The organism is Pseudomonas sp. GW822-FHT07A10 (assembly GCF_058798795.1).
Genome location: NZ_JBXAKV010000007.1, coordinates 169,083 through 226,753, shown reverse-complemented (window position 1 = coordinate 226,753; position 57,671 = coordinate 169,083). Strand labels below are relative to the sequence as shown.

Below are 57,671 nucleotides of genomic sequence, written 5' to 3'. Positions count from 1 at the left end.
ACCGCCGGAATCGCTGTCGGGTTGGTTACGATCGGCGCAACCTTGATCACCATTTGATCTAGGTGCGGGATCGCGAAGTTGAACACCCAGCCATACATCGAGCCGCCGGCGGCAAACATCGCCTTGAACGGTTTCAGCGTCCAGATGGTGACCAATACGGTGAGGATCAGGAACGGCGACCAGGCTTTGAAAATTTCCCCCAGGCTGTAAGGCGAAGCCACGGTGGTGCGCGGTTGGCCGAAACCACCGGTGCTGGCCACCACGGAAGCCGAGACTGCGCCGACGATGTGCGCGCCCGCAGCGCGTTTTGGCTGCCAGATTTTCAGGAACAGCGTCAGGGAAATCAGGCTGACCAGCGCCGAGGTGATGTCCGGCAGTTCCGGGCCAATGAAGTTCGAGGTGAAGTATTGGGTGATGGCAAAACTCAAACCGGCCACCAGCGCAGCTGGCCAGGTTTCCCGAACGCCGCGCAGGCCGTCCATCATGAACACCAGCCAGAACGGCACGAACAGCGACAGCAACGGCAGCTGGCGACCGGTCATGGCGCCGATCTTGAACGCGTCGATGCCGGTGACTTGCCCGGCGACGATGATCGGAATCCCCAAGGCGCCGAAGGCCACCGGCGCGGTGTTGGCGATCAGGCACAGGCCGGCGGCGTACAGCGGGTTGAAGCCCAGTCCAACCAGCAATGCGGCGGTAATCGCTACCGGTGCGCCGAAACCGGCGGCACCTTCCAGGAACGCGCCGAAGCAGAAGCCGATCAGCAGCACTTGCAGGCGCTGGTCGTCGGTGATCGACAGCACCGAGCTGCGGATCACTTCGAACTGGCCACTCTTGACCGTCAGTTTGTAGAGGAACACCGCTGCCACGATGATCCACGCAATCGGCCACAGCCCGTAGGCAAAGCCATATCCAGCGGCGGCGAAAGCCATATCGACCGGCATCTGGAAAGCGAAGATTGCCACGGCAATGGACAACGCCAGGGTAATGCTGCCGGCCACATGGCCTTTGAGGCGGAACACGGCCAAGGCCAGGAAGAAAAATACGATGGGAATGACGGCCGCGAGTGCGGACACGCCGAGACTGCCGAGCGGGCTGTAGAGCTGTTGCCAGGTTTGCATATGGGGTGGCCCCTAATTGTTGTTGGTCAGGCACTGGTCAGCGTTCTTGGATAATTGGTAAGACCAATTTACAATCGCTGTTGGCTAGGGTAAAAGCCTTGGAGGCGGTGTGTCAATTTGCCGCCCTAAAACTTTTGTCGAATGAGCGGTGCAGAATGCATCTGATCTGTTCGATCAAGCGTCGTCTGGTAGGTGCTGGCGCAGCGCCGATAGGCCAGAATAGAGAGCCCGGCGAGCCGCCGGGATCGTGGAGAATTGAGTGATGGGGTTTGATCAGATTCGGCAACGCCGTTTGTCTGACGATATTGTCGAGCAACTCGAGGGGATGATTCTCGAGGGCACCTTGAAGGCTGGCGAACGCCTGCCGGCAGAGCGTGCGTTGGCCGAGCAGTTCGGCGTGTCACGCCCTTCGTTGCGTGAGGCGATTCAGAAACTGGTGGCCAAAGGGCTGCTGGTCAGTCGTCAGGGCGGCGGCAACTATGTGGTGGAATCCCTGGGCTCGACGTTCAGCGATCCATTGCTGCACCTGCTGGAGAGCAACCCCGAGGCCCAGCGCGATTTGCTGGAGTTTCGCCATACCCTGGAAGCATCCTGCGCTTACTACGCGGCACTGCGTGCCACCGATGTGGATCGTGAGCGGCTGACGGCGGCGTTTGACGAATTGCAGGACTGCTATTCGCGCCACGATGAAGTGAGTCGGGCGGAAGAGGGCGCGGCGGATGCGAATTTCCACTTGGCGATCGCCGAGGCCAGCCATAACGCAGTGTTGCTGCACACCATTCGCGGGCTGTTCGACCTGCTCAAGCGCAACGTGGTGACCAACATTGGCGGCATGTACAAACAGCGCGTCGAAACCCGTGACATGCTGATTGCGCAGCACCGGGAGTTGTACCAGGCGATTATTGAGGGGCGGGCGGAAGAGGCGCGAGAAGTGTCCAGTCGGCACATTTTGTATGTGCAGGAAGTGCTGGAAGAGGTGCGTCAGGAAGTGCAGCGCATGGCACGGGCGGAGCGACGCAAGGGGATGTAGTGACAGGCGATTCAGTGTGGCGAGGGAGCTTGCTCCCGTTCGGCTGCACAGCAGTCGCCAGCAGGCTTGATGCCGCCAAACCAGGGGGCGCTTCGCACCCCGGCGGGAGCAAGCTCCCTCGCCACTATGCCGCGGTCTGGCGGAGAACTACTCTTCCTTGCCCTTGTTCCGCACCGCACGCTGCAATTCACGGCCGGCGTCGCGTTCGCGTTCGGTATCACGCTTGTCGTATTCCTTCTTACCCTTGCCCAGAGCAATCTCGCACTTGACCATGTGCTTGCTCCAGTACCAGGACAGGCATACGCAGGCGTAACCTTTTTGCTGCACGGCAGCGGCCAGCTTTTCCAGCTCGCGCCGATTGAGCAGCAATTTTCGGGTGCGGGTCGGATCAGCGATAACGTGGGTGCTGGCCGTCGTCAGAGGCGTAATGTGGCTGCCGAGCAGCCAGGCTTCGCCATCTTTGAGCAGTACGTAACTGTCAACCAGTTGCAGCTTGCTTGCCCGCAGACTTTTTACTTCCCAGCCGGCCAGGACCAGACCAGCCTCGAACCGATGTTCGATGAAGTAATCGTGTCGCGCCTTTTTATTTTGCGCGATGGTCCCTGTTGGGTGTTTCTTCTGTTTAGCCATAGGGGCGGCATTATAGGGAGTTGCGCGCGAGTCGGCTACGGTGACGCTACGTGCTTGAGCAGGTTGATTGAATCCCGGACAATGCGGCCTCTTTTTTGAACGCTTGGGCGTGATAACGATGTCGACAGACAAGGTTTCTGTCCACGGCAGTTGGGCTAGCCGCTGGGTCTTCATACTCGCCGCGACCGGTTCGGCCGTGGGTTTGGGGAGTATCTGGAAATTCCCTTATATGGTTGGCGTCTATGGCGGCGGGGCCTTCGTGCTGATGTTCCTGGCCTGTATCGCGCTGATCGGTATGCCCGTCATGCTGGCCGAAACCCTGATCGGCCGGCGCGCGCGGCAGAGCCCGGCCAATGCCTTGAAGGTCCTGGCGCTGGACGCGGGGCATTCGGCGAAGTGGTCCTGGGGCGCCTTTGCCGGGATGATCACGGCGTTGCTGATTCTGTCTTTCTATAGTGTGGTTGGCGGTTGGTCGCTGGATTACATCATCGACATGGGCCGTGGCGACTTTCGGGGCGTGACGGCTGATCAGGTCGGCGCATACTTCGGTAATGTGATCGCCGACCCATGGCGCCTGACACTTTGGCACACGATTTTCATGCTGTTGTCGGCAGTGGTGATCGCCAAGGGTGTGGTCGCCGGGCTGGAGCGCAGCCTGCGGATCATGATGCCGTTGCTGTTCGTGATGGTGATTGTCCTGCTGGGTTACAGCATGACCACCGGCCACTTCATGGAGGGCGTGCATTTCATGTTCGACTTCCACCCGGACAAGGTGCTTGATGGCTTGCTGCCGGCCATGGGGCACGCGTTCTTCTCTCTGAGCGTGGGTGTCGGCTCGATCATGATCTACGGCGCCTACATGCCGAAGCACTCGTCGATTTCCGGAACCGTCGTCGGTGTGGCGTTGCTCGATACCTTCGTTTCGCTGTTGGCCGGTCTGGCATTGTTTCCGATTGTATTCGCTGCCGGCCTGAACCCGAGCGAAGGCCCAGGCCTGATGTTCGTCAGCCTGCCATTCGCCTTCGGTAACGTAGCGTTCGGCCAGTTGATGGGCGTAGTGTTCTTCGTACTGGTGGCGATTGCGGCCTGGAGTTCGGCGATTTCCCTGCTCGAACCGATGGTGGCTTACCTGGTTGAGCGCACGAAAATCAGCCGCGCCTGGGTCACCTTCTGGCTGGCATTCACCTGCTGGTTCGTCGGCCTGGGTACCGTGTTTTCTTTCAATATCTGGAAGGAAGCCAAGTTTTTCGTGAACGAAGGCGGGATGTTCCATCTCTACCAATGGGGGGCGGCCGGTGGCCTGGACTTCTTTGGTGTGATCGACTTCTTCACCTCGCGGATCATGCTGCCACTCGGTGGTTTGTGTTTCGTGGTGTTTGCGGGCTGGGTGATGGGGCGTGAAGCGGTGCGCGACGAGTTGTCGATCCGTAGCCCGGTATTGTTCGCCCTGTCCCTGTTTTTGATGCGCTATGTGGCGCCCATCGGCATTCTTGTAGTGTTTGCCGCCCAGCTGTGGAAGTAACGCTGACATGACGACACACATTCAACGTTCGGCCCTGCTGCCGTATCCGGCGCAAGCGCTTTACGACCTGGTCAACGACGTGGCCCGCTATCCGGAATTCCTGCCGTGGTGCTCATCGACCGAAATTCTGGAAAGCTGTCCTGAGTTCATGCGCGCCAGCGTCGGCGTGGCCAAGGGGGGGCTTAGTCAGCATTTCGTAACGCGTAATACCCTGGTGCCCGGGCGTTCGATCGAAATGAACCTCGAGGAAGGTCCGTTCAGCCAGTTGCACGGCGTCTGGGTGTTCAAACCGTTGGGCGAGAAGGCCTGCAAGATTAGTCTGGACCTGTCGTTCGACTACTCCGGGCCGCTGGTGCGTGCGACGTTGGGGCCTTTGTTTAATCAGGCGGCGAATACGTTGATGGACGCATTCTGCCAGCGCGCGAAGCAAATGCATGGTTGAGGCCGTGATCAAGGTCGAGGTGGTGTATGCCGCCGTTGATCGTCAGGTGCTGCTGAGCGTGACGGTGCCGGTGGGCGCGACGGTGCGGGATGCGTTGTTCAAATCGGGCCTGAATGACGAATTCCCGGAGCTGGATCTGGGCAGTTGTCCGGTCGGGATCTTTGGCAAAGTGATCGCTGATCCGGCCACTCGCCAGGTTCAGGAAGGGGATCGCATCGAGGTTTACCGGCCGTTGCTCGCCGATCCAAAAGAAGTTCGGCGGTTGCGTGCAGCCAAAGCGGCCGAGGCCAAAGCCCGGAATCAGTGATTCGATTAAACGCCAGACAATAAAAACCCCGGATATGCCGGGGTTTTTATTGCGTCGCAAATTATTGCGGCGAGGTTTCCAGCGGTTCTGGAGTTGGGACCGGGACAGTTTCTACGTTGTCCACGTCCTTCTGGATCTGGTCCAGCAACGAGCCTGGCTTGACCGGTTTTTCTGGCTTCGGCTTCTCGGCGCTTCCTGCCGGCGCGGTCACGGTAGTGCCGCTGTCCTTGCCGAGAATGGCCTCGTCGCGGCTCACGCCTGGCATGAAATCGCCAGAGAGGCTGACAAGTTGGTCATTTGGGTTGAAGATAACGCTAATGCGTTCCTGTTGGCGTTCACCGCCACCGGGTTGCAGGCTATACAGGTAATCCCAGCGATCGGCATGGAACGTGTCGGTCAACAGAGGGTTGCCCATGATAAACCGTACTTGCCGACGGGTCATTCCCGGGCGCAACTGGTCTATCATGTCCTGCGTGACGACATTGCCCTGCTGGATGTCGATTTTGTAAACCCCGGGGAATGAACAACCGGCGAGTGCGAGCAGTCCCACAAAGGTGAAACTGGTTAGCAAGAGCTTGGTGTTTTGCATCGGTGGGCGACTTCCACTATCTTGGCTGGGACAACGTAAACGCCGATCATACCCGCATTAAGAGAAGCTGCGAAGCAGCATCGCGAGAAAGCTGACCATGGTTGAAAATAGCGAACTACGCAAAGCCGGCCTCAAAGTGACCCTTCCACGGGTCAAAATTCTGCAAATGCTCGATTCCGCCGAGCAGCGCCACATGAGTGCCGAGGACGTCTACAAGGCACTGATGGAGGCTGGTGAGGACGTCGGTCTGGCCACGGTTTACCGTGTTCTGACCCAGTTCGAGGCAGCTGGCCTTGTGGTGCGGCACAACTTCGACGGAGGCCATGCGGTCTTCGAGCTGGACGACGGCAAGCATCACGACCATATGGTCAACGTCGAGACCAGTGAAGTGATCGAATTCTTCGACGAAGAAATCGAGCGGCTGCAGAAAGCAATCGTCGACAAGTATGGCTTCGAGATGGTCGATCACAATCTTGTACTGTACGTGCGCAAGAAAAAGTAAGCATGTCGCGCGAACTTCAGGTTCGCGAAACGAACGAAGGCGACCTCAGGGTCGCCTTCGTGCTTTCTGTCCTTCTTAGATTTTCGCGGTAACAACCATTTTCTTCGCGTGAGCCAGGGACTCCTTGGTGAGATCGATGCCGCCGAGCATCCGTGCCACTTCTTCGACACGATCATTCTTGCTCAGCTTGGAGACGGCCGTGTGCGTGGCATCTTCACCGCGGACCTTGTGTACAAATAGATGTTGATGCCCCTGCGCCGCCACTTGCGGCAAGTGCGTCACGGTCAGAACCTGCCCGCGTTCCCCGAGGCGTCGCAGCAACTGGCCGACAATCTCGGCGGTCGGGCCGCCAATGCCTACGTCCACTTCGTCGAACACCAGCGTCGGTACGCGGGAGGTCTGTGCGGTGATCACCTGAATCGCCAGACTGATGCGCGATAGCTCGCCCCCCGATGCCACTTTTGCCAGGGCTTTCAACGGTTGCCCCGGGTTGGCGCTCACCAGCAGTTCCACTTGTTCGAGCCCGTTGGGCAGCAGTTCGTCGCTGCTGTTGGGGCGCAGCTCGATGGTGAAGCGGCCACCGGGCATGCCCAAGCGCTGGATTTCCTGTTCCACGGCGCTGGCCAGGCTGCTCGACGCTTGATGGCGCAAGTCGCTCAATTCCCGAGCCTTCTCCTGATAATGACGGGCGTAGGAGGCCAGCTCATCGCCCAGTCGTTCGATGGATTCATCGTTGGCATTCAGGGTTTCGATTTCGTCGAGTAGCTTCTGTTGCATCTCGGCGACCTCGGTCGGCTGGATGCGGTGTTTGCGCGCCAGGGTGTAGATCGCATCGAGGCGTTCTTCCAGGTATTGAAGGCGTGCCGGGTCAGCGTCGAAATTGTCGAGAAAACGGTTCAATTCGCCCACGGCTTCTTCAACCTGAATCTGCGCGCTGGTCAGCAGGTTGCTGGCTTCACCCAGGGCGCCGATCGAATTGTTCACGCTCGATAGGCGATTGAGGCTGGCGGTCAGTGCGTTCAATACATTGCCGGAATCACTTTCGCTGCATTGTTCGACCACTTGCCGACAAATGCCCAGCAGGGTTTCGGCGTTGGTCAGGTTCTTGTGTTCCTGTTCCAGTTGCTCCAGCTCGCTTTCGCCGAGGCCGAGGTTTTCCAGTTCTTCGAGTTGATAGCTGAGCAACTGATGACGAGCGCGCTGTTCGTCGCCGGAGTTGGAGAGGCGTTCCAGCTCCTGACGGGTCTGGCGCCAGCGTTGGGCGGCCAGTTGCACCTGACGGGCAAGGTCCGTGGCGCCGGCGTACTCGTCGAGCAGGCGGCGATGAGTATCGGTTTTGAGCAGGGATTGGTGTTCGTGCTGGCTGTGGATATCGATCAGCAACTCGCCCAGGGCCTTCAGGTCGCCGAGAGGGCAGGGGGTGCCATTGATATAGCCGCGCGAACGCCCTTCAGCGGTGATCACGCGGCGCAGAATGCACGGGCCGTCGTTCTCGAGGTCGCGTTCGGCCAGCCAGGCGCTGGCTTCAGGGATGTCGATCAGGTCGAAGGTGGCCAGGATGTCGGCCTTGTCGGCCCCCGGGCGGACTACGCCGCTGTCGGCGCGATCACCCAGGGTCAGGCCGAGGGCGTCGAGCATGATCGACTTGCCGGCGCCGGTTTCCCCTGTGATCACGCTCATCCCGCGATCGAGTTCGAGATCGAGATGTTCAACGATGGCGTAGTTGTGTACGGACAGGTGCACCAGCATAAAGGCCGCTCCCAGGCTTTAGGTCTGGTTATTTATACAGTGTTTTGTTTCTGGCTGACAATGCCCTCTCTTAGGTCGATTTGCTTGACTGAAAGAAATTCTTAGCGCGCCAGGGAATGACAAAGCAGTTGTTTTTTGTAGGGTTAATCATCAAACAGCCCTTGAAGCTGAATTTTGCGGCCCCATATACCGGGGCAGAAGCGCGAGTTGAGCTCGCGGACGATATTGGAAGGAGAAATCTATGGCTGACGAACAGACAGTGGATACGCAAAATCTAGACGCCAACCAGACCCCCGAGGCTTCGGGTGAAGACCTGGCGGCTCGTGTACAAGTGCTCGAAGAGCAATTGGCTGGTGCGCAGGATCAGGCTTTGCGTGTAGCCGCCGATCTGCAGAACGTCCGCCGTCGTGCCGATCAGGACGTTGAAAAGGCTCACAAGTTCGCCCTGGAAAAATTCGCAGGCGACCTGCTGCCGATCATTGACAGCCTGGAGCGCGGCCTGGAGCTGTCCAGCCCTGACGACGAAAACATTCGTTCGATGCGCGAAGGGATCGAGCTGACCCTGAAAATGTTCCAGGACACCCTGAAACGCTATCACCTGGAAGCTATCGATCCTGAAGGTGAACCTTTCAATGCCTCGCATCATCAGGCAATGGCCATGCAGGAAAGCGCCGACGTCGAGCCAAACAGCGTGCTCAAGGTGTTTCAGAAGGGCTATCAGCTCCACGGTCGCCTGCTGCGCCCGGCCATGGTCGTGGTCAGCAAGGCACCTGCACCGGTTTCGCCTTCGATTGACGAGCAGGCTTGAAATTAGCCGCAAGGCCCCCATTTAGAAGTCAAGCGTTTAAGTGCTACCGCAGTCAGCCACCACTACTGCGGCATCCAAATCCAAAGTTTCGGGAGAGTGAACATGGGCAAAATTATCGGTATCGACCTGGGGACTACCAACTCCTGCGTCTCCGTGCTGGAAAACGGCAAGGCCAAAGTTATTGAAAACGCTGAAGGCGCGCGTACCACGCCGTCGATCATCGCTTATGCCAACGATGGCGAAATCCTGGTTGGCCAGTCGGCTAAGCGTCAGGCAGTGACCAATCCGCATAACACCCTGTACGCGGTGAAGCGTCTGATCGGTCGTCGTTTCGACGAAGAAGTCGTACAGAAAGACATCCAGATGGTCCCTTACAAGATCGTCAAGGCTGATAACAGCGACGCCTGGGTTGAAGTGAACGGCCAGAAAATGGCGCCGCCACAAATCTCGGCTGAAATTCTGAAGAAAATGAAGAAGACTGCCGAAGACTACCTCGGCGAGCCTGTGACCGAAGCGGTAATCACCGTTCCGGCCTACTTCAACGACAGCCAGCGTCAAGCCACCAAAGACGCCGGCCGCATCGCGGGCCTGGACGTAAAACGCATCATCAACGAACCAACCGCAGCCGCACTGGCCTACGGTATGGACAAGGCCAAGGGCGATCACACTGTGATCGTTTACGACCTGGGTGGCGGTACTTTCGACGTTTCCGTTATCGAAATCGCTGAAGTCGATGGCGAGCACCAGTTCGAAGTGTTGGCCACCAACGGTGATACCTTCTTGGGCGGTGAAGACTTTGACATTCGTCTGATCGACTACCTCGTCGACGAATTCAAGAAAGAAAGCGGCATGAACCTCAAGGGTGACCCGCTGGCCATGCAGCGCCTGAAAGAAGCCGCTGAGAAAGCCAAGATCGAACTGTCCTCGAGCCAGTCGACCGACGTGAACCTGCCGTACATCACTGCAGACGCTACCGGTCCTAAGCACTTGAACGTGAAAATCTCCCGCGCCAAGCTCGAAGCGCTGGTGGAAGACCTGGTTCAGCGCACCATCGAACCTTGCCGCATCGCGATGAAAGACGCCGGTATCGATGTCAGCAAGATCGACGACGTGATTCTGGTCGGCGGTCAGACCCGTATGCCAATGGTGCAGAAAGCTGTTTCCGACTTCTTCGGTAAAGAAGCTCGTAAAGACGTTAACCCGGACGAAGCTGTTGCCATGGGCGCCGCTATCCAGGGCGCAGTATTGGCCGGCGACGTGAAAGACGTTCTGCTGCTCGACGTCAGCCCGCTGACCCTGGGTATCGAAACCATGGGGGGCGTGATGACCGCGCTGATCGAGAAAAACACCACGATTCCTACCAAGAAATCGCAAGTGTTCTCGACTGCTGACGACAACCAGGGCGCCGTGACCATTCACGTGCTGCAAGGTGAGCGTAAGCAGGCCGCACAGAACAAGTCCTTGGGCAAGTTCGATCTGGCCGAGATTCCACCGGCTCCACGTGGCGTGCCACAAATCGAAGTGACCTTCGACATCGACGCCAACGGCATTCTGCACGTAGGCGCCAAAGACAAGGCTACCGGCAAGACTCAGTCGATCGTGATCAAGGCCAACTCCGGTCTGTCCGAGGACGAAATTCAGCAGATGGTTCGTGACGCTGAACTGAATGCCGAAGAAGACCGCAAGTTCGAAGAGCTGGCTAGCGCTCGTAACCAGGGCGACGCACTGGTTCACTCGACTCGCAAAATGATCGCTGATGCTGGCGACAAAGTGAGCGCTGAAGAGAAGACTGCAATCGAAGCGGCAGTAGTTGCCCTGGAAGCCGCTGTTAAAGGCGACGACAAGGCTGCGATCGAAGCCAAGGTTGAAGAGCTGTCCAAGGTCTCCGCGCCAGTGGCTCAGAAAATGTACGCCGAGCAGGCTCAGCCAGCTGAAGGCGCGGCACCGAAAGGCGAAGCGGCTGAAAAAGCTGACGACGTCGTCGATGCCGAGTTCGAAGAAGTTAAAGACCACAAGTAAGTTGTTGGTCGCCCGGTTGACTGCCTTCAGGCGGTGACTGGTAGGATGTCGCCGCGCGGGAGCTTGCTCCCGCGTTGGCGTGTCTGGAGTTAGCGAATTTTTACAGCATGCGACAACGCTCGCGTGTTGGTGGCATGGCCGGGGATGCTCCTGCTTTCCGCGCCGAAAGTGCTGCATCGAATCAAAGACCAGGATCGTTGAATTGACGTGAGTTGGGTCCGGGCCTGTATTGGGGCTCAACGAGTTTGACGAGGCTCAGGAGAGGTTTGTCGAACGTCCTTAAGAGTGCAAAGACTTATGGCAAAGCGTGACTATTACGAAGTATTGGGTGTTGAGCGTGGCTCAAGCGAAGCAGACCTGAAAAAGGCCTACCGCCGCCTGGCGATGAAGCACCACCCGGACCGTAATCCCGATGACAAAGCGTCGGAAGATATGTTCAAGGAGGCCAACGAGGCCTACGAAGTGCTGTCCGATTCCAGCAAGCGCGCGGCCTATGACCAATACGGTCATGCCGGTGTCGACCCGAGCATGGGGGGCGGCGGTGCCGGTTTTGGCGGCCAGAACTTCTCCGATATCTTTGGCGATGTCTTCAGTGACTTCTTCGGTGGCGGTCGCGGCGGCTCCCGTGGCGGCGCTCAGCGTGGCAGCGACCTGCGTTACACGCTGGAGTTGAACCTGGAAGAAGCGGTGCGTGGCACAACCGTGAATATCCGTGTTCCGACACTGGTCAACTGCAAGCCGTGTGACGGCTCGGGTGCCAAGAAAGGCTCCTCGCCGGTCACCTGCCCGACGTGTGGCGGTATCGGTCAGGTACGCATGCAGCAAGGCTTCTTCTCGGTGCAGCAGACCTGCCCGCGTTGCCATGGCCAGGGCAAGATCATTTCCGATCCGTGCGATTCCTGCCACGGCGAAGGTCGTGTCGAAGAGTACAAGACGCTTTCCGTCAAAGTGCCGGCCGGTGTCGATACCGGTGACCGTATTCGTCTGTCCGGCGAAGGCGAAGCGGGCGCGCAGGGTGGGCCGACCGGCGATCTGTACGTGGTGATCAATGTGCGTGAGCACGCGATCTTTCAGCGTGATGGCAAACACCTGTTCTGCGAAGTGCCGATCAGCTTCGTCGATGCAGCGTTGGGCGGCGAGCTGGAGATTCCGACCCTTGATGGTCGGGTCAAGCTGAAGATCCCTGAGGGGACTCAGACCGGCAAGCAGTTCCGTGTTCGCGGCAAAGGCGTTGCGCCGGTTCGTGGCGGCGGCGCTGGCGACCTGATGTGCCGTGTGGCGGTCGAAACCCCGGTCAACCTGGGTCGTCGCCAGCGCGAATTGCTGGAAGAGTTCCGCAGCTCCTTGGCGGACGACAACAGTCATTCGCCGAAAACCACTGGTTGGTTCGAAGGCGTGAAGCGCTTCTTCGGCGATTTGTAAGGAGTGAGCATGCGACGTATAGCTGTGATGGGTGCCGCCGGCCGCATGGGCAAGATTTTGATCGAGGCGGTGCAGCAGCGCGCGCCGCTGACCGGTCTGACCGCCGCCATCGTGCGCCCTGGCAGTACGCTGATTGGCGTGGATGCCGGTGAGCTGGCCTCATTGGGGCGTATTGGTGTGCCGCTGTCCGGTAGTCTGAATTCGGTGGCTGATGAGTTCGACGTGCTGATCGACTTCACGCTCCCGGAAGTCATGCTGAAAAACCTGGCTTTCTGCCGTAAGGCGGGCAAGGCCATGGTGATCGGCACGACAGGATTGGATGCCGCGCAGAAGCAATTGCTGGCCGAGGCGGGCAAGGATATTCCTATCGTGTTCGCGGCCAATTTCAGTGTCGGTGTAAATCTGTCGCTGAAGCTTCTCGACATGGCTGCGCGCGTGCTGGGTGATGATGCGGATATCGAAATCATCGAGGCTCACCATCGGCACAAGATCGATGCACCTTCGGGCACGGCGCTGCGTATGGGCGAAGTAATCGCCAATGCGCTGGATCGTGATCTGCAGAAGGTTGCGGTCTATGGGCGTGAAGGTCACACCGGTGCGCGCGAGCGTGAAACGATCGGCTTTGCCACTGTTCGCGGTGGTGATGTGGTTGGTGATCATACGGTGCTGTTCGCCTGCGAGGGCGAGCGACTGGAAATCACGCACAAGGCATCGAGTCGCATGACCTTCGCCAAGGGTGCTGTACGTGCGGCTTTGTGGCTGGACGGTCGTGAACCAGGCCTCTACGACATGCAAGACGTGCTCGACCTGCGTTAAGATGTAGCCGAAACCGGGTTCAAACATAGCCTTTGAGCCCGGTTTTAAACCGCCAAGCGACGTCCTGTCGCATTCTCCGGCCTTTAGGGCTCATTGGCGGTAGACCAAAAATGCCTTTTTCTGTAAGCTACAGCTTTAGTGTGTCCACTAAAAGCGCGCAGAATAATTCGATGAAGAAGCGGGGTGACGTGTCCATACGTCACTCCGCTTTTTTACAACCTGCGATCGCCCTTTCAGGCTTTATTTACGGGAGGTCTTCTTGACTAAGCCAGCCATACTCGCCCTTGCTGATGGCAGCATTTTTCGCGGCGAAGCCATTGGAGCCGACGGTCAAACCGTTGGTGAGGTGGTGTTCAACACCGCAATGACCGGCTATCAGGAAATCCTTACCGATCCTTCCTACGCCCAACAGATCGTTACCCTGACTTACCCGCACATCGGCAACACCGGTACCACGCCGGAAGACGCCGAGTCCGATCGCGTCTGGTCCGCTGGCCTGGTCATCCGTGACCTGCCACTGGTTGCGAGCAACTGGCGCAACACGATGTCTCTGTCCGACTACCTGAAAGCCAACAACGTCGTGGCTATCGCCGGTATCGACACTCGCCGCCTGACACGCATCCTGCGTGAGAAAGGCGCGCAGAACGGCTGCATCATGGCCGGTGACAACATTTCCGAAGAAGCCGCCATCGCCGCTGCCCAGGGCTTCCCTGGCCTCAAAGGCATGGACCTGGCGAAAGTCGTCAGCACCAAAGAGAAGTACGAGTGGCGCTCGACTGTCTGGGACTTGAAGACCGACAGCCACGCGACCATCGACGCTTCCGATCTGCCATACCACGTGGTTGCCTACGACTACGGCGTCAAGCTGAACATCCTGCGCATGCTGGTCGAGCGCGGTTGCCGCGTGACTGTGGTGCCGGCTCAAACGCCGGCGGCTGACGTTCTGGCTCTGAAGCCGGACGGCGTGTTCCTGTCCAACGGCCCGGGTGACCCTGAGCCATGCGACTACGCGATCCAGGCCATTAAAGACGTGCTGGAAACCGAGATCCCGGTATTCGGTATCTGCCTCGGCCACCAACTGCTGGCTCTGGCCTCCGGTGCCAAGACCCTGAAAATGGGCCACGGCCACCACGGTGCAAACCACCCGGTTCAGGATCTGGACAGCGGTGTGGTGATGATCACCAGCCAGAACCACGGTTTCGCGGTAGACGAAGCGACCCTGCCAGGCAACGTTCGGGCGATCCACAAATCGCTGTTCGACGGCACCCTGCAAGGCATCGAGCGTACCGACAAGAGCGCCTTCAGCTTCCAGGGTCACCCTGAAGCCAGCCCTGGCCCGAACGACGTAGCGCCACTGTTTGATCGCTTCATCAACGAAATGGCCAAGCGACGCTAATCGCTCGCCCTGATGTAGCGAAGCCTGGGGGCGGTCCCGAAACCGGCGGCCCCCTCAAGGCTTCAGAGATTGAACAAGACGGCTTGCCGACTGACCTGCGGATTTGAGTGACAACCCATGCCAAAACGTACAGACATTAAAAGCATCCTGATTCTCGGCGCTGGCCCGATCGTGATCGGCCAGGCCTGCGAATTCGACTACTCCGGCGCCCAGGCCTGTAAAGCCCTGCGCGAGGAGGGTTACCGCGTCATCCTGGTGAACTCCAACCCGGCGACCATCATGACCGACCCGGCCATGGCCGACGCCACCTACATCGAACCGATCAAGTGGCAGACCGTTGCCAAGATCATCGAGAAAGAGCGTCCGGACGCGCTGCTGCCGACCATGGGCGGCCAGACCGCCCTGAACTGCGCCCTGGACCTGGAGCGCGAAGGCGTTCTGGAGAAGTTCGGCGTAGAGATGATCGGTGCCAATGCTGACACCATCGACAAGGCTGAAGACCGTTCGCGTTTCGACAAGGCGATGAAATCCATCGGTCTGGACTGCCCGCGTTCGGGTATCGCCCATAGCATGGAAGAGGCCAACGCGGTTCTCGATCGTCTGGGCTTCCCGTGCATCATTCGTCCGTCCTTCACCATGGGCGGCACCGGTGGCGGTATCGCTTACAACCGTGAAGAATTCGAAGAAATCTGCGCCCGCGGTCTGGATCTGTCGCCGACCAAAGAGCTGCTGATCGACGAATCGCTGATTGGCTGGAAAGAATACGAGATGGAAGTTGTCCGCGATAAAAAGGACAACTGCATCATCGTCTGCTCCATCGAAAACTTCGACCCGATGGGCGTGCACACCGGTGACTCGATCACGGTTGCCCCCGCGCAGACCCTGACCGACAAGGAATACCAGATCCTGCGTAACGCCTCCCTGGCGGTACTGCGCGAGATCGGCGTGGAAACCGGCGGCTCCAACGTCCAGTTCGGCATCTGCCCGAACACTGGCCGCATGGTGGTCATCGAGATGAACCCGCGGGTATCCCGTTCCTCGGCCCTGGCATCGAAAGCCACCGGTTTCCCGATCGCCAAGGTCGCGGCGAAACTGGCCGTCGGTTACACCCTCGACGAACTGTCGAACGACATCACCGGCGGCAAGACTCCGGCGTCCTTCGAACCGTCCATCGACTACGTCGTCACCAAACTGCCACGCTTTGCCTTCGAGAAATTCCCGAAAGCCGACGCACGCCTGACCACTCAAATGAAGTCGGTCGGTGAAGTCATGGCCATCGGCCGGACCTTCCAGGAATCCCTGCAGAAAGCTCTGCGCGGTCTGGAAGTGGGTGTTTGCGGCCTGGACGAGAAGCTCGACCTGAGCAATCCGGAAAGCATGAGCATCCTCAAGCGCGAACTGACTGTGCCGGGTGCCGAGCGTATCTGGTACGTGGCTGACGCGTTCCGCGCGGGCCTGTCAGTCGAAGATATCTTCGGCATGAACATGATCGACCCGTGGTTCCTGGTGCAGATCGAAGATCTGATCAAGGAAGAAGAGAAGGTCAAGACCCTGGGTCTGTCCGCTATCGACCGCGACCTGATGTTCCGCCTCAAGCGTAAAGGCTTCTCCGATCAACGTCTGGCCAAGCTGCTGGGCGTCACCGAGAAGAACCTGCGTACCCATCGTCACAAGCTGGAAGTGTTCCCGGTCTACAAGCGCGTCGACACCTGCGCCGCCGAGTTCGCCACCGACACCGCGTACCTGTACTCGACTTACGAGGAAGAGTGCGAAGCCGCGCCGTCGGGTCGCGACAAGATCATGATCCTGGGTGGCGGTCCAAACCGCATCGGCCAGGGCATCGAGTTCGACTATTGCTGCGTACACGCAGCACTGGCCCTGCGCGATGACGGGTACGAGACCATCATGGTCAACTGCAACCCGGAAACCGTTTCCACTGACTACGACACCTCCGATCGTCTGTACTTCGAGCCGGTGACCCTGGAAGACGTGCTGGAAATCGTCCGCGTCGAGAAGCCAAAAGGCGTGATCGTTCAGTACGGCGGTCAAACCCCGCTGAAACTGGCCCGTGCCCTGGAAGCCGCCGGCGTGCCGATCATCGGCACCAGTCCTGACGCCATCGACCGCGCCGAAGACCGTGAGCGCTTCCAGCAGATGGTTGAGCGTCTGAACCTGCGTCAACCGCCTAACGCCACCGTGCGCAGCGAAGATGAAGCGATTCGTGCCGCCGCCAAAATCGGTTACCCGCTGGTGGTTCGTCCGTCCTACGTACTGGGCGGCCGTGCGATGGAAATCGTTTACGAAGAGGAAGAACTCAAGCGCTACCTGCGTGAAGCGGTTCAAGTGTCCAACGACAGCCCGGTGCTGCTGGACCACTTCCTCAACTGCGCGATCGAAATGGACGTGGATGCGGTCTGCGACGGCACCGACGTGGTGATCGGCGCGATCATGCAGCACATTGAGCAGGCCGGCGTTCACTCCGGTGACTCCGCGTGCTCCCTGCCGCCGTATTCGCTGCCTGCACATATCCAGGACGAGATGCGCGAACAGGTCAAGAAAATGGCCCTGGAACTGGGCGTGGTCGGCCTGATGAACGTTCAGTTGGCGCTGCAAGGCGAAGACATCTACGTCATCGAAGTCAACCCGCGCGCATCCCGTACCGTACCGTTCGTCTCCAAGTGCATCGGTGTGTCCCTGGCGATGGTCGCGGCTCGCGTGATGGCCGGTAAAACCCTGAAGGAAATCGGCTTCACCAAAGAAATCATTCCGAACTTCTACAGCGTGAAAGAGGCGGTGTTCCCATTCGCCAAATTCCCTGGCGTGGACCCGATCCTGGGCCCAGAGATGAAGTCCACCGGTGAAGTGATGGGCGTGGGCGACACCTTCGGCGAAGCCTTTGCCAAAGCCCAGATGGGCGCCAGTGAAGTGCTGCCAACCGGTGGTACTGCGTTCATCAGCGTGCGCGACGATGACAAGCCGCTGGTTGCAGGCGTGGCCCGTGATCTGATCAACTTGGGCTTCGAAGTGGTCGCCACTGCCGGTACTGCCAAGCTGATCGAGGCTGCAGGCCTGAAAGTGCGTCGTGTGAACAAGGTGACCGAGGGTCGTCCGCACGTGGTCGACATGATCAAGAATGACGAAGTCACTCTGATCATCAACACCACCGAAGGTCGTCAGTCGATCGCTGATTCCTACTCCATTCGTCGTAATGCCTTGCAGCACAAGATCTACTGCACCACTACTATTGCTGCTGGCGAAGCTATCTGCGAAGCGCTGAAGTTCGGTCCTGAGAAGACCGTGCGCCGCTTGCAGGATCTACACGCAGGATTGAAGGCATGATCAAATACCCAATGACCGTCAAGGGCGCTAAAGCCCTGGAAGAAGAACACGCTCATCTGACCAAGGTCGTTCGTCCGAAACTCAGTCAGGACATCGGTACGGCCCGCGAGTTGGGTGACTTGAAGGAAAACGCCGAATACCACGCTGCTCGCGAGCAGCAGGGGATGGTCGAGGCGCGGATTCGTGACATTGAAGGCCGCATGCAAAACGCTGTGGTCATCGACGTAACGACCATCGAGCACACCGGCAAGGTGATTTTCGGCACCACCGTCGAAATCGCCAATGTCGAGACCGATGAAAGCGTGACTTACCAGATCGTTGGTGAGGATGAAGCAGACATCAAACTCGGCAAGATCTCCGTCGGTTCGCCGATCGCCCGTGCCTTGATCGCCAAGGAAGAGGGTGATGTGGTGGCGGTCAAAACGCCGGGTGGCGTTATCGAGTATGAGATTGTCGAAGTTCGCCACATCTGAAAGAAGGCGCCCGCTACGTGCGGGTGCCATGCTTTGGCAGCTGACCCAGATGCTCTGGGTTGGCGGCTTGTGGTTGTTGCACATCGGTCTGCTGCCGGTGCTGGGGCAAATAGGCCTGGCGCCGCTGCTGATCGACGAAATTGCAGGTGCGCTGAATACGCTGATGGTGGGATTCGCCACAGCGAGTGTGATTTTTCAGGCTTTGGTGCTGGTACAGGCCGAGGGCCTTGCCAGTCTATGGCGGGATATTCGCGGGCAACTGCTGCTGATGGCGTTGTATGGGTGTGCGATGTATTTCGCAGTACGCTTCGGTTGGCCGCAGGCGCTGCATTGGCAGTTGTTCAGCTATCTTGTCCTGGGCTTTTCCGGGCTGGTGCTGGTGATGCAGCCGGTGCCTGGATGGAGTGTCAGGGTGCGCGAAGCACACCCTTGACCCTTGCCATCACTTGAAGCGATGGACGTTCGACAGCTGCTTGTTGACGCTGAAGTTCTTGCGATAAATCAGTGCCATCTTGCCGATGACCTGAACCAGATCGGCTTTGCCGGCCTTGCAGAGTTCTGCAATGGCTGCCAGGCGCGATTCGCGGTCGAGGATGTTGAGCTTGATTTTGATCAGCTCGTGATCCGCCAAAGCGCGTTCAAGTTCGGCTAACACACCTTCAGTCAAACCGTTGTCAGCCACAATCAAAACTGGTTTCAGATGGTGGCCAATGGACTTGTACTGTTTCTTCTGCTCTTGAGTGAGCGGCATAATCTGACCCTTTCGTCTGGATTCTGTAAAATGGCGGCCATTTTACCCGAGGGCTCGTGGATCCGCCCAATTAATCACGACCCTTATCATCGAGGTGCCCAATGGCGCGTTCCAAGACAAGCCTTGGTTGGCTGAAAAGACATGTCAACGATCCCTATGTGAAGCAGGCGCAGAAGGATGGCTACCGCTCGCGTGCGAGTTACAAACTTCTGGAGGTCCAGGAGAAATACAAGCTGATCCGTCCCGGCATGAGCGTTGTCGACCTGGGTGCAGCGCCTGGGGGGTGGTCGCAGGTGACTAGCCGTCTGATTGGTGGTCAGGGGCGTCTGATCGCCTCGGACATTCTGGAAATGGACAGCATTCCGGACGTGACTTTCATTCAGGGGGACTTCACCGAGGACGAAGTGCTCACGCGGATCCTTGAAGCTGTGGGTAATTCGCAGGTGGACCTTGTGATTTCCGATATGGCCCCCAATATGAGTGGTACGCCTGAAGTGGACATGCCAAAAGCCATGTTTCTTTGCGAGCTGGCGCTTGATTTGGCGGAACGGATACTCAAGCCGGGTGGTAATTTTGTGATCAAGATTTTTCAGGGCGAAGGGTTTGATGTTTACCTGAAGGATGCTCGTCGGAAATTCGACAAGATCCAGATGATCAAGCCAGACTCTTCCCGTGACAGTTCCCGCGAGCAATACATGTTGGCTTGGGGTTACCGCGGGCGTAGTGAGTAAAACGAGTTTTTTTGGCGGGGTGATAGGTTTTTCATATTTCGCCCCGCGTGCATTAGCGAATATCGTGTAGAAAGTGTTTCACAAAGGGTTACAGACGGCGCCTGCCAGAGCCGTAGGTAATGTAGTAAGTTAGGCCGGTGAATATCATGCGAAGCGCGCGCCATTAGCGGAGCTTGCTTCAGAGGGTAGTTAATTGAACGATATGGCAAAGAATCTGATCCTGTGGTTGATCATCGCGGCTGTCCTGGTGACGGTGATGAACAACTTCTCCAGCCCTAACGAGCCGCAGACCCTCAACTATTCCGACTTCATCCAGCAGGTCAAGGATGGCAAGGTCGAGCGCGTAGCGGTTGATGGCTACGTGATTACCGGCAAGCGCAACGATGGCGACAGCTTCAAGACCATTCGTCCGGCAATCCAGGATAACGGTCTGATCGGCGACCTCGTGGATAACCACGTTGTGGTCGAAGGCAAGCAGCCTGAGCAGCAAAGCATCTGGACTCAACTCCTGGTCGCAAGCTTCCCGATCCTGGTGATCATCGCCGTCTTCATGTTCTTCATGCGGCAGATGCAGGGCGGTGCCGGCGGCAAGGGCGGGCCGATGAGTTTCGGCAAGAGCAAGGCGCGCCTGCTCTCCGAAGATCAGGTGAAAACCACCCTGGCTGACGTTGCAGGTTGTGACGAAGCCAAGGAAGAGGTCGGCGAGCTGGTCGAGTTCCTGCGTGATCCGGGCAAGTTCCAGCGCCTGGGCGGTCGCATTCCTCGGGGCGTACTGATGGTTGGTCCTCCGGGTACCGGTAAAACCTTGCTGGCCAAGGCGATTGCCGGCGAAGCCAAAGTACCGTTCTTTACTATTTCCGGTTCCGATTTCGTCGAAATGTTCGTCGGCGTCGGTGCCAGCCGTGTCCGTGACATGTTCGAGCAGGCGAAGAAACATGCGCCATGCATCATCTTCATCGATGAAATCGACGCCGTTGGTCGCCACCGTGGTGCCGGCATGGGTGGTGGTCACGATGAGCGCGAGCAGACCCTCAACCAGTTGCTGGTGGAGATGGACGGCTTCGAAATGAATGACGGCATCATCGTCATCGCCGCGACCAACCGTCCGGACGTACTGGACCCTGCGTTGCTGCGTCCGGGCCGCTTCGACCGCCAGGTCGTGGTTGGCCTGCCGGACATCCGTGGTCGCGAGCAGATTCTAAAAGTCCATATGCGCAAAGTGCCGATGGGTGACGACGTCGCTCCGGCCGTGATTGCTCGTGGTACTCCAGGTTTCTCTGGTGCTGACCTGGCCAACCTGGTGAACGAGGCTTCGTTGTTTGCAGCTCGTGCCGGCAAGCGCATCGTCGAGATGAAAGAGTTCGAACTGGCTAAAGACAAGATCATGATGGGTGCCGAGCGCAAATCCATGGTCATGTCCGAGAAAGAAAAGCAGAACACCGCTTATCACGAAGCCGGCCACGCTATCGTCGGTCGCGTCGTGCCTGAGCATGATCCGGTCTACAAGGTGTCGATCATTCCGCGCGGTCGCGCACTTGGTGTGACCATGTTCCTGCCGGAAGAAGATCGTTACAGTCTGTCCAAGCGTGCACTGATCAGCCAGATCTGCTCGCTGTACGGCGGTCGTATCGCTGAAGAGATGACCCTGGGCTTCGATGGCGTCACCACCGGTGCGTCCAACGACATCATGCGTGCCAGCCAGATAGCACGAAACATGGTGACCAAGTGGGGGTTGTCGGAAAAACTCGGTCCATTGATGTACGCCGAAGAAGAGGGCGAAGTGTTCCTCGGTCGTGGCGGCGGTGGTCAGCATGCCAGTTTCTCTGGCGAGACGGCCAAGCTGATCGACTCCGAAGTGCGCAGCATCATTGATCAGTGCTACGGCACGGCCAAGCAGATCCTCACGGATAACCGTGACAAGCTTGATGCGATGGCGGATGCCTTGATGAAGTACGAGACGATCGATGCCGATCAGATCGATGACATCATGGCGGGTCGTACGCCTCGCGAACCTCGCGACTGGTCTGGCGGCAACGACACTTCCGGCACGCCTCCGGTGGTGCAGGATGGGCGTCCGGAAACACCTATCGGCGGCCCGGCTGCTGACGTTTAAGGTTTGAAATGACTTCTGTTCAGTCCTCGACCCGGTTGCCTTGCGGCAACCGGGTTCTTGATTTGGCCCAGACGCATGTCATGGGCATTCTCAATGTCACTCCCGATTCCTTTTCCGATGGCGGCCGATACAGCCAGCTGGACGCGGCACTGCGCCACGCCGAGGCGATGGTGGCGGCCGGTGCGACGCTGATCGACGTCGGTGGTGAATCGACCCGGCCCGGTGCCAGGGCCGTTTCGCCGCTTGAAGAGCTCGAGCGCGTAGCGCCTATCGTTGAGCGCATCAGTCGCGAACTGGATGTGATTATCTCGGTCGATACCTCCACGCCTGCCGTCATGCGTGAAACCGCAAGGCTGGGGGCAGGGTTGATCAATGACGTGCGCTCGTTGCGTCGAGATGGTGCTCTGGATGCAGCTGCGGCCACCGGTTTGCCGGTGTGCCTGATGCATATGCTCGGCGAGCCGGGCGACATGCAGGACAACCCTCAGTACCAGGATGTTACGAAAGAGGTCGGCGAGTTTCTTGCCGAACGCATGGTTCAGTGTGCCTCGGTAGGTATCCCTGCTGAGCGGATCATTCTTGATCCGGGCTTCGGCTTCGCGAAAACCCTGCAGCACAACCTAAGCTTGTTTAAACACATGGAGGCCCTGCATGCCTTGGGGCGGCCCCTGTTGGTCGGGGTGTCGCGAAAAAGCATGATCGGGCAGGCGTTGAATCGTCCGGTGGGTGAGCGTCTGCATGGCGGTCTGGCACTTGCGGCACTGGCTTCGGTCAAAGGTGCGCGTATATTGCGCGTCCATGATGTGGCGGAAACAGTCGACGTGGTGCGGATGATTGCCGCCGTAGAATCAGCCGAATAAGAATGATGGAGTACTTATGAGCAAGAAATACTTTGGCACCGACGGCATCCGTGGTCGGGTCGGTCAATACCCTATCACTCCTGATTTCATGCTCAAGCTCGGCTGGGCGGCGGGCATGGCATTTCGCAGCATGGGCGCCTGCAAGGTGCTCGTGGGCAAGGACACCCGTATCTCCGGTTACATGTTCGAGTCGGCGCTTGAGGCTGGGCTGACCTCGGCCGGTGCTGATGTGATGCTGTTGGGGCCAATGCCGACTCCGGCCATCGCCTATTTGACGCGGACCTTTCATGCCGAAGCCGGCATCGTGATCAGCGCTTCGCATAACCCTCATGACGACAACGGCATCAAGTTTTTCTCTGGTAAGGGCACCAAGCTCCCGGATGAAGTCGAGCTGATGATCGAAGAGCTGCTAGACACCCCGATGACCGTGGTTGAGTCGAGCAAGATCGGCAAAGTGTCGCGAATCAACGATGCCTCGGGCCGTTATATCGAATTCTGCAAGAGCAGCGTTCCCACCGGCACCAGTTTTGCCGGCCTGAAGATCGTGCTCGATTGTGCTCACGGCGCGACTTATAAAGTGGCGCCTAGCGTGTTCCGTGAGTTGGGGGCTGATGTCGTTGTGCTTTCTGCCCATCCCAACGGCCTGAACATCAATGATAATTGCGGTTCGACCCATATGGCGCCGCTGCAAGCGGCCGTACTGGCCGAGCACGCCGATTTGGGTATTGCCTTCGACGGTGATGGTGATCGGGTGCAGATGGTTGATCACACCGGTGCTGTCGTCGATGGTGACGAGCTGCTGTTCATCATCGCTCGCGATCTGCAAGAGCGTGGCAAGTTGCAGGGCGGTGTGGTCGGTACGCTGATGAGTAACCTGGGGCTGGAGTTGGCCCTGGCGGATCTGGCGATTCCTTTTGTGCGGGCCAACGTTGGTGACCGTTACGTCATCTCCGAGTTGCTGGAGCGCGATTGGCTGGTGGGCGGTGAAAACTCGGGGCACATTGTCTGCTTCAGTCACACCACTACCGGTGATGCGATCATTGCTGCATTGCAGGTCTTGATGGCGTTGAAGCGGCGCGCAGAAGGCCTGGCTCAGTCGCGTCAGGCGTTGCGCAAGTGCCCTCAGGTGTTGATCAATGTGCGGTTTGGCGGTGGTGTGAGCCCGCTTGAGCATCCGACTGTCAAGGAGGCCAGTGATCGTGTCACTCAAGCGATGGCGGGTCGCGGGCGCGTGTTGTTGCGCAAGTCCGGGACAGAGCCGCTGGTGCGTGTCATGGTCGAAGGCGAGGACGAAACGCAGGTTCGCGATTACGCCGAAGAGCTGGCAAAACTGGTAACTGAAGTTTCTGCCTGATTTCGGCTTGCCAGCCATGATTGTGTTGGGTAACATCTGCGCCCACTTTGACCGACGAGGTACAGCATGCGTCGCCCTATGGTAGCTGGTAACTGGAAGATGCACGGTACCCGCGCCAGCGTCGCTGAGCTGATCGACGGCCTTCGTCATCTGGCCTTGCCGAGCGGTGTTGATGTTGCGGTGTTCCCGCCTTGCTTGTATATCAATCAAGTGATTGATGGTTTGCAAGGGAAGTCGATTTCGGTCGGCGCGCAGAACTCTGCGATTGAATCCGGGCAGGGTGCGTTGACAGGTGAAATTTCACCGAGTCAGTTAGTGGATGCAGGTTGTTCCCTGGTGCTTGTCGGGCACTCCGAGCGCCGCCAGATAATGGGCGAGCTCGACGGGACGCTGAATCGCAAATTTGCGGCAGCACAGGCGTGTGGCTTGATTCCGGTGTTGTGTGTAGGGGAAACCCTCGAGCAGCGCGAAGCTGGAAAAACTCTTGAGGTTGTCGGGCGTCAGCTGGGCAGCATCATCGAGGAGCTGGGTGTTGGTGCTTTTGCAAAGGCAGTAATTGCTTACGAGCCGGTCTGGGCCATTGGTACCGGGCTGACTGCTTCGCCGCAACAAGCGCAGGATGTGCATGCAGCCATTCGCGCCCAGTTGGCGGCAGAGAATTCTGAGGTCGCACAAGGTGTGCGGCTTCTATACGGCGGCAGCGTGAAGGCGGCCAATGCGGCCGAACTGTTCGGCATGCCGGATATCGATGGGGGGCTCATTGGTGGAGCTTCCCTGAATGCAGATGAGTTCGGTGCGATTTGTCGCGCCGCGGGAAACTGAAAAAATGCTGGAAACAGTCGTAGTCGTTTTTCATCTGCTGGGTGCGTTGGGCGTAGTTGCTCTGGTATTGCTGCAGCAGGGTAAAGGTGCGGACGCTGGTGCATCTTTCGGAGCAGGTGCTTCAAATACTGTGTTCGGAAGCCAAGGTACCTCTACCTTTCTTAGTAAGTTTACTGCTATACTTGCCGCCGGTTTCTTCATGACCAGCTTGGGGTTAGGTTACTTTGCTAAAGAGAAAGCTCACCAGCTGACTCAAGTAGGTTTGCCAAACCCAGCAGTGTTGGAAGTTCCAAAGCAAAAACCGGCTTCTGATGATGTCCCGGTGCTTCAAGAGCAAAAGTCGGCTACTCCAGCGACTGACGTGCCTCCAGCTCAAGAGCAGAAGTAAGAAGAGTTTCAAACGTAGTATTGCCGAGGTGGTGGAATTGGTAGACACGCAACCTTGAGGTGGTTGTGCCCATAGGGTGTAGGGGTTCGAGTCCCCTTCTCGGTACCAATTATCAGGAGAGCCCGCTGTTGCGGGCTTTCTTGTAGGTGGAAGGTTACATTGACCCTGTCAGGGATCGGTCGTATACTTCCGCCCCAGCTTTGTCGCGGGGTGGAGCAGTCTGGTAGCTCGTCGGGCTCATAACCCGAAGGTCGTCGGTTCAAATCCGGCCCCCGCAACCAGTTTAAGGAGCCCCTTTTCAGGGGCTTTTTGTTAGCTGGACACTTTCAACGCCGCTATTCGGCGGCGTTTCAAGGATGGGCGTTTCGCCCATTTTTTTATTTTGCATAGCATGCACATACATGCACGAGGGGGTTCAGGTGTCGAGCAAGCTAGAAGAGTTGCAGGCCTTGCTGGCCCCGGTGGTCGTGGCCCTAGGCTATGAATGCTGGGGTATTGAGTTTTCGGCTCAAGGTCGCCACTCAATGTTGCGCGTTTATATCGATAAAGAAGGCGGCGTGCTGGTGGACGATTGCGCCATCGTCAGTCGCCAGATCAGCGGTGTGCTGGATGTTGAAGATCCAATCTCCGTTGAATACACCCTTGAAGTTTCCTCGCCTGGCATGGAACGCCCACTGTTCACTCTTGAGCAGTTTGCAAAATTTGCCGGTGAACAAGTGAAGATCAAGCTGCGCTCGCCTTTTGAAGGTCGACGCAACTTTCAGGGCCTTCTGCGCGGTGTAGAAGAGCAGGACGTCGTGGTGCAGGTTGAAGACCATGAGTTCCTGTTGCCGATCGATATGATCGACAAGGCCAACATTATTCCCAGTTTTGACTGAGACGCGGATCCCGCGGATCCAATGGCTTGCGAAAGGCGAGGCGTACGATGAGCAAAGAAGTACTGCTGGTTGTTGAGTCGGTATCCAATGAAAAGGGCGTACCGGCAAACGTAATTTTTGAAGCGCTGGAGCTGGCTCTGGCCACTGCTACCAAAAAGCGTTTCGAGGACGAAGTCGATCTGCGTGTGGAAATCAATCGCCACACCGGTGCTTACGAGACATTCCGTCGCTGGACGGTCGTCGAAGAAGCAGATCTGGACGATCCGGCTATCGAAACCTGGCCGAGCAAGGTTGCGCAAACGCATCCTGGCGCCAAGGTCGGTGACGTTGTCGAAGAAAAAATCGAATCCATCGAGTTCGGCCGCATTGCTGCACAGACTGCCAAGCAAGTCATCGTGCAGAAAGTTCGCGAAGCCGAGCGTGCTCAAGTCGTTGATGCCTATCGCGAGCGTCTGGGGGAAATCATCTCCGGCACCGTGAAGAAAGTCACCCGCGACAACGTGATCGTCGACCTGGGCAATAACGCGGAAGCGTTGCTGGCCCGTGAAGACATCATCTCTCGCGAAACCTTCCGGGTTGGCGTGCGTCTGCGTGCGCTGCTCAAGGAAATCCGCACCGAGAACCGCGGCCCGCAGCTGATCCTGTCGCGTACCGCGCCGGAAATGCTGATCGAGCTGTTCCGCATCGAAGTGCCGGAAATCGCTGAAGGCCTGATCGAAGTAATGGCTGCATCCCGTGACCCGGGTTCGCGTGCCAAGATCGCGGTCCGCTCCAAAGACAAACGCATCGATCCGCAAGGCGCTTGCATCGGTATGCGCGGTTCGCGCGTCCAGGCAGTGTCCGGCGAGTTGGGCGGTGAGCGTGTGGACATCGTCCTGTGGGACGATAACCCTGCTCAGTTCGTGATCAATGCAATGTCGCCGGCTGAAGTGGCGGCAATTATCGTTGACGAAGATGCCCATGCAATGGACATCGCCGTTGGCGCAGACAATCTGGCTCAGGCCATCGGTCGCGGTGGTCAGAACGTGCGTCTGGCTAGCCAGTTGACTGGCTGGACCCTGAACGTGATGACCGAATCGGACATCCAGGCTAAGCAACAAGCAGAAACCGGCGACATCCTGCGCAACTTCATCGACGAGCTGGAAGTCGACGAAGACCTGGCACAGGTGCTGGTAGATGAAGGTTTCACCAGCCTGGAAGAGATTGCCTACGTACCGTTGGAAGAAATGCTCAACATCGACGGCTTTGACGAAGAAACCGTCAACGAGCTTCGCGCTCGCGCCAAGGATCGTTTGTTGACCAAAGCCATCGCTACTGAGGAAAAGCTGGCAGACGCCCATCCGGCCGAAGACCTGCTCTCGCTTGAGGGCATGGACAAGGATTTGGCGATGGAACTGGCGGTGCGCGGCGTAATTACCCGCGAAGACCTGGCCGAGCAGTCTATTGACGACCTGCTCGACATCGACGGCATTGACGATGATCGTGCCGGCAAGTTGATCATGGCCGCCCGAGCCCACTGGTTCGAGTAATTAGGCGCGGCCTGAGGAGAGAAGTGCATGACGCAAGTCACGGTGAAACAACTGGCCGATGAGGTCAAAACACCGGTAGAGCGCCTGTTGCAGCAGATGCGTGAGGCAGGTCTGCCGCACACCGCCGCCGAAGAACATGTGACTGACAGTGAGAAGCAATCTTTGCTGACTCACTTGAAAAGCAGCCACAAGGCGAAAGTGGAAGAACCACGCAAGATCACGCTGCAGCGTAAAACCACCAGCACCCTGCGTGTTGCTGGCAGCAAAAGCATCAGCGTTGAAGTACGCAAGAAGAAAGTCTTCGTGCAGCGCAGCCCGGAAGAAATCGAAGCCGAGCGCAAACGCGAACTGGAAGAACGTCGCGCAGTAGAAAATGCTGCACGTCAGAAGGCTGAAGAAGAAGCCAAGCGTCGCGCCGAAGAAGAAGCGCGTCGCCAGCCTGCTGCTGCGCAAACCGCTCCTGTCGAAGCTGTCGCAGCGCCTGTTGCAGTTGCCGAACCTGTGCGTGAGAGCGCCCCGGTCGTGGCCGCTGCACCTGCACCGGCAGCCGACACTCGCAAGCGCGACGAGCAGCGTCGTCCGGACAAACCACGTGCCGACGATAGCAATCGTCGTGGCAGTGGTGATGGCGAGCGCAAAAACGCTCCGCATCGTGCTTCGGTCAAGGAAAAAGCGCCTGCTCCACGTGTTGCCCCACGTACTACCGACGAAGAAAGCGATGGCTTCCGTCGCGGTGGTCGCGGCAAGGCCAAGCTGAAGAAACGCAACGCCCACGGTTTCCAGAGCCCAACCGGCCCTGTTGTGCGCGAAGTGAAGATCGGCGAGACCATCACTGTTGGCGATCTCGCCCAGCAGATGTCGGTCAAGGCTGCTGAAATCATCAAGTTCATGTTCAAACTGGGTACCCCAGCGACCATCAACCAGGTACTGGATCAGGAAACTGCCCAACTGGTTGCCGAAGAGCTGGGCCACAAAGTGACCCTGGTCAGCGACACCGCCCTGGAAGATTCCCTGGCCGAGTCCCTGAAGTTTGAAGGTGAGACGTTCTCCCGTGCACCGGTTGTGACCGTAATGGGTCACGTTGACCACGGTAAGACCTCGCTGCTCGACTACATCCGTCGTGCCAAGGTAGCTGCTGGCGAAGCCGGTGGTATCACCCAGCACATCGGTGCGTACCACGTTGAAACCGAACGCGGCATGGTCACCTTCCTCGACACCCCTGGTCACGCCGCGTTTACCGCCATGCGTGCCCGTGGTGCCAAGGCGACCGACATCGTGATCCTGGTGGTTGCAGCGGACGACGGCGTAATGCCGCAGACCGTTGAAGCTGTTCAGCACGCTCAGGCGGCTGGCGTACCTCTGGTTGTTGCAGTGAACAAAATCGACAAGCCGGGCGCCGATCTCGATCGCATCCGTAGCGAATTGTCGGTTCACGGCGTGACTTCGGAAGAGTGGGGCGGCGACACCCCGTTCGTATCGGTTTCGGCGAAAGTCGGTACCGGCGTGGACGAGTTGCTCGAAGCTGTTCTGCTGCAAGCTGAAGTTCTCGAACTGAAAGCAACCCCATCGGCCCCTGGTCGTGGTGTTGTGGTTGAATCGCGTCTCGACAAAGGTCGTGGCCCGGTTGCAACCGTTCTGGTTCAAGACGGTACCCTGCGCCAGGGCGACATGGTTCTGGTCGGTTCGAACTATGGCCGCGTTCGCGCCATGCTCGACGAGAACGGCAAGCCAATCAAGGAAGCCGGTCCTTCCATCCCTGTCGAGATCCTCGGCCTGGACGGTACTCCGGACGCTGGCGACGAGATGAGCGTAGTTGCTGACGAGAAGAAAGCCCGTGAAGTGGCTCTGTTCCGTCAAGGCAAGTTCCGCGAAGTCAAACTGGCCCGTGCTCACGCCGGCAAGCTTGAAAACATCTTCGAGAACATGGGTCAGGAAGAGAAGAAGACGCTCAACATCGTCCTCAAATCCGACGTCCGTGGTTCGCTGGAAGCGTTGAACGGTGCCTTGAATGGCCTGGGTAACGACGAAGTGCAAGTGCGTGTGGTCGGTGGCGGTGTCGGTGGTATCACCGAATCCGACGCCAACCTGGCACTGGCCTCCAACGCTGTACTGTTCGGCTTCAACGTGCGTGCCGATGCCGGCGCTCGCAAGATCGTCGAGCAGGAAGGTCTGGATATGCGTTACTACAACGTGATCTACGACATCATCGAAGACGTCAAGAAAGCCCTTACCGGTATGCTGGGCAGCGATGTTCGCGAGAACATCCTGGGTACCGCTGAAGTGCGTGACGTGTTCCGTTCGCCGAAGTTTGGCGCGATCGCCGGTTGCATGGTTATCGAAGGTGTTGTTCACCGTAACCGTCCAATCCGTGTACTGCGTGAAGACATCGTTATCTTCGAAGGCGAGCTGGAATCCCTGCGCCGCTTCAAGGATGACGCTTCCGAAGTACGTGCCGGCATGGAATGCGGTATCGGCGTGAAGAGCTACAACGACGTCAAGGTCGGTGACAAGATCGAAGTCTTCGAGAAGGTCCAGGTTGCTCGCAGCCTCTAACTCGCGCACTTCAAGAGCCGTGATGGCCAGCCGCATGCAATTGCGCGGCGCATCAGTCGGACTCTAAACGCAACGCCCGGTCTGGCTTTTGTCAGGCCGGGCGTTTGCCGCTTTCAGACCCTTCGGGTTTCACCGTGGGGCAGTAACAGGTAACAAGACATGGCAAAAGAATATAGCCGTACCCAACGTATCGGCGATCAGATGCAGCGTGAGCTGGCACAGCTGATCCGTCGTGAAGTCAAAGACCCGCGCGTCGGGCTGGTCACCATTACCGCTGTTGAAGTCAGCCGTGACGTCGGTCACGCCAAGATCTTCATCACCGTGATGGGGCAGGACAGCCGCGACGATATCGCGCAAAGCATCAAGGTGCTCAACTCCGCCGCCGGTTTCCTGCGCATGCAGTTGGCTCGCGAGATGAAATTGCGCAGCGTTCCACAGTTGCACTTCCATTACGACGAAAGTGTCGTGCGTGGTGCGCACCTGTCGGCCCTGATCGAACGCGCGGTGGCTGAAGACAGTCAGCACCCGGTAGCGGCTGAACCCGAAGACGCCAAGGAGTAATCGGTGGCTCAGGTCAAACGTATCCGTCGTAACGTCAGCGGTATCATCCTGCTCGACAAGCCGTTGGGGTTCACTTCCAACGCGGCGTTGCAGAAGGTCCGCTGGTTGCTCAATGCCGAGAAGGCCGGGCACACCGGCAGTCTCGATCCGCTGGCCACCGGCGTGTTGCCGTTGTGCTTCGGCGAGGCCACCAAGTTCTCGCAATACCTGCTCGATTCCGACAAAGGTTATGAAACCCTGGCGCAACTGGGCAAGACCACCACCACGGCGGATGCCGAAGGTGAGGTTTTGCTGGAACGTCCGGTGACCGTTGGTCGTGCCGATATCGAAGCTGTGTTGCCGAAATTTCGTGGGCAAATCAGTCAGATACCGCCGATGTACTCGGCACTCAAGCGCGATGGGCAGCCGCTGTACAAGCTGGCCCGTGCAGGTGAAGTAGTGGAGCGCGAACCGCGTTCTGTTACTATTGCGCGCTTGGAATTACTGGCCTTTGAGGGTGATACTGCGCGGCTTGCGGTGGATTGCAGCAAAGGCACCTATATCCGTACCCTGGTGGAGGATATCGGTGAGCAACTCGGTTGTGGCGCTTACGTGGCTGAATTGCGACGTACCCAGGCCGGGCCTTTCTCGCTTGCACAGACCGTCACTCTGGAAGAGCTGGAAGCGGTACATGCCGAAGGCGGCAACGAAGCGGTCGACCGCTTCCTGATGCCATCGGACAGCGGCCTGCTGGATTGGCCACTGTTGCAGTTCTCGGAAGCGAGCGCGTTCTACTGGCTCAACGGCCAGCCGGTACGTGCCCCGGATGCACCGAAATTTGGCATGGTGCGGGTACAGGATCACAATGGTCGCTTCATCGGTATCGGTGAAGTGAGCGAAGACGGGCGCATCGCGCCACGTCGACTGATTCGGTCAGAATGACCGAACGAGGGTGGCTGTTAACAGGCACGGTCACTACTCATTTTTAGATACAGGGATTTGTCCCTGGCCTGTTGAAACTGTTTTTCTGAAACAGTTTCCTGATAAAAGGATTGCCTCATGGCTCTCGACGTTCAAGAAAAAGCTCAAATCGTAGCTGACTACCAGCAAGCTGTTGGTGACACTGGTTCGCCAGAAGTGCAAGTTGCACTGCTGACCGCCAACATCAACAAACTGCAAGGTCACTTCAAGGCCAACGGTAAAGATCACCACTCCCGTCGTGGTCTGATCCGCATGGTTAACCAGCGTCGTAAGCTGCTGGACTACCTGAAAGGCAAGGACGTGAGCCGTTACAGCGCTCTGATCGCTCGCCTGGGTCTGCGTCGCTAATAAGCGATTGCGCTAGAGGTTGGTTGTTTGCTGTGTGCCAGCGGGTTTCCCGCAGGTACATGGCAGGCTCCCAGCCTCAAGTTTTATCTGGACAATAGTTTTACCCTGGACAATGACAGTCGGGCCGATTCCCGGCGTTGCCCACGAATTTCGCAAGAAGACAAGTTCCCCCAAGAGCCACAAAGAAGGTAGGACACCGTGAACCCGGTAATCAAAAAATTCCAGTTCGGTCAGTCGACCGTTACCCTCGAGACTGGCCGTATCGCCCGTCAGGCCTCCGGCGCAGTATTGGTCACCGTTGACGACGACGTCAGCGTATTGGTGACCGTAGTCGGTGCCAAACAAGCTGATCCAGGCAAGGGCTTCTTCCCTCTGTCTGTTCACTACCAGGAAAAGACTTACGCCGCCGGCAAGATCCCTGGCGGTTTCTTCAAGCGTGAAGGCCGTCCTTCCGAGAAAGAAACCCTGACTTCCCGACTGATCGACCGTCCGATCCGTCCACTGTTCCCTGAAGGTTTCATGAACGAAGTGCAGGTTGTCTGCACCGTCGTTTCCACCAGCAAGAAGACCGATCCGGACATCGCTGCGATGATCGGTACCTCGGCTGCGCTGGCTATCTCCGGCATTCCTTTCGATGGCCCGATCGGCGCTGCCCGCGTTGCGTTCCACGAAAGCACCGGCTACCTGCTGAACCCGACTTACGAGCAACTGAAAGCTTCGAGCCTGGACATGGTCGTTGCCGGTACTTCGGAAGCCGTGTTGATGGTTGAATCGGAAGCCAAAGAGCTGACCGAAGACCAGATGCTGGGCGCGGTACTGTTTGCTCACGACGAGTTCCAGGTGGTGATCAACGCCGTTAAAGAACTGGCCGCTGAAGCTGCCAAGCCGACCTGGGCCTGGGCTCCTCAGCCAGAAGCCACTGCTCTGCTGGGTGCTATCCGTGCCGAGTTCGGCGAAGCGATCTCCCAGGCTTACACCATCACCATCAAGGCCGACCGTTACGCTCGCTTGGGCGAACTGAAAGACCAAGTGGTTGCCAAGCTGTCCGGTGAAGAAGGCCAGCCTTCCGCTGCTGACGTCAAAGCTGCTTTCGGCGAAATCGAATACCGCACCGTTCGCGAAAACATCGTTAACGGCAAGCCACGTATCGACGGCCGCGACACCCGCACCGTACGTCCGCTGAACATCGAAGTGGGTGTTCTGCCGAAGACCCACGGTTCGGCACTGTTCACCCGTGGCGAAACCCAGGCTCTGGTCGTCGCGACACTGGGCACCGCCCGTGACGCACAGCTGCTGGACACCCTGGAAGGCGAGAAAAAAGACCCGTTCATGCTGCACTACAACTTCCCTCCGTTCTCGGTAGGCGAGTGTGGTCGCATGGGTGGCGCTGGTCGTCGCGAAATCGGTCACGGCCGTCTGGCCCGTCGTTCGGTTCAGGCCATGCTGCCTGCTGCCGACGTGTTCCCGTACACCATCCGTGTCGTATCGGAAATCACTGAGTCCAACGGTTCGAGCTCCATGGCTTCGGTCTGCGGCGCTTCCCTGGCGCTGATGGACGCCGGTGTACCGATGAAGGCACCGGTTGCCGGTATCGCCATGGGTCTGGTTAAAGAAGGCGAGAAATTCGCCGTCCTGACTGACATCCTGGGTGACGAAGACCACCTGGGCGACATGGACTTCAAAGTAGCCGGTACCGCCAAAGGTGTTACCGCGCTGCAGATGGACATCAAGATCAAGGGCATCACCGAAGAAATCATGGAAATCGCTCTGGGCCAAGCCCTGGAAGCGCGCCTGAACATCCTCGGTCAGATGAACCAGATCATTGGCCAGTCGCGTACCGAACTGTCGGAAAACGCTCCGACCATGATCGCGATGAAAATCGACACCGACAAAATCCGTGATGTCATCGGTAAAGGCGGCGCGACCATTCGTGCGATCTGTGAAGAGACCAAGGCTTCGATCGACATCGAAGACGACGGCTCGATCAAGATCTTCGGCGAAACCAAGGAAGCGGCTGAAGCTGCACGTCAGCGCGTTCTGGGCATCACCGCTGAAGCTGAAATCGGCAAGATCTACGTAGGTAAGGTTGAGCGCATCGTCGACTTCGGCGCATTCGTTAACATCCTGCCAGGCAAGGACGGTCTGGTTCACATCTCGATGCTGAGCGATGCTCGTGTAGAGAAAGTGACCGACATCCTGAAAGAAGGCCAGGAAGTGGAAGTTCTGGTACTGGACGTGGACAACCGCGGCCGTATCAAGCTGTCCATCAAAGACGTAGCAGCGGCCAAGGCTTCGGGCGTTTAATTACCCCCGCGCCAACCGCTTCAACGTTATAAAAAATGCCCCGCCGTGAAAACGGCGGGGCATTTTTTTGTGCAGGAAAGATCTTTCCATTTTGCGGTGTGCGAAGTTGCCGGACATCGAGACCAGTGCTAGGTTTAGCCCACAGCCCGTGTAGCTCAGCCGGTAGAGCAGCGCACTCGTAACGCGAAGGTCGCAGGTTCGATTCCTGTCTCGGGCACCATTTCCCCCCCCCCCCGCTTACTTCACCTTTCTGCTCAGCTCCTCGACGGTGCGCTTGAGCTGATCCGTCGCGCGATCCTGGTCGTTGATCTTCTGTTTCAGGCTGGAGATCTCGCTGTTGTTCGAGCTGGAGCTGGAACCGCTGTTGCGATTGAGCTCTTCCACTTGTTTGGTGAGAGTGTTCAGGTCGCGTTCCTGTTCATTGACCGTGCGCTTGAGATCATCAATCTCCTTGCTGCTGGAGCTGGTGCTGGAACCACTGTTGCGTTTGAGCTCTTCAATCTGACGGGCCTGTTCGCTGATGGTGCGCTTCTGGCTTTCCAGTTCGCTGGCATTGGCCTTCACGGTTTTTTGCAGGTTTTCCAGATCATCGATGCTGACACTGGTTCTGACGAGCGTGTCCTTGCCGTATGAATTGTGCAGGGCGGAGATTTTGTCGGAATACAGCGCAGGGTCAGAGGCGACTTCGACAGCCGCTTGAGCTGCACTGGCCAATGCCAGGCTGCCGAGCAGCAGGGTAGCAGGGTAGCAGCGGCAAGACGGGTAGACGAAAGCTTCGAAAAACTGCGCATCACTGGGGTTCCTTGTGAAGTGCCTATATGGCACATCGCTATGACTTGGGATTTGAATTTATGTTCCCCGAGGTCTCCAGCATCTATTGCACACAGCTTTTTGCGGGATAGATGTAAAGAGCCGTGTAAATCGTCGGCAAAACGTCCTATATTCGTTGCCTGCATGAGCATCGCCCAGCAGTTTTCAGATGATCCCGAATGGTTCTGAAGGCCAGACAAACCGGGTTTCAAACGGTTTTTTTGCGTCAGAGAGATCCTTGATGATCCAGATCCATCTTCCATTCCCCAGATCAGCGAGAACGCCATGACCGTTAAAGAATTGACCCAAGAAGCCAGACACGAAGAAGCCCTGAAAAAGTACGTACTGGATGCACCCCAGTTACTGGAAGAGATCAAGGACTTGCCTGCCGACGATCAGAAGGACCAGATCCAGTGGGCGTTCGAGGATGAGGCAGAAGCCCAGGGCTTGCAGCCGTGGGAACTGACGCTCAAGTACACATCAAGCCCCGAAGAGTTCGAGGCCGCGCGCCTGGCACTGCACAAGGAGGCGGCCGAGGTGTTGGGCGTCGAGTGGGAAGAGTACTGCGAGATGAACAATCTGGTGGTCTGAAAAAAACGCCAGCCTTCATGAGGCTGGCGTTTTTCATTATCAGGGGTGTGATCAGAGACTCAGTCGCATCGACAGGTCTACGGCCTTCACATCCTTGGTCATCGCACCAATCGAAATGTAATCCACCCCGGTTTGCGCAATCGGCAGCAACGTACTTTCGTTGATGCCGCCACTGGCCTCCAGTTTTGCCTTGCCGGCGTTCAGGCGCACGGCTTCGCGCATGTCATCCAGGCTCAGTTCATCGAGCATGATGATGTCGGCTCCCGCTGCCAGGGCTTCTTTGAGCTCCGTCAGGTTCTCCACTTCGATCTCCACTGGTTTGCCCGGAGCGATCTTGTGCGCGGCAGCAATAGCCTCAGGGATGCCACCGCAGGCGGCGATATGGTTTTCCTTGATCAGGAAGGCGTCATACAGGCCGATGCGGTGGTTGTAGCAACCGCCGCAGGTCACGGCGTATTTCTGGGCCAGACGCAGCCCCGGCAGGGTTTTGCGGGTATCGAGCAACTTCACTTGGGTTTGGGCGACGAAATCCGCCAGGTACTGCGCGCGAGTGGCCACGCCCGAGAGCAGTTGCAGGAAGTTCAGTGCGCTGCGTTCGCCGGTGAGCAGCGAGCGTGCCGGGCCTTCGAGGTGGAACAGCGCCTGATTGGGTTTCACCCGTTCGCCATCGCTCACCTGCCAGTGCACGGCGACCCGCGGATCCAGCTGCCGAAACACGGCATCGACCCATGCAGTGCCGCTGATGACGGCAGCGTCGCGGGTGATGATGGTGGCTTTGGCCAGACGTTCGGCCGGGATCAGTTGCGCGGTGATGTCGCCGCTGCCGATGTCCTCGAGCAACGCACGGCGCACGTTGGCTTCGATTTCGGCGGTCAAATCGGCGAGACGTAGATTCGGCATAACGGGCTCCACAAACAAAGTGGCCCGATTATAGGGCCATGGCGCGAGGCAACCCAAGGCATCAACAACCATCCCGTCGTTCGCAAACCTGCATTTGGTCGATTCGCGTGAGCAATTGACTCTAAGCAAGGGTCTTTCATAAACGTCTGTTTCTTTGGGAGCGCAGAGTCTGCTGGCACAAGAGAGGTCTTTTGCAGATAATTCTGCCTTGCATTTGACGTCATAGCTTTGACGTACCTTTGGATTCCCGATTATTGAATGACAGCGGGTGGGCAATGTTCTCCGCTGAACGCCGGCCGTGTGGCCGGCGTGCTCGATCTTTCTTACCGAACCGAAGAATCACCGTTTCAGGAGGCTTGGATGCACAACGACGGGAATGTAGTGCCTTTGCACAAGGCGACTACCGATCAGGCGACTCATTCGCTGCTCGCCCGCCTGCCTGTGATTCTGCTTCAGGTTCGCGACAAAGCTGCCCAACAGCTCAAGCAGGGTTTGCAGGAGCTGTTCGATAACGCCGACGACACCTTGTTCGAAATGGCCGACCGAGCCCGGAACGATGTCGAGCAAAACATCTTCTTCGAAGCCATGCGCGATTTGCGCCTCAAGCGCAAAAATATCGAGCGCGGTTTTCTCGAGCAGTTCGTCGAGGCTTTCCTCAGGCTCACGCAGTGCGACACCTCACAGGCTGCCTTGCCCCGGGCATTGGCTTTCGATACCTCGGTGTCGCTATCCCATGACGACATGGAGCGTAATGTGGCGGTGGAGGTTATGGTCGGCAAAGTGCTGAACCGCGATGGCTTCGCCCTCGACCAGCTCACCGCCCGACTGAGCACCTTGCTGGGCAAGAAACTGGTCGAACAGCACAACCCCTTGGGGCCGACGCTGCTCTGTGAGTATTTCCTGCAGGCGGGGCGCAACCTGGGGATGGAGATCAAGGTCAAGCTGATCATCCTCAAGCTGTTCGAGCGCTACGTGCTCAGCAACGCCGATCAGCTCTACGCCGAAGCCAATCAACTGCTGATCGCCACCGGTGTGCTGCCGGACCTCAAGCCCGCCCCGGCGCGACGTGCCACCGATCGAGCGGCTGCCAGTGCTCACGCCGACCCTGTCGAGGCAGGGAGTCGCAGCGGCAATCCACAGGTTGACGAGGGCGTTCAGGAAGTCTTCGCCGCCTTGCAGGAGTTGCTGCTCCATGTGCGCGGCAGCGTTGCGCCGACCCTGGAGGTCAGTGCCCGGACCCAGCCCATTTCTACCCGCGATCTGCTGCGACTGCTCTCGCACTTGCAGCAATATGTGCCGGCGCTGGCGGTTCAGGACGACTTCGACCTGCGCAACCAGCTCGAACTGCTGCTGACCCGGGTCAGCGTCAAAAGCGGCAGGTTGCGGGTGGTCGGAGTGGCCGATGAAGACGTGATCAACCTGATCGCCATGCTCTTCGAATGCATTCTCGATGACCGCAACCTGCCGGACTCCCTCAAGGCGCTGATTGGCCGCTTGCAGATTCCGATGCTGAAAGTCGCGGTGCTCGACAAGAGTTTTTTCAGCCGCAGCAGCCATCCCGCCCGGCGCTTGCTCAACGAAATCGCCGCGGCGGCCATGGGCTGGGGCGAGTGCGATGACCATCAGCGCGACAGTCTGTACCTGCGCATTGAGCAGGTGGTGCAACGCTTGTTGAACGACTTTGTCGATGATCCGGCGATCTTTTCCGAACTGCTGGCGGATTTCCTCGCCTTCACCAATGACGAGCGTCGTCGCAGTGAATTGCTGGAGCAGCGCACCCGAGACGCCGAAGAAGGCCGTGCCAGGACCGAACTGGCCCGTCAGCGCGTCGAGCAGGCGTTGAATCAGGTGTTGGTGGGCAAGGTTTTGCCGCACAGCGTGGTGGTGTTTGTTCAGGAGGCCTGGAGCAAAGTGCTGTTGCTGACCGGCCTCAAGCACGGTGATCAGTCCGCCGAATGGCACGCCGATGTGCAGACCATGGAGCAGTTGATCTGGAGCGTGCAACGCCATGACGAACCCGATGCGAGCCTGCGCTTGTTGGCGCTGGTGCCAGGGTTGCTCAAGTCGTTGCGCGATGGGCTGAACAGCTCGGCATTCGACCCGTTCGCTACCAGCGAGTTTTTCAGCGAGCTGGAAGGCCTGCACGTTCAACTGTTTGAACGTCCGAGCCAGAACAGCACGCCTGTCGAGGGGCCGATGATGGTCGAGGTGCAGGAGGAAATCGTGCTTCGCACTGCTGACGAAGGCCCGGTCGAAACGGCCTCGGTGCGTTTGCCGGAGGATGATGCCGCGCTACTGCAAGTCGATCAACTGCGCCCGGGGTGCTGGGTCGAGTTTCAGGAAGACGAGGAAAACACCCTGCGTTGTAAATTGACGGCAATCATTGAATCCACCGGCAAGTACATCTTTGTCGACCGTACCGGAATGAAAGTGCTGGAGCACAACCGTACCGGCCTGGCCCTGGAGTTTCGGCGTGGCGCGGTGCGCACGCTGGACGACACCTTGCTGTTCGATCGGGCGCTGGAATCGGTGCTGGGCAACCTGCGGCGTCTCAATCGCGGCAAGTGATCGCGCGCCGAGGGCCTATCGCGGCATACTGGGCGCCAACACAGTCGTCGTTGAAGGAGCCTGTATGCAGTTGGACCCCGCGAGTGGTTGGTGTCAGGGTGTGCGTTTATGCCCTTCGCCCAACTTCAATGCGCGCCCCGAGGGCGAGATTTCCCTGCTGGTGATCCACAACATCAGTCTGCCGCCCGCGCAGTTTCTGACCGGCAAGGTGCAGGAGTTTTTCCAGAATCGTCTGGATGTCACGGAACATCCCTACTTTGCAGGGATCGCCGACCTGCGGGTGTCTGCGCACTTTCTGATTGAACGTGACGGCACCGTCACTCAGTTTGTCTCTTGTCTTGAGCGCGCCTGGCACGCCGGCGTTTCGTGTTTCGAGGGGCGGGAAACCTGTAACGATTTTTCCGTGGGCATCGAGCTTGAAGGCACGGATGATCTACCGTTTACCGATGCGCAATATCAGGCGTTGACGACTCTGACCCGACAGCTGCAAAGCGCCTTCACGGGTATCACCGCGCAACGTATCTGCGGGCATAGCGACATTGCACCCGGGCGCAAGACTGATCCGGGACCGGCGTTTGACTGGGCACGCTATCGTGCGGCCCTGGCAAAAGCCGCTCAGGAAGAAGAGGAGCAACAATGAGTTTTCTGGTGCTGCTGTTAGCGGTATGGATCGAGAAATTCTCGGCCCTGCGCCATCGGGTTCAACGAGATACGGGTTGGGTACGCGAGCTGAACAAGCTTGAAGTGAGCCCACGCATGACCAGCCGTCCGTGGCTGATACTGGTGGTGCTGGTGTTGTTGCCGGTGGCGCTGCTGGGGTTGCTGTTGGTGGTGCTGGACCCGGTGGCCTATGGCTTGCTGGCGTTGCCCGTGCACCTGTTGGTGGTGATTTACAGTCTGGGGCGTGGCGATCTGCTGGCCGGCCTGGGGCCGTTTCGCGATGCCTGGCGCCGGGAAGACCTGCAGGCTGCCGCCCATGTGGCCAAACGCGACCTGGATATCTGCGCCGACAGTGGCGAGCAACTGCTGGAGCGGGTGCAAGGGCATTTGCTGTGGGAGGCCTATCAGAGCTTTTTCGCGGTGATCTTCTGGTACTTCCTGCTGGGCCCGGTCGCGGCCCTGAGCTATCGACTGCTGGCGCTGGCCGAAGAGCATGGGCAAAACCCGGCCGTGGTCGAGCGCGCGACACAACTGCGCCACGCGTTCGATTGGGTGCCGGTGCGGTTGCTGGCAGCGAGCTTCGCGCTGGTCGGCAACTTTGTCGCGGTCAGCCGGGTGATGCTGCATGAGCTGCTGAACTGGAACATCAGCGCCGCTCAACTGATCGAGAAAGTCGGGCTGGTGGCCGGTGAAATTCCGGCGCCGGTGGTCGGCCCGGACGGCATCAATAGCCTGGACCGGATCTGGGAACTGCTGCTGCGCGCGGCGGTGCTTTGGTATGCCGGTTTTGCGTTGTGGACTGTTTTGTCCTGACTCCACTCTACGGCGAACGCTTTTGTGGCGAGGGGGCTTGCCCCCGTTGGGTCGCGAAGCGTCCCCAGCGTCAGTCCAGACAATCGTGTTGTCTGGATTTACGACTGCTTCGCAGCCGAACGGGGGCAAGCCCCCTCACCACAGGGATATCACTTGCCTGAAAGGGCATCTTCTGTCCGAAGAAAAGGCACCCCACCGTTAACCTTAAGTTACAAAACCTCCCTCCGATTTAGGCTATACAGAGGCAGCGCCAATAGTGGCTATCTGCTGTCTCTGCGCGCCTGCCAATAAAAATAAGAAATCAAAGGGAGACTTCACAGTGAAGAGCTTGCTCTATCCCGCCGTCGCGCTGATGAACCGCTTGAGCTTCGGCATGAAGTTCAGCCTGATCAGCGTGCTGTTCCTCGTCCCGATGCTGGTGACCAACTTCTATCTGGTGCGCGACTCCTATCGCGAATTCCAGGGCACTCGAGTCGAACTGCAGAGCCTCGACCTGCTGGGCAGCGGCCTGAACCTGCGTCGGGACCTGGAGACCCTGAACAACCTGGTGCAGATCAACGTCATCCTCGGCCAGTCCGGCAAGGCCAATCATGTCGAATCGACGATCAGTGCCCTGGAGCAAAGCGTCCTGAGCCGTTTGCAAGGGCTGGCGGCGATGACCACTGACCCGGAACAAATCACGTTTTTCGACGGCAAGCGCGACGAGATGATTGCCGCGTTCAAGGCCCAGCAAGCGGAAAACTCCCTGCAAAGCAAAAGTGCGCTGATCGGCAAGTTGCTCGGTAACGCGCAGATTTTCAGCCAGATCATCGCCAGTCAGGCCGGCCTGAGCCGCGACAGCCAGAGCGACATGCGTCAGCTGAGCGAACTCATTACCAACGTCACGCCGGCCGTCACCCAGACACTCGGCGAGGGCCGGGCGATGGGGTCTTACTCGTTGGGGCAGGGTTTTCTCAATTCGGCCTCGAGTACCCGATTCGATGAGTTGCTGGCGCAGATCGAGAAACTTCAGGCCGAATACGGCCTGAAGTTGAAGGATGCACTGGGCTCCAGTAAAGCCGCGCACGAAACCCTGGCGGCTCAGGCAGAAAGCAGCAAGGTCTCCCTGAAAAAGGCCAGTGAACTGTTCGAAGAACAGGTGGTGATGGCCGATACCCTCGATGCGCCGTGGCAGGCCTTTTTCGATCAGGTCGCGGGCCTGATGGACCAGACCTATCAACTCAACGAAGCCACCCTGAAGTTTCTCGGTACCCAGTTGCAGCAGCGGCTGGAGCAGCACCGTACCCACATGGTGTTGCAGGTGGTGGCGCTGGCACTGGTGTTCGTGTTGATTTTTTACCTCTATGGCGGGTTCTACGCCTCGACCCGCACCACCCTCAAGCGTCTGGGCGCAGTGATGGACAAGGTGGCGGCTGGTGACATGACCGTGACCTTCAGCGCCAACAGCCGCGACGAACTGGGCGAGTTGGGCGAGGTGTTCACCGGTACCGTGAAGAAAATCCATGACCTGATCGAGCGAGTGGGGCAGACCGTCAGCGAGGTCGAGCGCCAGGCCGGGCAGGTCGAACACGTGTCCGCCCAGAGCAACCAGGCGGTGGCGGGGCAGCGTACACAGATCGAACAGGTCGCCACCGCGATGAACCAGATGTCGGCCACTTCCCTGGAGGTGGCGCGCAGTGCCTCCGCGGCCGTCAGTAGTGCCCACAGCGTCAATGACGAGACCATCAGCGGTCGCGGATTGGTGGAGTCCCAGCAGGGCAGCATCGCTGCACTGGCCAGCGAAATCGATCAGTCGGTGCGGGTGATCAATCAACTGGCCAGCGACAGTCAGTCCATCAGTCGTGTGCTGGAGGTGATCAAAAGCATTGCCGAACAGACCAACCTGCTGGCCCTCAACGCCGCCATCGAAGCCGCCCGCGCGGGCGAGCAGGGCCGGGGTTTTGCGGTGGTGGCGGATGAGGTGCGGACCCTGGCCAAGCGCACCCAGCAATCGACCGAAGAAATCGAGCAGATGATCACCAAGTTGCACAGCGGTGTCGGTGCGGCGGTCAAGGCAATGGGCACCAGCCATCAGATGGCCAACGGCACCGTCGGGCAGTCGGAAAAGGTCCAGCAGGCGCTGGAAAACATCCTCGGCGCCGTCGGCATGATCGTCGACCAGAACCAGCAGATTGCCGCTGCGGTAGAGCAGCAGACCGCTGTGGCCCACGACATCGACCAGAACATCGTCGAGATCAACCGCGCCGGCGAACGTACCGCCGAAGGCGCGCACCAGACCGAGAATGCGAGCCGAGCATTGTCGGCGCAGGTGGTGGAGCTCAAGCAGTTGATCAGTGCGTTCCGGGTTTGATGCCACGAAGCAGTTCAAATGTGGGAATCAACGGATTACCAGTTGAACAGCTCACACGCATTGGCCGTACTGGCAGCGGCCAGACGTTCTGGGCTGATCGCCATCATGGCGGCCAGTGCCTCGCAGATCGCTGGCAAATGGGCCGGGCTGTTGCGTTGGCCGGGGAACATGGCGGGAGCCATGTCCGGTGAGTCGGTTTCCAGTACCACCGACTCAAGGGGCAAACCGGCGATCACCCGGTGCATGCGCAAGGCCTGCGGCCAGGTCGCGGCGCCGCCGAGGCCGAGTTTGAAACCGAGCTTGATGTATTCGCGAGCCTCTTCCTGGCTGCCGGCGAAGGCATGAATGATCCCCGCCCGTTTCAAGCGAAACCGTTTGAGTGTGGCGATCACCGCTGCGTGGCTGCGTCGCACATGAATCAATGCTGGAAGATTGAAGTCCGCCGCCAGTTGCAGTTGGGCGTCGAACAGCGTTTGCTGACGTTCACGATCCAGAGTTTCGATGAAGTAATCCAGACCGATCTCGCCCACCGCGCATAGCTGGCGATGGCCCGCTAACCGCGTCAGCCAGTCACCGAGCTCGGTCAAATCTTCAGGGCGATGCTCATCCAGATACACCGGGTGCAAACCAAACGCCGCGTGCAGATCGGGATCGCTTTGCACCAGCTCCCAGACCCGCTGCCAATTGGCCTGATACACCCCCAGCACCACCATCCGCCGCACGCCGAGCGCGCGGCTCTCGGCCAGCAACGCCTGACGATCCGGGTCGAAATCCGGAAAGTCCAGGTGAGTGTGGGTGTCGATCAGTTCCACGGTTCAGTCCTGAAGAATACGCTGCTTGAACGTCCGCGCGATGGCCTGCACGCCGGGCTGATAATCGGCCTGTTCGATGGCGGCCACTGCCAGTTCCAGGGCTTTGTCGGCGATCAGTTGATGCTGCTGGGCCATGGCGTTGACCGGCAGCGGCAGGAAGTCCAGCAACTGCGTATCACCGAAGGTGCCCAGGCGCAGCGGGCGGCTTTTCAGCGGGAAATCGTGCAAGGCATCGAACACGCCCTGAAGCAGCACGTAGGAGGTGGTCACCAGCGCATCCGGCAAATGGCCCAGGCGTTGGATCAATTCTTCCATCAGTTGTTTGCCGCACTCACGGCTGAACGACTCGCCGTGCTCGATCAGCGCCTCGCCTTTGAAACCGTTCAGCGCCTCCTTGAAGCCCGCTGCCCGCTCCTGGCTGATACTCAATTCAGGGCGTGCGCCGAGCAGCGCGATCTGTTTTGGCAGCGGGGTCAGCAGGCTGCGGGTCAGGTGCAGGCTGGCTTCGCGATCATCGCTGATCACCGAGCAGAAATGTTCGGGCTCCATCACCCGGTCGATGGCGATGATCGGAATGCCTTTGGCCTGCAACTGGCGATAGCTGTCGTCACCGGCTGGCAGGCAACTGGCGACGATCAGCGCATCGCAGCGGCGGGCGCGGAACAGTTGCAGCAATTGCCGTTCGCTGTCCGGCGCATCGTCGGAGCTGGCGATCAGCAGCTGATAGCCGCGCGCCCGGGCGCCTTGTTCCAGCAGTTTGGCGATTCGCGCGTAACTGGGGTTTTCCAGGTCCGGCAGAATGAAGCCCAGGGTGCGGGTGTGCCGACTGCGCAGCCCGGCGGCCTGCGGGTTGGGCGTGAAGCCATGTTGTTCGACCACTGCCCGCACGCGCTCGACAGTGGCGCTGCTGATGCGTTGCTGTTCGGCCTTGCCATTGATGACGTAACTGGCGGTGGTCACGGAGACACCGGCCAATTGTGCAATATCACTGAGTTTCAACCCGGTATTCCTTGTTTTTAGAGCGTGCCCCGACATTTTCGCCAATCCTACCCGATTGAGGCAGGCGACCATTGTCGCAGCACATCCGATAATTGGACTTCAAGGATGAGACATTATCGAGTAACGTGCCTAAGATTCTAGATTAAACGTTTCAGCAGGCGTATTTTCTACGTTATAGGTCGCTTTGGCCGGTTCTGCCGCGAAACCGCCAAAACTGCGTCTGAAAAGGTGTTCTCAAAACGCCTAAGCTGAATCAATCAAAACAATACCTGGCGTCACACGGCGCCAAAAAGGAGAAAGCATGCTCGAGCTCACCATAGAGCAGATATCCATGGGCCAGTCGGCTGTGGATAAAGCCACCGCCTTGCAATTGCTCGCTGACCGACTCGTGACCGATGGCCTGGTGGCCGACGGTTACCTCGCAGGCTTGCAGGCCCGGGAAGCCCAGGGCTCGACCTTTCTCGGCCAAGGTATTGCCATCCCCCATGGCACTCCCGAAACCCGCGATCAGGTATTCGCCACTGGCGTGCGGCTGATGCAGTTTCCTGACGGCGTGGACTGGGGCAATGGCCAGATCGTTTATCTGGCCATCGGTATCGCCGCCAAATCCGATGAACACCTGCGCCTGCTGCAACTGCTGACCCGTGCCCTCGGTGAAACCGACCTGGGCCAGGCCCTGCGCCGCGCCAGTTCCGCCGAAGCCTTGCTGAAATTGCTGCAAGGCGCGCCACAAGAGCTGGCACTGGACGCACAGATGATCGGCCTCGGTGTGTCCGCCGATGACTTCGAAGAGCTGGTTTGGCGCGGTGCCCGTTTGCTGCGTCAGGCCGATTGCGTGAGCAATGGTTTTGCCGGCGTCTTGCAGCAGGTCGAAGCGTTGCCGCTGGGCGATGGCTTGTGGTGGCTGCACAGCGAACAAACAGTGAAGCGTCCCGGCCTGGCGTTCGTTACCCCGGACAAACCCATCCGCTACCTCGGTCAGCCGCTGAGCGGGCTGTTCTGCCTGGCCAGCCTCGGTGAAGCCCATCAGGCGCTGCTCGAACGTCTTTGCGCGTTGCTGATTGAAGGTCGCGGCCATGAATTGGGCCGTGCCACCAGTAGCCGCGCGGTGCTGGAAGTCCTTGGCGGTGAAGTGCCGGCGGACTGGCCGAGCGCACGCATTGCCCTGGCCAACGCCCACGGTTTGCATGCGCGCCCGGCGAAGATCCTCGCGCAACTGGCGAAAAGTTTTGAAGGCGAGATCCGTATACGCATCGTCGATGGTCACGACAGCGCGGTGTCGGTGAAGAGTTTGAGCAAACTGCTCAGCCTTGGCGCCCGTCGCGGTCAGGTGCTGGAACTGATCGCCGAACCGGTCATCGCCGCCGACGCCTTGCCGGCCTTGCTGGCGGCCATCGAAGAAGGCCTCGGTGAAGAAGTCGAGCCGCTGCCCGTGGTGAGCCAGCAGCGCGAAGTGCTCGTTGAGGTGGAGGTCGCCGAAACACTGCTCGCGCCAGAGTCCGGCAGCCTGATTCAGGCGATTGCCGCGGCACCGGGGATCGCCATCGGCCCGGCGCATATTCAAGTGCTGCAAGTCATCGATTACCCGCTGCGCGGTGAGTCTGCGGCCATCGAGCGCGAGCGTCTCAAGCAAGCGCTGGCCGATGTGCGTCGTGACATCGAAGGCCTGATCGAGCGCAGCAAGGCCAAAGCGATTCGCGAGATTTTCATCACCCATCAGGAAATGCTCGACGACCCGGAATTGACCGACGAAGTCGAAACCCGCCTCAAGCAAGGTGAAAGCGCCGAAGCGGCGTGGATGACGGTGATCGAAGCCGCCGCCAAACAACAGGAAGCGCTGCAGGACGCGTTGCTCGCCGAACGTGCCGCCGACTTGCGCGACATTGGCCGTCGGGTGCTGGCGCATTTGTGTGGCGTCGAAACGCCTGCGGAGCCTGCGCAACCGTACATTCTGGTGATGGACGAAGTCGGCCCGTCGGATGTGGCGCGTCTTGATCCGACGCGCGTCGCCGGCATTCTCACCGCTCGCGGTGGTGCCACGGCCCACAGTGCGATTGTCGCCCGGGCCCTGGGTATTCCAGCACTGGTGGGCGCCGGCGCCGCCGTGTTGCTGCTGAAACCGGGCACGCCGCTGTTGATCGATGGCCAACGCGGCCGCCTGCACGTGGACGCCGATGCCGCGACCTTGCAGCGCGCCACCGAAGAGCGCGACACCCGCGAACTGCGCCTCAAAGCCGCCGCCGAACAACGCCATCAACCGGCGCTGACCACCGACGGCCACCCTGTGGAAGTGTTCGCCAATATCGGTGAGAGCGCTGGCGTCACCAGCGCGGTGGAGCAGGGCGCCGAAGGCATTGGCCTGTTGCGCACCGAACTGATTTTCATGGCTCATTCACAAGCGCCGGACGAGGCCACCCAGGAAGTCGAATACCGTCGTGTACTCGATGGCCTTGCCGGGCGGCCGCTGGTGGTGCGCACCCTCGACGTCGGTGGCGACAAACCGCTGCCGTACTGGCCGATCGCCAAAGAAGAGAACCCGTTCCTCGGTGTGCGTGGCATTCGCCTGACCCTGCAACGCCCGCAGGTCATGGAAGCGCAATTGCGCGCCTTGCTGCGTGCGGCGGATAACCGTCCCTTGCGGATCATGTTCCCGATGGTCGGCAGCGTCGATGAGTGGCGCCAGGCTCGGGACATGACCGAACGTCTGCGTCTGGAAATCCCGGTCGCCGATCTGCAACTGGGGATCATGATCGAAGTGCCGTCGGCCGCCTTGCTGGCGCCGGTATTGGCCAAGGAAGTGGACTTCTTCAGCGTCGGCACCAACGACCTGACCCAGTACACCCTGGCCATCGACCGTGGTCATCCCACTTTGTCGGCCCAGGCTGACGGCTTGCACCCGGCGGTGCTGCAACTGATCGACATCACCGTGCGTGCGGCTCATGCTCATGGCAAGTGGGTCGGCGTGTGCGGTGAACTGGCGGCCGATCCGCTGGCGGTGCCGGTGCTGGTGGGCCTGGGTGTGGATGAGTTGAGCGTGTCGGGCCGCAGCATTGCCGAGGTCAAGGCGCGCATTCGCGAACTCAGCCTGACCCAGACTCAAACCCTTGCCCAACAGGCCCTGGCCGTGGGCAGCGCGAACGAAGTCCGCGCATTAGTGGAGGCGCTGTAATGGCCAAGATCTTAACCCTGACCCTCAACCCGGCGCTGGACCTTACCGTTCAATTGCCGATGCTTGTGCCCGGTCAGGTCAATCGCAGCGACGAAATGCACACCCATGCCGCCGGCAAAGGGGTGAACGTGGCGCAGGTGCTGGCCGACCTCGGGCATCAGCTGACTGTCAGCGGGTTTCTCGGGGAAGACAACCTTCAGGCGTTCGAAACCCTGTTCGCCAAACGCGGCTTCACCGACGCGTTTATCCGCGTCCCCGGTGAGACCCGCAGCAATATCAAGCTGGCGGAAAACGATGGGCGCATCACCGACATCAACGGCCCGGGGCCGCGGGTCAGTGAAGCGGCGCAGCAGGCTTTGCTCGATCGGCTCGACCAGATTGCACCAGGGCATGACGCCGTCGTGGTGGCCGGTAGTTTGCCCCGTGGCGTGAGTGCCCAATGGTTGCGAGAGTTGATCCAGCGCTTGAAAAAACGCGGCTTGAACGTTGCGCTCGACACCAGCGGTGAAGCCTTGCGCGTCGGCCTGTCGGCTGGCCCGTGGCTGATCAAGCCCAACACCGAAGAGCTGGCTGAAGCACTGGATTGCGAAGTGGTTTCCGTGGGCGCCCAAGCCGAGGCCGCGAGCCGTTTGCATGCTCATGGCATCGAGCACGTGGTGATTTCCCACGGTGCCGACGGGGTGAACTGGTTCAGTGTCGGCTCGGCGATGCATGCCACACCGCCCAAGGTCAGCGTGGTCAGCACCGTCGGTGCGGGGGATTCGCTGCTGGCGGGCATGCTGCACGGTTTGCTCAGTGCCGATACGCCTGAACAGACCTTGCGCACCGCCACCGCGATTGCCGCCATGGCCGTCACCCAGATCGGTTTTGGCATCGGCGACGCCGCGCAACTGGCGCAGCTCGAACAGGGCGTGCGCGTGCGCCCCCTGACAGAACAATAAGAGGGTTTGCAATGAAATTAGCCATTGTTACGGCCTGCCCGAACGGCATGGTCACCAGTGTGCTGTGCGCTCGTCTGCTCGATGCAGCGGCCCAGCGTCAGGGCTGGAGCACCAGTGTCGAAGTCGTGGATGCAGCCCATCCGGAACGTCAATTGTCGGCGGCGATCATCGAGGCTGCCGAGTGGGTGTTGCTGGTCACCAGCGCGCCGGTGGATATGTCGCGCTTTGTCGGTAAACGTGTGTTCCAGAGCACCCCGGCCCAGGCCCTGCAAGATGTCGAAGCGGTGCTGCGCCGTGGGGTAGAGGAAGCCGAGGTTTACGTAGCGCCCGCAGCCACCGCTGAACCTGCCGCGGTTGCTAAACAGGCGCCACGCCTGGTGGCTGTCACCGCGTGCCCGACCGGCGTCGCCCACACCTTCATGGCCGCCGAAGCCTTGCAGCAAGCGGCCAAGCGCCTGGGTTACGACCTGCAAGTGGAAACCCAAGGCTCGGTCGGCGCACGAAATCCACTCAGCGCAGCGGCGATTGCCGATGCTGATGTGGTGCTGCTGGCGGCCGACATCGAAGTCGCCACCGAGCGTTTCGCCGGCAAGAAAATCTACCGCTGCGGCACAGGCATCGCCCTGAAACAGGCCGAAGCGACGCTGAACAAAGCCCTGGCCGAAGGCAAGCAGGAAAGCGCTGCGACCGGCGCCAAAGGCCCGGCCAAGCAAGAGAAGACGGGTATCTACAAACACCTGCTGACCGGTGTCTCGTACATGTTGCCGATGGTGGTGGCGGGCGGTCTGATGATTGCCTTGTCCTTCGTGTTCGGCATCACCGCGTTCAAGGAGCAAGGCACGCTCGCAGCGGCGCTGATGCAGATCGGCGGCGAGAGCGCGTTCAAACTGATGGTGCCGCTGCTGGCGGGTTACATCGCCTACTCGATCGCTGACCGTCCGGGCCTGGCGCCGGGGATGATCGGTGGTTTGCTGGCGAGCACGCTCGGTGCCGGTTTCATCGGCGGTATCATCGCCGGTTTCATCGCTGGCTATGCGGCCCAGGCGATCAACCGTTATGCGCGCTTGCCGCAAAGTCTTGAGGCGCTGAAACCGATCCTGATCATTCCGTTGCTGGCGAGCCTGTTCACCGGTCTGGTGATGATCTACGTGGTTGGCAAACCGGTGGCCGGGATGCTCGCGGGGCTCACCCACTTCCTCGACAGCATGGGCACCACCAACGCGATACTGCTCGGTGTGCTGCTGGGCGGGATGATGTGCGTCGACCTCGGTGGGCCAATCAACAAGGCGGCTTACGCGTTTTCGGTGGGGTTGCTGGCATCGCAGAGTTATGCACCGATGGCCGCGACCATGGCCGCCGGCATGGTGCCGCCGATTGGCCTGGGCATCGCCACGTTGATTGCCCGGCGCAAGTTCGCCCAGACGGAACGCGAGGCCGGTAAAGCGGCGCTGGTGCTGGGGCTGTGCTTTATCTCCGAAGGGGCGATTCCGTTCGCGGCCAAAGATCCGCTGCGGGTGATTCCGGCGAGCATCGCCGGCGGCGCGCTGACCGGCGCGTTGTCGATGTACTTCGGCTGCAAACTCATGGCGCCGCACGGTGGATTGTTCGTGATGCTGATTCCGAATGCGATCAACCATGCGCTGTTGTATCTGCTGGCGATTGTGGCCGGGAGTCTGCTGACGGCGGTGGTGTATTCGGTGCTCAAGCGACCGGAAACAGTGGAACTGGCGCTGGAGCCGGCTAACGCTTAACAGCCAAAGATCGCAGCCTTTGGCAGCTCCGCTCAGAACAGTGTTCGACCGCGATATGGCGGCGTACATCGAGCCTGGAGCTGCTGGAGGCTCGGGCCGCGTTCGGACGATCTTTTCTGTGTCATACCTGATTCATGCGGCCATGCTTTAGTTTTCCTTTTTCAGGGAGAGCACCATGAGCGAATTCGACCTCGGCCGCCGTCGTGTCATACAAGCTGTCGGAGCCGGGCTGTTGCTGCCCGGCCTGGCGCCAGCGGTGATTGCATCGGTCAAGGATCGGCCGCAACTCACCGATGGTGTGCAGTCCGGCGACCTGTTGGGCGACCGGGCGATGATCTGGAGCCGTAGCGATCGTGCGGCGCGGATGGTGGTGGAATGGGACACGCGCAGCCTGTTCAGCAACCCTCGTCGATTCGTCTCGCCATTGGCCGATGCCGGCACCGATTTCACCGCTCGGGTCGAACTCACCGGCCTGCCTGCCGATCAGGCAATTTTCTACCGCGTGACGTTCGAAGACGCCCAGAGCGGTGTCGCCAGCGAACCCTGGTTCGGCCATCTGCGCAGTGTGCCCAGCGCTCGGCGGAATATTCGCTTCGTCTGGAGCGGCGACACGGTTGGCCAAGGCTTCGGCATCAACCCGGACATCGGCGGCATGCGCATCTACGAAGCCATGCGTTTGCGCCTGCCGGACTTTTTTATCCACAGCGGCGACACCATCTACGCCGACGGCCCGGTGCCGGCGCAACTGACCACCGAAAGCGGCCGGGTGTGGCGCAACATCACCAGCGAAGCCAAGAGCAAAGTCGCCGAAACCCTCGACGAGTATCGCGGCAACTACCGCTACAACCTGATGGACGAAAACGTCCGTCGCTTCAACGCCGAAGTGCCGCAGATCTGGCAGTGGGACGACCACGAAGTGGTGAACAACTGGTCGCCGGGCAAGCAACTGGATGATCGCTACAAGAGCAAAGATATCCACAGCCTGGTGGGCCGTGCGCGGCGAGCCTGGCTGGAATATGCGCCGATGCGTTTGCAGAGCGCCGACGGTGGCGGGCGGATTTATCGCAAGCTGAGTTATGGGCCGATGCTCGATGTGTTCGTGCTCGACATGCGCGGCTACCGAGGTGCCAATGACGACAACCTTGGTGCCGCCAAACCGTTCCTCGGTCGAGAGCAATTGGATTGGCTCAAACGTGAATTGAAAGGCTCCCAGGCTCAATGGAAAGTCATCGCCGCCGACATGCCCATCGGCCTCGGCGTCCCGGACGGCGAAGTCAGCCCCGGTGTGGCGCGTTGGGAAGCGGTGGCCAACGGTGATCCGGGCCCGGCTCAAGGCCGTGAGCTGGAGATCGCTGAATTACTGGGTTTTCTGCGGGCGCAGCAGGTGCGCAATTTCGTTTGGCTGACGGCGGATGTGCATTACTGTGCGGCGCACCATTACCATCCTGATCGCGCGGCGTTCCAGGACTTCGAACCGTTCTGGGAATTTGTCGCGGGGCCGCTGAATGCGGGCAGCTTCGGGCCGAATGCGCTGGATAAAACCTTCGGCCCTGAGGTGGTGTTCCAGAAGGCTCCAGCGGCGCAGAACACCTCGCCGTTTGCCGGGTTTCAGTTTTTTGGCGAGGTGAATATCGATGGGCAGTCGGGTGAGTTGAGTGTCGTGCTGCGGGATCTGGATGGGGTGGGGGTGTTCGAGCGTAAGTTGCAGCCGGTTTGAGGGCCTGATCGATACGAAATCCTGTCGATGCGACCTGTGGCGAGGGGGCTTGTCGGAACGCCGCACCGTCCCGTTTGAGTGCGTAGCACTCACAAGATCGTTGATACATCAGAGATTTTGGGGCCGCTTCGCAGCCCAACGGGGGCAAGCCCCCTCGCCACAGGTCCCGCAGGGATCAACGGTGTCAGTAAACGTCGCGGCGGTAGCGGCCTTGTTCGATCAGGCGCTCGACTTCATCCGCGCCGAGGACTTCATTGAGCACTTGGTCCACTCCAGAAGCCATCCCCTGCAAACTGCCGCAGATGTAAATCACGGCGCCATCGGCCAACCATTTCTTCAGCTCGCCGGCAGACTCGCGCAGGCGATCCTGCACATAGATTTTCTCGGCCTGATCTCGGGAAAACGCCAGGTCCAGACGCGCCAGATCACCATTGATCAACCACTCTTCCAACTCAGCACGGCACAGAAAATCGTGCTCGCGATTACGCTCGCCAAACAGCAACCAGTGACGCTGCTGCCCGTCGGCGATCCGTGCCTTGAGCAAGCTGCGCAACCCGGCCAACCCGGTGCCGTTGCCCAGCAAGATCATCGGTACCGCCTCGTTCGGCAGATGGAAACCACTGTTGCGCCGCACCCGCAGGCTGATGTGGCCACCCACAGGGACGTGTTCGGTCAACCAGCCGGAACCGATGCCCAGGCTGCCGTTTGGGTGCAGCTCCTGACGCACGATCAATTCCAGCACGCCGTCGGCGGCGATCGAGGCGATGGAGTATTCACGCAGGGCCAGTGGCACCAACGCATTCACCAGCGCTTGCGCGTGCAGGCCGACCAGATGAGCGCGGTTCTCGGGCAGTTGGCGGCTGGCCAGGGCTTGTTCCAGAGACTGCGCCAGGCCATCGAGTTCAACCGCGGCCCGACCGTCAATTCCCAGGCCATCGAGGAAATGCTCGATCGCCCACGCACCATTGCGCGGCAGCACTTCCACCAGATCACCGGCCAGCCAACTGCTGGTGCTGGGAGCGGTGAGGCCGAGCAAGTACACGGGAGCACCGCTGCTGTCCGGGTTCATCAGCTCACGACGGGTCAGGGTCCAGTTGTCGTAGTTGGGCGCTTGCCAGGTGTCGACCGGTGCCTGACCCGTCAGCAGGCCAAGTTGCTGTTGCCAGTGACGCAGGGCGTAAGGGTCGCCACCGTCGACTTCAACCGGGGCGAACAAGGTCTTGCCGCCGTGCTCGCCCAGCCAGGTGTGCAAGCGACGGGCGAAGCCGCAGAAGTGTTGATACTGGCGGTCACCGAGGCCGAGCACGGCATAGTTCAGGCTTTCGAGGCTCGGTGCACGCCCCAGTACTTTGCGTTCGAAACCGCGGGCGCTGTCCGGCGCTTCGCCGTCGCCGAAGGTGCTGACCACAAACAGTGCGTTGCTGGAATCTCGCAGGTCCTGTTCGCTGACATCGGCCAGCGGTTGAACCTTCACCGGTAATCCGGCGGCCTGCAATTGCCCGGCAGTCTGCCAGGCGAGCTGCTCGGCAAACCCGCTCTGGCTGGCGAAGCCGATCAGCCATGCTGGTGCGTCGCTACCCGGTTGCTCAAGGCCTTTACGGGCATCCTTGATCTGACGTTTCTTGCGTCGACGGTCCAGGTACAGCAACCAGCCCGTGACGAAAAACAGCGGCATGCTCAGCGCGGCGATGGTCAGGATGATCCGCCCGAGCAACCCGAAATAACTGCCGACGTGCAGTGCATAAATACTGGTCAGCAACTGCGCCTTGAGGCTCTTGTCGCTGTAACGGTCATGACGGCTGACGGCGCCGGTCACCGGATCGAGGGTGATCTGGTTCCGTGCCTGGTCGTGGGGTGAATCCTTCAGCAGGTAGAACACGGTTGCCGGTTGCCCGGCCACGGGCGGCATTCGAACGTTATAGGACGAAAGACCAGGACCGGCGGCGCTGTAGATGCTGCTCCACATCGCGGCGTAATCGGCGGTGGGGGCCGGGCCGCTTGGCGCAGGGCCGCGACCACTGCGAACCCGCTCGTTTTGCGGCGAGTCAGACAGCAGCCTGGTCAGCCCTTTGTTGTACCACTCGTACGACCAGGACAAACCGGTCAGTGCCGCCAAAAGGTAGAACACCAGGCACCAGGTGCCGGCCACCGAGTGCAGGTCCCAGTTGAAGCTGCGACCTTTTTTCTTCCAGTCCAGCGTCAGCCAGGCGCGCCAGCTTTTCCACTGGCGCGGCCAGCGCAGGTACAGGCCGGACAGGCAGAAGAACACCAGAATCAGCGTGCAGGCGCCGGTGATCTGCCGGCCGGTATCACCCATGGCGAGGAAGCGGTGCAGTTGCAGCATCAGACCGAAGAAGTCCTGGCCGGTGACGTCGCCCATGAACTCGGCGGTGTACGGGTCGAAATAACGCATCTGCCCGCGACGTTCTCCGGGCGGCGCCGTGAAGATCACCCGCGCAGCATTGCCGCTGTCGGTCTCGACCCAGAGCATCGAGACGATCTTGCCCGAAGCGCTTTCGATTTTCTCCACCAGTTCGGCCGGTGGCAGCACGCCGGCGATCTGCTTCTCGACGTGCAGCACGGAGGGGTTCAGCGTTCGCAGGATTTCATCCTGAAACGAGACTGCCGCCCCGGTAATGCCCATCAGGGCCAGGACCAGTCCGGCGCTGATGCCGAAAAACCAGTGCAACTGGAACAGGGATTTCTTCAACACGTCGCTCGCCTTGTTCGTTCAAAAGTCATCATCACGGCGCGCATTATGCCGTGAGTTGTCGAGAAGCATTCTTTTTTACACGCAAAAGCCCCGTTCACTTTGATGAACGGGGCTTTTACCTGAGCGCTTTGGTCTTCACGCTTCTGTTATCAGAAGTGGAAGTTGGCGCTCAGCAGGGCAGTGCGGCCCGGCGCCACGTGGGCGTAGTGCGTCTGGAATACCTGGTCGAAGTAACGCTTGTCGGCCAGGTTTTGTACGTTGAGTTGCAGGTCGACGTTCTTGGTCAGGCGGTAGCTGGCCATCGCGTCGTAACGCCAATAGGACGGAATCTCCACCGAGTTGGCGACGTTGCCGAACTGGGAATCGACGAAGGTCGCACCGGCACCGACGGTCAACTTGTCCGGCACCAGGTCGTAGGTCGACCAGAACGTGAAGTTGTTCCGTGGGGTGCTTGGCATGCGGTTGCCTTCATCGGCGGCGAGGGTGGTTTTGACCACTTCGCTGTCCATGTAGGTGTAGCCGCCGAAGACTCGCCAGTTACGGGTCAGCTTGCCGGTGTAGGTCAGTTCCAGGCCATTGACCTGCTGTTCGCCGTCCAGCACTTGGGTGGTGCCGCCGTCCGGATCGTTGATACGCGCGTTGGTTTTCTCGGTGCGGAACAGTGCAGCGGTCAGCGACAGGTCGTCACCGAAGAAGTCCCACTTGGTGCCGATCTCGTAGTTGCGGTTCTTTTCCGGGTCCAGACTGCTGTTGTTCGCCGCCAGTTCCAGGCCACCGTTGCCGCTGGTTTCGCCGGCCGGGTTGCTGGACGTCGAGTAGGCGGCATAGATGCTGCCGTTTGGCAGCGGGTTGTAGACCACGCCGATCTGGTAGTTCACCAGGTCGCTGGTGTTCTGACGGGAGAAACTGCCCGCTGGAGCCGTGCTGCTGGCGTTGGCGAAGCCGCTGGATTCGACCTGGTAGTTGTCATAACGCAGGCCCAGGTTCAGGGACCATTGCTCGTTGAACTTCAGGGTGTCGAACACATAGGCCGCGGCGGTCTTGGTGTCGGTGTCGGTGAAGGCTTTGCTGTCGGTGATCGTGCCGTTCCAGTTATCCCCAGGCGTCGGGTTATACAGGCTGGTGCAGTCGCCGGAGTTGAACAGGGCACGGTTGCACCGGGTGCCGCTGGCGCTGGAGGTCAGGAGGTACGGGCGGTTGTGGGTGTCCTGATAGGAAAACTCCAGACCGGTTACCAGGCTGTGCTCGATGGCGCCGGTGTTGAATTTGGCACTCAGGTCGGTCTGGTTGATCCAGCCGCTGGACGTCGAGTTACGGCTCTTCGCGCCACGGTAGACACTGCCGTTGGCCACGTTGCCCTTGCTGTCGTCAGGGTTGGTGACGATGTAGTCCAGGGTCGAACGGGACATGCGAAAGCTGTTCGACACGGTCAGGCTATCGTTCAGATCGTGTTCGAGCTTGATCGTGCCGCTGTCGTTGCTGGTCTGGCGATAGTCGCGACCGGTGAGACCGTAGAAGTTGTCCCGGTTGACGTTGGCCGGCTTGTCGACGTTGTACTTGCTGCGGTTGGGGCTCAAGGTCAGCGGGATACCGTAGTCGGGCATGTCGTCGGTTTCGACGTGGTAGTAGCCGACGGTCAAGCGGGTGTCGGTGCCCAGGCCGAAGGCGAAGGACGGTGCCACGCCCCAGCGACTGACGTCCACGGCATCACGCCCGGCGACGTTGGCTTCGTGCTTCATCAGGTTCAGCCGGAACGCCGAGGTGTCGGTCATTTGCTGGTTCAGGTCGAGGGTGGTGCGCTTGGTCTGGTCCGAGCCCCAAGTGAAGCCGCCGTTGTAGGCATTGCCCAGCTTGGCGGTCTTGCTCACCAGGTTCAGGCTGCCACCGGTGGAACCGGCGCCGGTGAAGGCTGACCCCGGGCCTTTACTGACCTCGATCGACTCAACGTTGAAGATCTCGCGGCTCTGGGACGCCACGTCGCGCATGCCGTCGATGAACACATCGCTTTCGGCGTTGAAGCCGCGAATGATCGGACGATCGCCCGCCGGATTGCCGCCCTCACCAGCACCGAAGGTGATGCCCGGGGTGGTGCGCAGGGCGTCGACCAGGCTGGTGGCACCGGTGTCGCGAATCACTTGTTGCGGGATCACGGTGATGCTTTTCGGCGTCTCGCGCAGTGGCGCGGTGTACTTCTTGGAGGCCGAGGTATCAGTCTTGTAGGAGGTGTCATCCTGCTCGCCTACAACGCTGGTGGCGTCCAGGGATATCGCATTGCCGGGTGCTTTTTCGTCGGTCTTCTCGGCCGCGAAAACCATGTGGCCCGCAGAACCGGCGGTGATCGCCACGCCAATTGCAGACGCGAGCAAACGCGGTGAACTGACCGTTGATTGTGGTTGTTGGCGTGACATGTGAATTCCCCTCCCCAAGGATTTGAGGTCGCGGAATGTAGAGTAAATACGTATCTGTATCAATTGCGAAACGTTGCCATTTGAGATGAATTTACATTCTTTACAATTTGCCTTTACGGTTTTTGCGGTTTCATTCGTCTCTTGGGTTTTAC

Annotated in this window: 45 protein-coding genes, 3 tRNA genes and 2 pseudogenes (1 of these 50 only partly in view); 39 read left to right on the top strand and 11 right to left on the bottom strand. The window is 59.3% G+C overall.

Going from position 1 to position 57,671, the window contains the following annotated elements; all coding sequences use genetic code 11:
* On the bottom strand, positions 1 to 1,121 hold the 5' portion of the coding sequence (locus tag AC1RL4_RS14550; protein ID WP_007933491.1) for a lactate permease LctP family transporter. It extends 571 nt beyond the left edge of the window; the window shows 1,121 of its 1,692 coding nt (coding positions 1–1,121); the start codon lies at positions 1,119 to 1,121; the stop codon falls past the left edge of the window.
* 262 nt (positions 1,122 to 1,383) lie between these two features.
* On the opposite strand from AC1RL4_RS14550, the gene AC1RL4_RS14545 reads away from it, so the two are divergent.
* Positions 1,384 to 2,151 carry an FCD domain-containing protein gene (locus AC1RL4_RS14545; protein ID WP_018929469.1) on the top strand — a complete coding sequence of 256 codons (768 nt, stop codon included), beginning with the start codon at positions 1,384 to 1,386 and terminating at the stop codon, positions 2,149 to 2,151.
* A gap of 147 nt (positions 2,152 to 2,298) precedes the next feature.
* Here the strand turns inward: AC1RL4_RS14545 and smpB are convergent, their stop codons facing one another.
* Entirely contained in the window at positions 2,299 to 2,781 is a 483-nt protein-coding gene (gene smpB, locus AC1RL4_RS14540) for an SsrA-binding protein SmpB (RefSeq protein WP_008029800.1), read from the bottom strand.
* Positions 2,782 to 2,899: 118 nt separating this feature from the next.
* On the opposite strand from smpB, the gene AC1RL4_RS14535 reads away from it, so the two are divergent.
* The 3 genes from AC1RL4_RS14535 to AC1RL4_RS14525 are packed head-to-tail and all read left to right on the top strand — an operon-like array spanning position 2,900 to position 5,052.
* The gene (locus AC1RL4_RS14535) at positions 2,900 to 4,303 is read left to right on the top strand and encodes a sodium-dependent transporter (RefSeq protein WP_019582460.1); all 1,404 of its coding nucleotides are present in this window, start codon (positions 2,900 to 2,902) and stop codon (positions 4,301 to 4,303) included.
* Positions 4,304 to 4,310: 7 nt separating this feature from the next.
* Entirely contained in the window at positions 4,311 to 4,745 is a 435-nt protein-coding gene (locus AC1RL4_RS14530; RefSeq protein WP_096481151.1) for a type II toxin-antitoxin system RatA family toxin, read from the top strand.
* Positions 4,738 to 5,052 carry an RnfH family protein gene (locus AC1RL4_RS14525; RefSeq protein ID WP_019582459.1) on the top strand — a complete coding sequence of 105 codons (315 nt, stop codon included), beginning with the start codon at positions 4,738 to 4,740 and terminating at the stop codon, positions 5,050 to 5,052. Before AC1RL4_RS14530 ends, AC1RL4_RS14525 begins: the two co-directional genes overlap by 8 nt.
* 61 nt (positions 5,053 to 5,113) lie before the next feature.
* On the opposite strand, the gene AC1RL4_RS14520 is transcribed toward AC1RL4_RS14525, so the two are convergent.
* Positions 5,114 to 5,641: an outer membrane protein assembly factor BamE gene (locus AC1RL4_RS14520; RefSeq protein WP_096481149.1), complete on the bottom strand. Its 528-nt coding sequence runs from the start codon at positions 5,639 to 5,641 to the stop codon at positions 5,114 to 5,116.
* A gap of 97 nt (positions 5,642 to 5,738) precedes the next feature.
* Here AC1RL4_RS14520 and fur point away from each other — a divergent pair, with 97 nt between their 5' ends.
* Entirely contained in the window at positions 5,739 to 6,143 is a 405-nt protein-coding gene (gene fur / locus AC1RL4_RS14515; protein ID WP_003197684.1) for a ferric iron uptake transcriptional regulator, read from the top strand.
* 75 nt (positions 6,144 to 6,218) lie between these two features.
* Here the strand turns inward: fur and recN are convergent, their stop codons facing one another.
* Positions 6,219 to 7,892 carry a DNA repair protein RecN gene (recN, locus tag AC1RL4_RS14510; RefSeq protein ID WP_018929474.1) on the bottom strand — a complete coding sequence of 558 codons (1,674 nt, stop codon included), beginning with the start codon at positions 7,890 to 7,892 and terminating at the stop codon, positions 6,219 to 6,221.
* A 241-nt stretch (positions 7,893 to 8,133) separates the two neighbouring features.
* On the opposite strand from recN, the gene grpE reads away from it, so the two are divergent.
* The 8 genes from grpE to AC1RL4_RS14470 all read left to right on the top strand — a co-directional run bounded on the left by grpE (position 8,134) and on the right by AC1RL4_RS14470 (position 18,598).
* Positions 8,134 to 8,700 carry a nucleotide exchange factor GrpE gene (gene grpE, locus AC1RL4_RS14505; protein WP_018929475.1) on the top strand — a complete coding sequence of 189 codons (567 nt, stop codon included), beginning with the start codon at positions 8,134 to 8,136 and terminating at the stop codon, positions 8,698 to 8,700.
* Between the two features lie 102 nt (positions 8,701 to 8,802).
* On the top strand, positions 8,803 to 10,719 hold the full coding sequence (dnaK, locus tag AC1RL4_RS14500) for a molecular chaperone DnaK (protein ID WP_204125251.1): 1,917 nt from the start codon (positions 8,803 to 8,805) through the stop codon (positions 10,717 to 10,719).
* Positions 10,720 to 11,016: 297 nt separating this feature from the next.
* Positions 11,017 to 12,141, top strand: coding sequence for a molecular chaperone DnaJ (dnaJ, locus tag AC1RL4_RS14495; protein ID WP_018929477.1), 1,125 nt, complete (start codon positions 11,017 to 11,019; stop codon positions 12,139 to 12,141).
* 9 nt (positions 12,142 to 12,150) lie between these two features.
* Positions 12,151 to 12,957 carry a 4-hydroxy-tetrahydrodipicolinate reductase gene (dapB, locus tag AC1RL4_RS14490; protein ID WP_019582457.1) on the top strand — a complete coding sequence of 269 codons (807 nt, stop codon included), beginning with the start codon at positions 12,151 to 12,153 and terminating at the stop codon, positions 12,955 to 12,957.
* 259 nt (positions 12,958 to 13,216) lie between these two features.
* Positions 13,217 to 14,353 carry a glutamine-hydrolyzing carbamoyl-phosphate synthase small subunit gene (gene carA / locus AC1RL4_RS14485; RefSeq protein ID WP_018929479.1) on the top strand — a complete coding sequence of 379 codons (1,137 nt, stop codon included), beginning with the start codon at positions 13,217 to 13,219 and terminating at the stop codon, positions 14,351 to 14,353.
* A gap of 117 nt (positions 14,354 to 14,470) precedes the next feature.
* Positions 14,471 to 17,692: a carbamoyl-phosphate synthase large subunit gene (gene carB, locus AC1RL4_RS14480; protein WP_018929480.1), complete on the top strand. Its 3,222-nt coding sequence runs from the start codon at positions 14,471 to 14,473 to the stop codon at positions 17,690 to 17,692.
* Complete coding sequence (gene greA / locus AC1RL4_RS14475) at positions 17,689 to 18,165, top strand: transcription elongation factor GreA (protein ID WP_018929481.1); 477 nt, start codon at positions 17,689 to 17,691, stop codon at positions 18,163 to 18,165. Before carB ends, greA begins: the two co-directional genes overlap by 4 nt.
* 28 nt (positions 18,166 to 18,193) lie before the next feature.
* Positions 18,194 to 18,598: a hypothetical protein gene (locus AC1RL4_RS14470; protein WP_007933533.1), complete on the top strand. Its 405-nt coding sequence runs from the start codon at positions 18,194 to 18,196 to the stop codon at positions 18,596 to 18,598.
* Between the two features lie 9 nt (positions 18,599 to 18,607).
* Here the strand turns inward: AC1RL4_RS14470 and AC1RL4_RS14465 are convergent, their stop codons facing one another.
* Positions 18,608 to 18,916, bottom strand: coding sequence for a YhbY family RNA-binding protein (locus AC1RL4_RS14465; protein ID WP_007900503.1), 309 nt, complete (start codon positions 18,914 to 18,916; stop codon positions 18,608 to 18,610).
* Between the two features lie 101 nt (positions 18,917 to 19,017).
* Here AC1RL4_RS14465 and rlmE point away from each other — a divergent pair, with 101 nt between their 5' ends.
* The 16 genes from rlmE (at position 19,018) to AC1RL4_RS14385 (ending at position 34,537) form a co-directional block, all read left to right on the top strand.
* Complete coding sequence (gene rlmE, locus AC1RL4_RS14460; protein ID WP_007933535.1) at positions 19,018 to 19,647, top strand: 23S rRNA (uridine(2552)-2'-O)-methyltransferase RlmE; 630 nt, start codon at positions 19,018 to 19,020, stop codon at positions 19,645 to 19,647.
* 202 nt (positions 19,648 to 19,849) lie between these two features.
* Positions 19,850 to 21,760, top strand: a complete 1,911-nt coding sequence (gene ftsH / locus AC1RL4_RS14455; protein WP_018929483.1) for an ATP-dependent zinc metalloprotease FtsH — start codon at positions 19,850 to 19,852, stop codon at positions 21,758 to 21,760.
* Between the two features lie 8 nt (positions 21,761 to 21,768).
* Positions 21,769 to 22,620, top strand: coding sequence for a dihydropteroate synthase (gene folP / locus AC1RL4_RS14450; protein WP_019582454.1), 852 nt, complete (start codon positions 21,769 to 21,771; stop codon positions 22,618 to 22,620).
* 16 nt (positions 22,621 to 22,636) lie between these two features.
* The gene (gene glmM, locus AC1RL4_RS14445) at positions 22,637 to 23,974 is read left to right on the top strand and encodes a phosphoglucosamine mutase (RefSeq protein ID WP_019582453.1); all 1,338 of its coding nucleotides are present in this window, start codon (positions 22,637 to 22,639) and stop codon (positions 23,972 to 23,974) included.
* Positions 23,975 to 24,040: 66 nt separating this feature from the next.
* On the top strand, positions 24,041 to 24,796 hold the full coding sequence (tpiA, locus tag AC1RL4_RS14440) for a triose-phosphate isomerase (RefSeq protein ID WP_007933541.1): 756 nt from the start codon (positions 24,041 to 24,043) through the stop codon (positions 24,794 to 24,796).
* 4 nt (positions 24,797 to 24,800) lie between these two features.
* Positions 24,801 to 25,184 (top strand): preprotein translocase subunit SecG, encoded by a 384-nt coding sequence (secG, locus tag AC1RL4_RS14435; RefSeq protein ID WP_018929487.1) that lies wholly within the window; start codon positions 24,801 to 24,803, stop codon positions 25,182 to 25,184.
* Between the two features lie 22 nt (positions 25,185 to 25,206).
* Positions 25,207 to 25,292 (top strand) — tRNA-Leu (locus tag AC1RL4_RS14430).
* Positions 25,293 to 25,388: 96 nt separating this feature from the next.
* A tRNA-Met gene (locus AC1RL4_RS14425) sits at positions 25,389 to 25,465 on the top strand.
* Between the two features lie 138 nt (positions 25,466 to 25,603).
* On the top strand, positions 25,604 to 26,062 hold the full coding sequence (gene rimP, locus AC1RL4_RS14420; protein WP_007973115.1) for a ribosome maturation factor RimP: 459 nt from the start codon (positions 25,604 to 25,606) through the stop codon (positions 26,060 to 26,062).
* A 47-nt stretch (positions 26,063 to 26,109) separates the two neighbouring features.
* Positions 26,110 to 27,591 carry a transcription termination factor NusA gene (nusA, locus tag AC1RL4_RS14415; protein WP_007933547.1) on the top strand — a complete coding sequence of 494 codons (1,482 nt, stop codon included), beginning with the start codon at positions 26,110 to 26,112 and terminating at the stop codon, positions 27,589 to 27,591.
* A 27-nt stretch (positions 27,592 to 27,618) separates the two neighbouring features.
* Positions 27,619 to 30,144 (top strand): translation initiation factor IF-2, encoded by a 2,526-nt coding sequence (infB, locus tag AC1RL4_RS14410; RefSeq protein ID WP_086945987.1) that lies wholly within the window; start codon positions 27,619 to 27,621, stop codon positions 30,142 to 30,144.
* Between the two features lie 159 nt (positions 30,145 to 30,303).
* The gene (gene rbfA / locus AC1RL4_RS14405; RefSeq protein WP_028939914.1) at positions 30,304 to 30,705 is read left to right on the top strand and encodes a 30S ribosome-binding factor RbfA; all 402 of its coding nucleotides are present in this window, start codon (positions 30,304 to 30,306) and stop codon (positions 30,703 to 30,705) included.
* 3 nt (positions 30,706 to 30,708) lie between these two features.
* Complete coding sequence (truB, locus tag AC1RL4_RS14400) at positions 30,709 to 31,626, top strand: tRNA pseudouridine(55) synthase TruB (RefSeq protein WP_230173847.1); 918 nt, start codon at positions 30,709 to 30,711, stop codon at positions 31,624 to 31,626.
* 117 nt (positions 31,627 to 31,743) lie between these two features.
* On the top strand, positions 31,744 to 32,013 hold the full coding sequence (gene rpsO, locus AC1RL4_RS14395) for a 30S ribosomal protein S15 (RefSeq protein WP_011332409.1): 270 nt from the start codon (positions 31,744 to 31,746) through the stop codon (positions 32,011 to 32,013).
* A 198-nt stretch (positions 32,014 to 32,211) separates the two neighbouring features.
* On the top strand, positions 32,212 to 34,317 hold the full coding sequence (gene pnp / locus AC1RL4_RS14390) for a polyribonucleotide nucleotidyltransferase (RefSeq protein ID WP_018929489.1): 2,106 nt from the start codon (positions 32,212 to 32,214) through the stop codon (positions 34,315 to 34,317).
* 144 nt (positions 34,318 to 34,461) lie between these two features.
* Positions 34,462 to 34,537, top strand: a tRNA-Thr gene (locus AC1RL4_RS14385).
* Positions 34,538 to 34,554: 17 nt separating this feature from the next.
* Here the strand turns inward: AC1RL4_RS14385 and AC1RL4_RS14380 are convergent.
* Positions 34,555 to 35,108, bottom strand: a pseudogene (locus tag AC1RL4_RS14380) (hypothetical protein).
* 304 nt (positions 35,109 to 35,412) lie between these two features.
* Here AC1RL4_RS14380 and AC1RL4_RS14375 point away from each other — a divergent pair.
* Positions 35,413 to 35,718, top strand: a complete 306-nt coding sequence (locus tag AC1RL4_RS14375; RefSeq protein ID WP_019582449.1) for a DUF6388 family protein — start codon at positions 35,413 to 35,415, stop codon at positions 35,716 to 35,718.
* Between the two features lie 51 nt (positions 35,719 to 35,769).
* Here the strand turns inward: AC1RL4_RS14375 and nadC are convergent, their stop codons facing one another.
* Entirely contained in the window at positions 35,770 to 36,618 is an 849-nt protein-coding gene (nadC, locus tag AC1RL4_RS14370; RefSeq protein WP_019582448.1) for a carboxylating nicotinate-nucleotide diphosphorylase, read from the bottom strand.
* Positions 36,619 to 36,978: 360 nt separating this feature from the next.
* On the opposite strand from nadC, the gene AC1RL4_RS14365 reads away from it, so the two are divergent.
* The 5 genes and pseudogenes from AC1RL4_RS14365 (at position 36,979) to AC1RL4_RS14345 (ending at position 43,009) form a co-directional block, all read left to right on the top strand.
* Positions 36,979 to 39,186, top strand: coding sequence for a DUF1631 domain-containing protein (locus tag AC1RL4_RS14365; protein ID WP_028939913.1), 2,208 nt, complete (start codon positions 36,979 to 36,981; stop codon positions 39,184 to 39,186).
* A gap of 64 nt (positions 39,187 to 39,250) precedes the next feature.
* Positions 39,251 to 39,826: a 1,6-anhydro-N-acetylmuramyl-L-alanine amidase AmpD gene (gene ampD, locus AC1RL4_RS14360; RefSeq protein WP_028939912.1), complete on the top strand. Its 576-nt coding sequence runs from the start codon at positions 39,251 to 39,253 to the stop codon at positions 39,824 to 39,826.
* Entirely contained in the window at positions 39,823 to 40,659 is an 837-nt protein-coding gene (gene ampE / locus AC1RL4_RS14355) for a regulatory signaling modulator protein AmpE (RefSeq protein ID WP_230173849.1), read from the top strand. The genes ampD and ampE overlap by 4 nt, the downstream gene beginning before the upstream one ends.
* Before the next feature lie 352 nt (positions 40,660 to 41,011).
* Positions 41,012 to 42,103: pseudogene (locus AC1RL4_RS14350) on the top strand (methyl-accepting chemotaxis protein); the annotation flags it as partial.
* The gene (locus AC1RL4_RS14345; RefSeq protein WP_371929211.1) at positions 42,080 to 43,009 is read left to right on the top strand and encodes a methyl-accepting chemotaxis protein; all 930 of its coding nucleotides are present in this window, start codon (positions 42,080 to 42,082) and stop codon (positions 43,007 to 43,009) included. The pseudogene AC1RL4_RS14350 and the gene AC1RL4_RS14345, both read left to right, overlap by 24 nt.
* A 35-nt stretch (positions 43,010 to 43,044) precedes the next feature.
* Here the strand turns inward: AC1RL4_RS14345 and AC1RL4_RS14340 are convergent, their stop codons facing one another.
* Both AC1RL4_RS14340 and cra read right to left on the bottom strand, forming a co-directional pair.
* Positions 43,045 to 43,821, bottom strand: coding sequence for a TatD family hydrolase (locus AC1RL4_RS14340; protein ID WP_204125245.1), 777 nt, complete (start codon positions 43,819 to 43,821; stop codon positions 43,045 to 43,047).
* Positions 43,822 to 43,824: 3 nt separating this feature from the next.
* The gene (gene cra / locus AC1RL4_RS14335; protein WP_064616145.1) at positions 43,825 to 44,820 is read right to left on the bottom strand and encodes a catabolite repressor/activator; all 996 of its coding nucleotides are present in this window, start codon (positions 44,818 to 44,820) and stop codon (positions 43,825 to 43,827) included.
* A gap of 301 nt (positions 44,821 to 45,121) precedes the next feature.
* Between cra and ptsP the strand changes: the two genes are divergently transcribed.
* From ptsP to AC1RL4_RS14315, 4 genes are all read left to right on the top strand, one after another.
* Positions 45,122 to 47,989, top strand: coding sequence for a phosphoenolpyruvate--protein phosphotransferase (gene ptsP, locus AC1RL4_RS14330; protein WP_028939908.1), 2,868 nt, complete (start codon positions 45,122 to 45,124; stop codon positions 47,987 to 47,989).
* Positions 47,989 to 48,930: a 1-phosphofructokinase gene (pfkB, locus tag AC1RL4_RS14325; RefSeq protein ID WP_019582440.1), complete on the top strand. Its 942-nt coding sequence runs from the start codon at positions 47,989 to 47,991 to the stop codon at positions 48,928 to 48,930. Before ptsP ends, pfkB begins: the two co-directional genes overlap by 1 nt.
* Positions 48,931 to 48,941: 11 nt before the next feature.
* The gene (locus AC1RL4_RS14320; RefSeq protein WP_028939906.1) at positions 48,942 to 50,681 is read left to right on the top strand and encodes a PTS fructose-like transporter subunit IIB; all 1,740 of its coding nucleotides are present in this window, start codon (positions 48,942 to 48,944) and stop codon (positions 50,679 to 50,681) included.
* Positions 50,682 to 50,856: 175 nt separating this feature from the next.
* Positions 50,857 to 52,398, top strand: a complete 1,542-nt coding sequence (locus AC1RL4_RS14315; RefSeq protein WP_493119609.1) for an alkaline phosphatase D family protein — start codon at positions 50,857 to 50,859, stop codon at positions 52,396 to 52,398.
* A gap of 184 nt (positions 52,399 to 52,582) precedes the next feature.
* Here the strand turns inward: AC1RL4_RS14315 and AC1RL4_RS14310 are convergent, their stop codons facing one another.
* Positions 52,583 to 55,111, bottom strand: a complete 2,529-nt coding sequence (locus AC1RL4_RS14310) for a PepSY domain-containing protein (protein WP_230173863.1) — start codon at positions 55,109 to 55,111, stop codon at positions 52,583 to 52,585.
* 149 nt (positions 55,112 to 55,260) lie between these two features.
* Entirely contained in the window at positions 55,261 to 57,519 is a 2,259-nt protein-coding gene (locus AC1RL4_RS14305) for a TonB-dependent receptor (RefSeq protein WP_489078764.1), read from the bottom strand.
* Positions 57,520 to 57,671 lie beyond the last annotated feature (152 nt).

What these genes read in the sequence shown, in the direction of transcription:
- tpiA (WP_007933541.1), top strand. Translation starts at nt 24,041, where the DNA reads ATGCGTCGCCCTATGGTAGCTGGTAACTGGAAGATGCACGGTACCCGC.
- greA (WP_018929481.1), top strand. Translation starts at nt 17,689, where the DNA reads ATGATCAAATACCCAATGACCGTCAAGGGCGCTAAAGCCCTGGAAGAA.
- rpsO (WP_011332409.1), top strand. Translation starts at nt 31,744, where the DNA reads ATGGCTCTCGACGTTCAAGAAAAAGCTCAAATCGTAGCTGACTACCAG.
- ptsP (WP_028939908.1), top strand. Translation starts at nt 45,122, where the DNA reads ATGCTCGAGCTCACCATAGAGCAGATATCCATGGGCCAGTCGGCTGTG.
- AC1RL4_RS14375 (WP_019582449.1), top strand. Translation starts at nt 35,413, where the DNA reads ATGACCGTTAAAGAATTGACCCAAGAAGCCAGACACGAAGAAGCCCTG.
- AC1RL4_RS14465 (WP_007900503.1), bottom strand. Translation starts at nt 18,916, where the DNA reads ATGCCGCTCACTCAAGAGCAGAAGAAACAGTACAAGTCCATTGGCCAC.
- nusA (WP_007933547.1), top strand. Translation starts at nt 26,110, where the DNA reads ATGAGCAAAGAAGTACTGCTGGTTGTTGAGTCGGTATCCAATGAAAAG.
- ftsH (WP_018929483.1), top strand. Translation starts at nt 19,850, where the DNA reads ATGGCAAAGAATCTGATCCTGTGGTTGATCATCGCGGCTGTCCTGGTG.
- infB (WP_086945987.1), top strand. Translation starts at nt 27,619, where the DNA reads ATGACGCAAGTCACGGTGAAACAACTGGCCGATGAGGTCAAAACACCG.
- AC1RL4_RS14315 (WP_493119609.1), top strand. Translation starts at nt 50,857, where the DNA reads ATGAGCGAATTCGACCTCGGCCGCCGTCGTGTCATACAAGCTGTCGGA.
- AC1RL4_RS14525 (WP_019582459.1), top strand. Translation starts at nt 4,738, where the DNA reads ATGGTTGAGGCCGTGATCAAGGTCGAGGTGGTGTATGCCGCCGTTGAT.
- AC1RL4_RS14530 (WP_096481151.1), top strand. Translation starts at nt 4,311, where the DNA reads ATGACGACACACATTCAACGTTCGGCCCTGCTGCCGTATCCGGCGCAA.
- AC1RL4_RS14535 (WP_019582460.1), top strand. Translation starts at nt 2,900, where the DNA reads ATGTCGACAGACAAGGTTTCTGTCCACGGCAGTTGGGCTAGCCGCTGG.
- fur (WP_003197684.1), top strand. Translation starts at nt 5,739, where the DNA reads ATGGTTGAAAATAGCGAACTACGCAAAGCCGGCCTCAAAGTGACCCTT.
- AC1RL4_RS14470 (WP_007933533.1), top strand. Translation starts at nt 18,194, where the DNA reads ATGCTTTGGCAGCTGACCCAGATGCTCTGGGTTGGCGGCTTGTGGTTG.
- dnaJ (WP_018929477.1), top strand. Translation starts at nt 11,017, where the DNA reads ATGGCAAAGCGTGACTATTACGAAGTATTGGGTGTTGAGCGTGGCTCA.
- glmM (WP_019582453.1), top strand. Translation starts at nt 22,637, where the DNA reads ATGAGCAAGAAATACTTTGGCACCGACGGCATCCGTGGTCGGGTCGGT.
- dnaK (WP_204125251.1), top strand. Translation starts at nt 8,803, where the DNA reads ATGGGCAAAATTATCGGTATCGACCTGGGGACTACCAACTCCTGCGTC.
- rlmE (WP_007933535.1), top strand. Translation starts at nt 19,018, where the DNA reads ATGGCGCGTTCCAAGACAAGCCTTGGTTGGCTGAAAAGACATGTCAAC.
- smpB (WP_008029800.1), bottom strand. Translation starts at nt 2,781, where the DNA reads ATGGCTAAACAGAAGAAACACCCAACAGGGACCATCGCGCAAAATAAA.
- AC1RL4_RS14305 (WP_489078764.1), bottom strand. Translation starts at nt 57,519, where the DNA reads ATGTCACGCCAACAACCACAATCAACGGTCAGTTCACCGCGTTTGCTC.
- recN (WP_018929474.1), bottom strand. Translation starts at nt 7,892, where the DNA reads ATGCTGGTGCACCTGTCCGTACACAACTACGCCATCGTTGAACATCTC.
- pfkB (WP_019582440.1), top strand. Translation starts at nt 47,989, where the DNA reads ATGGCCAAGATCTTAACCCTGACCCTCAACCCGGCGCTGGACCTTACC.
- AC1RL4_RS14320 (WP_028939906.1), top strand. Translation starts at nt 48,942, where the DNA reads ATGAAATTAGCCATTGTTACGGCCTGCCCGAACGGCATGGTCACCAGT.
- folP (WP_019582454.1), top strand. Translation starts at nt 21,769, where the DNA reads ATGACTTCTGTTCAGTCCTCGACCCGGTTGCCTTGCGGCAACCGGGTT.
- nadC (WP_019582448.1), bottom strand. Translation starts at nt 36,618, where the DNA reads ATGCCGAATCTACGTCTCGCCGATTTGACCGCCGAAATCGAAGCCAAC.
- AC1RL4_RS14365 (WP_028939913.1), top strand. Translation starts at nt 36,979, where the DNA reads ATGCACAACGACGGGAATGTAGTGCCTTTGCACAAGGCGACTACCGAT.
- rbfA (WP_028939914.1), top strand. Translation starts at nt 30,304, where the DNA reads ATGGCAAAAGAATATAGCCGTACCCAACGTATCGGCGATCAGATGCAG.
- secG (WP_018929487.1), top strand. Translation starts at nt 24,801, where the DNA reads ATGCTGGAAACAGTCGTAGTCGTTTTTCATCTGCTGGGTGCGTTGGGC.
- dapB (WP_019582457.1), top strand. Translation starts at nt 12,151, where the DNA reads ATGCGACGTATAGCTGTGATGGGTGCCGCCGGCCGCATGGGCAAGATT.
- grpE (WP_018929475.1), top strand. Translation starts at nt 8,134, where the DNA reads ATGGCTGACGAACAGACAGTGGATACGCAAAATCTAGACGCCAACCAG.
- AC1RL4_RS14545 (WP_018929469.1), top strand. Translation starts at nt 1,384, where the DNA reads ATGGGGTTTGATCAGATTCGGCAACGCCGTTTGTCTGACGATATTGTC.
- AC1RL4_RS14520 (WP_096481149.1), bottom strand. Translation starts at nt 5,641, where the DNA reads ATGCAAAACACCAAGCTCTTGCTAACCAGTTTCACCTTTGTGGGACTG.
- carB (WP_018929480.1), top strand. Translation starts at nt 14,471, where the DNA reads ATGCCAAAACGTACAGACATTAAAAGCATCCTGATTCTCGGCGCTGGC.
- ampD (WP_028939912.1), top strand. Translation starts at nt 39,251, where the DNA reads ATGCAGTTGGACCCCGCGAGTGGTTGGTGTCAGGGTGTGCGTTTATGC.
- ampE (WP_230173849.1), top strand. Translation starts at nt 39,823, where the DNA reads ATGAGTTTTCTGGTGCTGCTGTTAGCGGTATGGATCGAGAAATTCTCG.
- AC1RL4_RS14345 (WP_371929211.1), top strand. Translation starts at nt 42,080, where the DNA reads ATGACCGTGACCTTCAGCGCCAACAGCCGCGACGAACTGGGCGAGTTG.